At 60.7% G+C, this 57,671-nt stretch carries 46 protein-coding genes and 3 pseudogenes (2 of these 49 only partly in view); 25 read left to right on the forward strand and 24 right to left on the reverse strand.

Annotation, left to right across the window (positions count from 1 at the left end; translation table 11 throughout):
* The 7 genes and pseudogenes from LB554_RS16005 to LB554_RS16035 all read left to right on the forward strand — a co-directional run.
* A protein-coding gene (locus LB554_RS16005; RefSeq protein WP_015316679.1) for a YidB family protein crosses the window boundary here: on the forward strand, nt 1-404 show its 3' portion. Its footprint begins 64 nt before the window's first position; 404 of the gene's 468 nt are visible here — the last part of the coding sequence; its start codon lies beyond the left edge, outside the window; the stop codon is at nt 402-404.
* 6 nt (nt 405-410) lie between these two features.
* Complete coding sequence (locus LB554_RS16010) at nt 411-854, forward strand: DUF4112 domain-containing protein (RefSeq protein ID WP_224585526.1); 444 nt, start codon at nt 411-413, stop codon at nt 852-854.
* A 376-nt stretch (nt 855-1,230) separates the two neighbouring features.
* Nucleotides 1,231-1,740 carry an EF-hand domain-containing protein gene (locus tag LB554_RS16015; protein WP_224585528.1) on the forward strand — a complete coding sequence of 170 codons (510 nt, stop codon included), beginning with the start codon at nt 1,231-1,233 and terminating at the stop codon, nt 1,738-1,740.
* Nucleotides 1,741-1,979: 239 nt separating this feature from the next.
* Nucleotides 1,980-2,273: a hypothetical protein gene (locus tag LB554_RS16020; RefSeq protein WP_015316681.1), complete on the forward strand. Its 294-nt coding sequence runs from the start codon at nt 1,980-1,982 to the stop codon at nt 2,271-2,273.
* A gap of 195 nt (nt 2,274-2,468) precedes the next feature.
* A pseudogene (gene folP, locus LB554_RS16025) lies at nt 2,469-2,992 on the forward strand (dihydropteroate synthase); the annotation flags it as partial.
* Nucleotides 2,993-2,995: 3 nt separating this feature from the next.
* Complete coding sequence (folB, locus tag LB554_RS16030; protein ID WP_015316682.1) at nt 2,996-3,355, forward strand: dihydroneopterin aldolase; 360 nt, start codon at nt 2,996-2,998, stop codon at nt 3,353-3,355.
* A 709-nt stretch (nt 3,356-4,064) separates the two neighbouring features.
* Nucleotides 4,065-4,391, forward strand: a complete 327-nt coding sequence (locus LB554_RS16035; protein ID WP_015316683.1) for a SemiSWEET family sugar transporter — start codon at nt 4,065-4,067, stop codon at nt 4,389-4,391.
* A 78-nt stretch (nt 4,392-4,469) separates the two neighbouring features.
* On the opposite strand, the pseudogene LB554_RS16040 reads toward LB554_RS16035, so the two are convergent.
* Nucleotides 4,470-5,977: pseudogene (locus LB554_RS16040) on the reverse strand (protein adenylyltransferase SelO).
* A 269-nt stretch (nt 5,978-6,246) separates the two neighbouring features.
* Nucleotides 6,247-6,543, reverse strand: a complete 297-nt coding sequence (locus LB554_RS16045; RefSeq protein ID WP_083882996.1) for a multiprotein-bridging factor 1 family protein — start codon at nt 6,541-6,543, stop codon at nt 6,247-6,249.
* 724 nt (nt 6,544-7,267) lie between these two features.
* Between LB554_RS16045 and LB554_RS16050 the strand changes: the two genes are divergently transcribed.
* The 4 genes from LB554_RS16050 to LB554_RS16065 all read left to right on the forward strand — a co-directional run bounded on the left by LB554_RS16050 (nt 7,268) and on the right by LB554_RS16065 (nt 11,906).
* On the forward strand, nt 7,268-8,005 hold the full coding sequence (locus tag LB554_RS16050) for a Crp/Fnr family transcriptional regulator (protein ID WP_224585530.1): 738 nt from the start codon (nt 7,268-7,270) through the stop codon (nt 8,003-8,005).
* 17 nt (nt 8,006-8,022) lie between these two features.
* On the forward strand, nt 8,023-8,286 hold the full coding sequence (locus LB554_RS16055; protein ID WP_015316685.1) for a DUF6894 family protein: 264 nt from the start codon (nt 8,023-8,025) through the stop codon (nt 8,284-8,286).
* A gap of 360 nt (nt 8,287-8,646) precedes the next feature.
* The gene (locus LB554_RS16060) at nt 8,647-8,985 is read left to right on the forward strand and encodes a hypothetical protein (protein ID WP_157163648.1); all 339 of its coding nucleotides are present in this window, start codon (nt 8,647-8,649) and stop codon (nt 8,983-8,985) included.
* A 311-nt stretch (nt 8,986-9,296) separates the two neighbouring features.
* Nucleotides 9,297-11,906 carry an EAL domain-containing protein gene (locus LB554_RS16065; protein ID WP_263485840.1) on the forward strand — a complete coding sequence of 870 codons (2,610 nt, stop codon included), beginning with the start codon at nt 9,297-9,299 and terminating at the stop codon, nt 11,904-11,906.
* Between the two features lie 81 nt (nt 11,907-11,987).
* Here LB554_RS16065 and LB554_RS16070 read toward each other — a convergent pair whose 3' ends face one another.
* Entirely contained in the window at nt 11,988-12,275 is a 288-nt protein-coding gene (locus LB554_RS16070) for a substrate-binding domain-containing protein (protein ID WP_224585533.1), read from the reverse strand.
* A gap of 622 nt (nt 12,276-12,897) precedes the next feature.
* Nucleotides 12,898-13,125 (reverse strand): hypothetical protein, encoded by a 228-nt coding sequence (locus LB554_RS16075; RefSeq protein ID WP_224585534.1) that lies wholly within the window; start codon nt 13,123-13,125, stop codon nt 12,898-12,900.
* Between the two features lie 398 nt (nt 13,126-13,523).
* On the opposite strand from LB554_RS16075, the gene LB554_RS16080 reads away from it, so the two are divergent.
* The 3 genes and pseudogenes from LB554_RS16080 to glnQ all read left to right on the forward strand — a co-directional run.
* On the forward strand, nt 13,524-14,420 hold the full coding sequence (locus tag LB554_RS16080) for an SIR2 family NAD-dependent protein deacylase (RefSeq protein WP_224585625.1): 897 nt from the start codon (nt 13,524-13,526) through the stop codon (nt 14,418-14,420).
* 26 nt (nt 14,421-14,446) lie between these two features.
* Complete coding sequence (locus LB554_RS16085; RefSeq protein WP_224585536.1) at nt 14,447-15,634, forward strand: NADH-quinone oxidoreductase subunit D; 1,188 nt, start codon at nt 14,447-14,449, stop codon at nt 15,632-15,634.
* Between the two features lie 107 nt (nt 15,635-15,741).
* A pseudogene (gene glnQ, locus LB554_RS16090) lies at nt 15,742-15,932 on the forward strand (glutamine ABC transporter ATP-binding protein GlnQ); the annotation flags it as partial.
* A gap of 875 nt (nt 15,933-16,807) precedes the next feature.
* Here the strand turns inward: glnQ and LB554_RS16095 are convergent.
* The 5 genes from LB554_RS16095 to LB554_RS16110 form a co-directional block, all read right to left on the reverse strand.
* Nucleotides 16,808-17,137 carry a hypothetical protein gene (locus LB554_RS16095; RefSeq protein ID WP_015316690.1) on the reverse strand — a complete coding sequence of 110 codons (330 nt, stop codon included), beginning with the start codon at nt 17,135-17,137 and terminating at the stop codon, nt 16,808-16,810.
* Nucleotides 17,138-18,083: 946 nt separating this feature from the next.
* Nucleotides 18,084-18,548, reverse strand: coding sequence for a DUF6074 family protein (locus tag LB554_RS16100; protein ID WP_015316692.1), 465 nt, complete (start codon nt 18,546-18,548; stop codon nt 18,084-18,086).
* Nucleotides 18,549-19,920: 1,372 nt separating this feature from the next.
* The gene (locus LB554_RS29445; protein ID WP_263484825.1) at nt 19,921-20,259 is read right to left on the reverse strand and encodes a YihY/virulence factor BrkB family protein; all 339 of its coding nucleotides are present in this window, start codon (nt 20,257-20,259) and stop codon (nt 19,921-19,923) included.
* On the reverse strand, nt 20,256-20,783 hold the full coding sequence (locus LB554_RS29450; RefSeq protein ID WP_263484823.1) for a YihY/virulence factor BrkB family protein: 528 nt from the start codon (nt 20,781-20,783) through the stop codon (nt 20,256-20,258). Before LB554_RS29450 ends, LB554_RS29445 begins: the two co-directional genes overlap by 4 nt.
* Before the next feature lie 1,073 nt (nt 20,784-21,856).
* Nucleotides 21,857-22,159: a hypothetical protein gene (locus tag LB554_RS16110; RefSeq protein WP_224585539.1), complete on the reverse strand. Its 303-nt coding sequence runs from the start codon at nt 22,157-22,159 to the stop codon at nt 21,857-21,859.
* Between the two features lie 295 nt (nt 22,160-22,454).
* On the opposite strand from LB554_RS16110, the gene LB554_RS16115 reads away from it, so the two are divergent.
* Complete coding sequence (locus LB554_RS16115; RefSeq protein ID WP_224527438.1) at nt 22,455-23,276, forward strand: Ku protein; 822 nt, start codon at nt 22,455-22,457, stop codon at nt 23,274-23,276.
* 153 nt (nt 23,277-23,429) lie between these two features.
* Here the strand turns inward: LB554_RS16115 and LB554_RS16120 are convergent, their stop codons facing one another.
* Complete coding sequence (locus LB554_RS16120) at nt 23,430-23,639, reverse strand: hypothetical protein (RefSeq protein ID WP_224527435.1); 210 nt, start codon at nt 23,637-23,639, stop codon at nt 23,430-23,432.
* Between the two features lie 416 nt (nt 23,640-24,055).
* On the opposite strand from LB554_RS16120, the gene LB554_RS16125 reads away from it, so the two are divergent.
* Both LB554_RS16125 and LB554_RS16130 read left to right on the forward strand, forming a co-directional pair.
* Nucleotides 24,056-24,397, forward strand: coding sequence for a hypothetical protein (locus LB554_RS16125; protein WP_224527432.1), 342 nt, complete (start codon nt 24,056-24,058; stop codon nt 24,395-24,397).
* Nucleotides 24,398-24,544: 147 nt separating this feature from the next.
* Nucleotides 24,545-24,862 (forward strand): YMGG-like glycine zipper-containing protein, encoded by a 318-nt coding sequence (locus LB554_RS16130; protein ID WP_015316698.1) that lies wholly within the window; start codon nt 24,545-24,547, stop codon nt 24,860-24,862.
* A 360-nt stretch (nt 24,863-25,222) separates the two neighbouring features.
* Here the strand turns inward: LB554_RS16130 and ligD are convergent, their stop codons facing one another.
* The gene (ligD, locus tag LB554_RS16135; protein ID WP_224585541.1) at nt 25,223-26,995 is read right to left on the reverse strand and encodes a DNA ligase D; all 1,773 of its coding nucleotides are present in this window, start codon (nt 26,993-26,995) and stop codon (nt 25,223-25,225) included.
* A gap of 106 nt (nt 26,996-27,101) precedes the next feature.
* Between ligD and LB554_RS16140 the strand changes: the two genes are divergently transcribed.
* On the forward strand, nt 27,102-29,480 hold the full coding sequence (locus tag LB554_RS16140; RefSeq protein WP_224585543.1) for a putative bifunctional diguanylate cyclase/phosphodiesterase: 2,379 nt from the start codon (nt 27,102-27,104) through the stop codon (nt 29,478-29,480).
* A gap of 74 nt (nt 29,481-29,554) precedes the next feature.
* Here LB554_RS16140 and LB554_RS16145 read toward each other — a convergent pair whose 3' ends face one another.
* Entirely contained in the window at nt 29,555-30,028 is a 474-nt protein-coding gene (locus LB554_RS16145; protein ID WP_224585545.1) for a hypothetical protein, read from the reverse strand.
* 1,132 nt (nt 30,029-31,160) lie between these two features.
* On the opposite strand from LB554_RS16145, the gene LB554_RS16150 reads away from it, so the two are divergent.
* The 3 genes from LB554_RS16150 to LB554_RS16160 all read left to right on the forward strand — a co-directional run bounded on the left by LB554_RS16150 (nt 31,161) and on the right by LB554_RS16160 (nt 36,492).
* Nucleotides 31,161-33,710 carry a caspase family protein gene (locus LB554_RS16150; RefSeq protein WP_224585546.1) on the forward strand — a complete coding sequence of 850 codons (2,550 nt, stop codon included), beginning with the start codon at nt 31,161-31,163 and terminating at the stop codon, nt 33,708-33,710.
* 438 nt (nt 33,711-34,148) lie between these two features.
* Nucleotides 34,149-35,246 (forward strand): OmpA family protein, encoded by a 1,098-nt coding sequence (locus tag LB554_RS16155; RefSeq protein WP_140789699.1) that lies wholly within the window; start codon nt 34,149-34,151, stop codon nt 35,244-35,246.
* Between the two features lie 85 nt (nt 35,247-35,331).
* Nucleotides 35,332-36,492, forward strand: a complete 1,161-nt coding sequence (locus LB554_RS16160) for a caspase domain-containing protein (RefSeq protein ID WP_224585548.1) — start codon at nt 35,332-35,334, stop codon at nt 36,490-36,492.
* A 61-nt stretch (nt 36,493-36,553) separates the two neighbouring features.
* Here LB554_RS16160 and LB554_RS16165 read toward each other — a convergent pair whose 3' ends face one another.
* A complete protein-coding gene (locus tag LB554_RS16165) occupies nt 36,554-37,090 on the reverse strand; it encodes a DUF6931 family protein (protein ID WP_224585550.1) in 537 nt (178 codons plus the stop codon).
* A gap of 212 nt (nt 37,091-37,302) precedes the next feature.
* On the opposite strand from LB554_RS16165, the gene LB554_RS16170 reads away from it, so the two are divergent.
* Entirely contained in the window at nt 37,303-37,806 is a 504-nt protein-coding gene (locus LB554_RS16170) for an OmpA family protein (RefSeq protein ID WP_140789767.1), read from the forward strand.
* 31 nt (nt 37,807-37,837) lie between these two features.
* Here LB554_RS16170 and LB554_RS16175 read toward each other — a convergent pair whose 3' ends face one another.
* From LB554_RS16175 to tagH, 7 genes are all read right to left on the reverse strand, one after another.
* The gene (locus LB554_RS16175; protein ID WP_224585627.1) at nt 37,838-40,279 is read right to left on the reverse strand and encodes a M23 family metallopeptidase; all 2,442 of its coding nucleotides are present in this window, start codon (nt 40,277-40,279) and stop codon (nt 37,838-37,840) included.
* Entirely contained in the window at nt 40,276-40,770 is a 495-nt protein-coding gene (locus LB554_RS16180; RefSeq protein ID WP_181171465.1) for a DUF1036 domain-containing protein, read from the reverse strand. Before LB554_RS16180 ends, LB554_RS16175 begins: the two co-directional genes overlap by 4 nt.
* 12 nt (nt 40,771-40,782) lie before the next feature.
* Entirely contained in the window at nt 40,783-43,464 is a 2,682-nt protein-coding gene (locus LB554_RS16185) for a serine/threonine-protein kinase (RefSeq protein ID WP_224585552.1), read from the reverse strand.
* Entirely contained in the window at nt 43,461-44,240 is a 780-nt protein-coding gene (locus LB554_RS16190; RefSeq protein WP_224585554.1) for a PP2C family protein-serine/threonine phosphatase, read from the reverse strand. The genes LB554_RS16185 and LB554_RS16190 overlap by 4 nt, the downstream gene beginning before the upstream one ends.
* 136 nt (nt 44,241-44,376) lie before the next feature.
* Entirely contained in the window at nt 44,377-47,919 is a 3,543-nt protein-coding gene (gene tssM, locus LB554_RS16195; protein WP_224585556.1) for a type VI secretion system membrane subunit TssM, read from the reverse strand.
* On the reverse strand, nt 47,916-49,415 hold the full coding sequence (tssL, locus tag LB554_RS16200) for a type VI secretion system protein TssL, long form (RefSeq protein WP_224585629.1): 1,500 nt from the start codon (nt 49,413-49,415) through the stop codon (nt 47,916-47,918). Before tssL ends, tssM begins: the two co-directional genes overlap by 4 nt.
* Nucleotides 49,416-49,695: 280 nt before the next feature.
* Nucleotides 49,696-50,772, reverse strand: a complete 1,077-nt coding sequence (gene tagH, locus LB554_RS16205) for a type VI secretion system-associated FHA domain protein TagH (RefSeq protein WP_224585557.1) — start codon at nt 50,770-50,772, stop codon at nt 49,696-49,698.
* Nucleotides 50,773-50,999: 227 nt separating this feature from the next.
* Between tagH and tssI the strand changes: the two genes are divergently transcribed.
* From tssI to LB554_RS16220, 3 genes are read left to right on the forward strand one after another with little or no spacing between them, the layout of a single operon-like run.
* On the forward strand, nt 51,000-53,327 hold the full coding sequence (tssI, locus tag LB554_RS16210; RefSeq protein ID WP_224585560.1) for a type VI secretion system tip protein VgrG: 2,328 nt from the start codon (nt 51,000-51,002) through the stop codon (nt 53,325-53,327).
* Between the two features lie 10 nt (nt 53,328-53,337).
* Nucleotides 53,338-53,760, forward strand: coding sequence for a DUF6484 domain-containing protein (locus tag LB554_RS16215; RefSeq protein WP_141907350.1), 423 nt, complete (start codon nt 53,338-53,340; stop codon nt 53,758-53,760).
* Between the two features lie 10 nt (nt 53,761-53,770).
* Nucleotides 53,771-54,934 carry a hypothetical protein gene (locus tag LB554_RS16220; RefSeq protein ID WP_224585562.1) on the forward strand — a complete coding sequence of 388 codons (1,164 nt, stop codon included), beginning with the start codon at nt 53,771-53,773 and terminating at the stop codon, nt 54,932-54,934.
* A gap of 38 nt (nt 54,935-54,972) precedes the next feature.
* Here LB554_RS16220 and LB554_RS16225 read toward each other — a convergent pair whose 3' ends face one another.
* The 4 genes from LB554_RS16225 to LB554_RS16240 all read right to left on the reverse strand — a co-directional run.
* Nucleotides 54,973-55,785, reverse strand: coding sequence for a beta-ketoacyl synthase N-terminal-like domain-containing protein (locus tag LB554_RS16225; protein ID WP_224585564.1), 813 nt, complete (start codon nt 55,783-55,785; stop codon nt 54,973-54,975).
* A gap of 227 nt (nt 55,786-56,012) precedes the next feature.
* Nucleotides 56,013-57,101: a DUF2169 domain-containing protein gene (locus LB554_RS16230; protein WP_141907353.1), complete on the reverse strand. Its 1,089-nt coding sequence runs from the start codon at nt 57,099-57,101 to the stop codon at nt 56,013-56,015.
* Nucleotides 57,102-57,104: 3 nt separating this feature from the next.
* Entirely contained in the window at nt 57,105-57,596 is a 492-nt protein-coding gene (locus tag LB554_RS16235; RefSeq protein WP_224585566.1) for a hypothetical protein, read from the reverse strand.
* Between the two features lies 1 nt (nt 57,597).
* Nucleotides 57,598-57,671, reverse strand: the 3' end of a protein-coding gene (locus LB554_RS16240; RefSeq protein WP_141907355.1) for a hypothetical protein. 361 nt of this gene lie beyond the right edge of the window; only the last 74 of its 435 coding nucleotides appear in the window; its start codon lies beyond the right edge, outside the window; it ends in the stop codon at nt 57,598-57,600.

Genomic DNA, 57,671 nt, shown 5'->3' on the forward strand with positions numbered 1-57,671 from the left:
AGATTGCCGAGGCGATCCGCGGAGCGGGCGATCCCAATAATCCCCAGGGCGGGATACTGGACCAGGTGTCCAAGGGCGTATCCGGCACGGCGCTCGGCGATATTCTCGACCGCTTTAGAAACGCAGGTGCCGGGTCGAAGGTAGACTCCTGGGTCGGCACCGGGCCGAACCAGCCGATCGAGCCGCACGAGGTGGTAACGGCGATCGATGCGCCGACGCTGGAAGCACTCTCCCACCAGACCGGCCTCTCGCGCGAGGAGCTGATTGCAAGGATCACCAGGGATTTGCCCGACGCGGTTAACCAGATGACCCCAGACGGCACCCTCCCAGCAGACGACCGAACAAATGCTCCAGACCAGCCCAACCTGCTCGACGACGTGCCTTCCCGGCCGATACAAAGCTAATTCCACATGACGGAAGCGGACTGGAGAGGTGCGAAACCGAGGAGATTGGATCGAGCGAGCAATGGCAGCCGGAAAGTAGGGACAAGCGAAACGCCTATTGTGGATCGCCAGACTGCGAGGGCAATCGCCGAGCTCTTGGCAGTGCTGCTTGATTCGCGCTGGCGAATCCCGAGTACGCCAATTCGGTTCGGACTGGATGCTCTGGTAGGCCTGGTGCCTGTGCTGGGAGATACAGCAACCGGGTTGATCTCGGCTTACATTGTGCTGCGAGCCCGCAAATGCGGCGCTGGGAAGCTGTTGGTTGCTCGGATGTTGGCCAATGTGCTGTTTGATACCGTCTTGGGAAGCGTGCCCGTCCTCGGATCGATCTTCGATGTTTACTACAAGTCGAACAACCGCAACATCCGCCTGCTTCGTGGCCATCTAAGCCGTCAGGTTGCTGAACGGTAGTTCGCAGGGCATCACCCATGCGGCGTTCGCGACCGGGAAGCGGCCGGTGTTGGCCGGAGACGATGCCGTTGCCGCCAACTTGGAATGTTTCATCCAGCCGCACTCTCGGAACTGGCTGCGGAATCTGCGCCACCTTTGTCGATGTGGGTTCAATGAGTTCGGCAAAATCGGTGAAGACCGATCTTTGTTGCGCCGCTGGCAAATCTGCGCAGCGATCAGGTGATCGGTAAGGTCGATTCCGACAAAGACAGCCAGCGCTTTGCTGAGGTGATCGGAGCTATACCGCTTTTGCGCCCGATGCCTAGGAACCATGAACCGAGCTGCTGGTTTGGACAGCACGCCGGGTGGTCGGCGTGGCAGTTAATGGAGAAACCCAATGACACGAGCATTCACGACTACAGTATTGGCGGCCGCGTTCGCTATGCTCGCCCCGTCCGCCTTTGCGCAATCGGCGGATGTTCCCAAGCCCGCATCACCAGCCCAGGATCGGACGGCGGACGAAGCCGGACAGAACCAGCAAGCAATGCGTCAAATGATGCGCGAGATGATGGATGAGATGCTGCAGGAAAAAACAGCAAAGGATCGAGACCCCGAGGCAGATTGGCGACACAGGGGCCCAAGGCTTCAGGACGACGAGATGAGCGATCGTGATACGGGACGTATGAAGCACGGCCGCAGGGCGGGAGCCGATATGATGCAGGGTGCCAAAATGAGGATCATGTTCGCCATCATGGACACCGACGGTGATGGTACACTGTCGCGGACGGAGGTTCAGGATTTCATCGGGCGAATTTTCAACGCTGTCGACGAGGACGGCGATGAAAGCGTCGACATCCAGGAACTCCAATCCTTTTTCCGTCCCGGAGGAGACCAGGACCGACGTTAGCACCGACAGGTTGTACCTCGGCCTGCTCGACGTCTGAAGCTAGGGCCCACAGGAGATGGCTCGGAGCACGGTATTTGGCTCCCCACCGTCTCATGCTCCGCCGATACTCGGTAGGATCAACGGGGTAAAGACCTGCGCAGAGCTCGCACGAGGCTGGACGGCTGTGCCCGTCGACGACCATAGGCCAAGCGTTCCAAAGAAGTGGCTCTAGGCAAGCATTGCGAGGTTTAGGGGCAAACATGCATCTGGTCCAGATTCTGCTACCTCGCGCCGACAACGCAGGAAAGCCCTTCGCCAAGCAAGAGTTTGACCGTGTGAAGGAGGAGCTCGCGCTCCGCTTCGACGGTGTCACCGCGTATTTGCGCGCGCCTGCGGAAGGTGTGTGGAGGCAGGGAGCAGACGAGATCGTCATCTTCGAGGTTATGACTCACGAAGTCGATCTGCCCGATTGGCAAAGGCGGCGTTCGGAATTGGAGCGGCGGTTCCGCCAGGAGCAGGTTGTGATTCGATATCTGCCGATGGCTTTGGTCTAGCGCCTGCGGCAATGGTGTGGCCCAGACGATGACCGAGTGCATGCCGCTTCACGTCTGAGGTATACTGCAGGGCAGCTTCGGACTCAGTGCGCCAAACCGCTGATTCAAACTCAGTCAACGGTGGCTCGGCTGTCCTCAAAGGACGATGGCTAGCTGACGGTCTGCACTTCCTGACGGCCACTTTGACAAGATAAACGCCTAGCTCATGCGAGCGGTGCGCATATCGTCAACGACGTCTGGGGTCTGCAGCGCGAGCCCGACATTGCGCGGGTGACGGCCGATACCGGCGCCGGGCTCGTCATCATGCATACCGGACGGGATCGCGACAAGCTGCCCGATGTGATCGCCGACCAGCTGGCGTTCTTGGGAAAATCGCTTGAGATCGGGCGCGGGCAAGGTGTTGCCGACGGCATATCGTGCTCGACCCCGGCTTCGGCTTCGCCAAGGAGACGGCGGAGGAAAACCTCGATCTGATGGCACGGTTTGCCGAGCTTGGCGCGCTCGGCTTCCCGCTGATGGCCGGTACGTCGCGAAAGCGTTTCATCGGCACCGTCACCGGCCGCGACGCCGCTGATCGGGCGGCCGGCACGGCGGCGACCAGCGTCATTCTCCGGCTCAAGGGCGCGCATCTGTTTCGCGTCCATGATGTCGCAATCAACGTGGACGCGCTGGCGGTGGCGGATGCTATGCTGGCGCGGGAAACCGGATCGGAACGCTGAGCCATGTATGTCATCCGCATGAAGAATTGCGCCTTCTTTGCCCGGCACGGCGTGCTGGACGAGGAAGAAGCGCTGGGGCAGCGCTTTTATGTCGATGCCTCGCTCACCGTCGAGCCGGGACGCGCGCTCGTCGATGACGCCATCGGGGAAACGGTGAATTACGGCGTCGCCTTCACCGTCATCGAGGAGATCATCACCGGACACCGGCGCTTCCTGATCGAGGCGCTGGCCCTGGAAGTCGCGAAGGCTCTCAGCGGGCGCTTTCCCCAGATCCGGAAAGCCGAGGTCACCGTTCGCAAGCCCAATGCGCCGGTGCCTGGCGTGCTCGATTACGTCGAGGTGACCGTTGTCTGGCCCGAATAACACCGTCTATCTGAGCCTCGGCGGCAATCTGGGCGATCCGGCGGCGTCGCCCTCAAGCTCATTTCCTGTAAATTTGCATGTTGGAAGATCCCTCTGGACAGGGTTCGAACTGCCTCAACCCTGGCTTCGTCACCGCACCGCACCTTCTGCCGCCCAGCGTCACCGGTCAGCCGCCGGCGAGACGGACGACGTGTCAGGGCTCGTTGTTGCCCAGACGCACTGCTACTTGGTGGGGTATCACAAAGATCCGCTTGCCTTAACACACGTTAGTTTCTTCCGCTTGCTTCCAACTTATAAAGTCGAGCGATGAGTGATCCCCGTCAAGCACGCAAGGTCTATTTGGAAGCAGCTCACTTCGCTAGCCGTCGGGCCCGGGCGAGCGCTGAAGACTTGCTTCGTACGATTGAGGAGACAAGGCGCCTTATCCAAGCGTCCCGCGACTTGCTGTCGCGGCTCAAAGCGGCTGAGCTTCGAACCTGATCACCACCTCCAGAACCGCTCTGATCTGCTGGCCGACTATGTGGAAAAATTCGCGTGCGGCAGGGCGTCCCTGCCCATCTCAGGCCAGTGCTGTGATTGGCTTTCGCTGGGCGGCTTCCAACCGGGGAAGCACTGTGCCCTCGGTACCAAAGACTTTGCCAGTGTCTCCGAGGTCGAAGAAGCGGGCCTTTCGGGCGTGCGAATGAGCCGATAGTTGGAGGTTGGTTGCGTGGAAAAGGTCACGCTCATCGGTTCGCTGGCAGCACTGTGCTCAATGACCAGTTTTGCCCCGCAAGCCTGGAAGATCATCAAGACCCGGGACACGGCTGGCATATCGGCGTGGATGTATGCCATCACTGCGCTGGGCTTCGCGCTGTGGCTGACTTTCGGCATCATCAAAGGCGAATGGCCCATCATAGTCACCAACGCTGTCTGCCTCGTGCTCGCCACTTTTATCCTGCTGATGAGGGTCCTTCCCAGTTCCAAGAGGGACATGGTGGCGGACGCAATCGATCCTTCGCCTGGCTCCGAGAGGCCTCGCCCGCCCGCGTCCTGAGGCCTGTCTCGTTAGCTTGACCCCCGGCCCTACAGAGTTCGCCCGCGTTGGTGGCGTCTCGCCGGTATGGCGGGGATGTCACGTGCCACAGAAGGTCTGCAGAACGCGCTCGTGCGGCTTGGGTGGTTCCGCGTAATAGGACAGTGTGGGCTGTTCCTCGAACGGCCGTGACACGACTTCCACCAATTGCTCGAAGATTCGGAAGTCATCGTCCTCCACCGCAGCCTTGATCATTGCCTCGACGCGATGGTTGCGAGGAATGAACTTGGGATTGCTGCCGTGCATCGCGGCTTTGCGCGTCGAGGTGGCGCTGCCGTCCCGCGCCAAGCGATTTCGCCAGCGCATCGACCAGGCATCGAAGGGGCCGGGATCCTCAAACAGCCGCCTCGCGGTAGCTTGGGCGCCAGGGATGTCGAGGTCATCTCCTAGCAAGCGGAAGGTGAGCGTGAAATCCGCTCGCCCACGCGCCATCACATCCAACAGATCGTTGGCAAGGTCCAAGTCACCGTCAGCTTCATTCAGCAGCCCAAGCTTTGCCCTGAACCCGCGATGTAAAATAGCTTCGTAGCGAGCGTGAAATTCCCCTAGTGCCTGCTCGGCCTGCGAGATTGACTCACCCTCGCGCTCGCTCAGGAGCGGCAGCAGAGTCTCGGCGAAGCGTGCCAGATTCCAGACTGCCACCCGAGGTTGGTTGCCGTAGGCGTGCGGCCATGTTGATCGATGGAGCTGAACACCGCTTGCGGATCATATGAATCCATGAACGCGCACGGTCCATAGTCAATCGTCTCTCCGGATATCGGCATGTTGTCGGTGTTCATGACGCCGTGGATGAAGCCGAGCAACATCCACCGCGCCACCAGTTCCGCTTGCGCCGCGATCACAGCCTCGAGCAGAGCCAGGTAAGGTCTCGGTTTCCTGGCCGCCTCAGGAAAATGACGCTGGATGGCATAATCGGCAAGGAGCTTCAGCGCTTCTATGTCGTTGCGGGCGGCAAAGTATTGGAAGTGCCGATACGGATATGACTCGCTGCCACCCTGGTCAGCACGGCCCCTGGCAGCCGGCGCTCCCGGTAGACTGGGTCCCCGGTAAGCACCGCCGCAGGGCCTCGAGTGGTCGGTCTGCCGAGCGCAGCCATTGCTTCGCTGACCACGTATTCACGAAGCACCGGACCAAGCGCAGCACGGCCATCGCCGTTGCGCGAAAATCGGGTCGGTCCTGAACCCTTCAGCTGGACATCCCGACGCACTCCGTGCACATCGACGACCTCGCCCAGCAGTGCTGCGCGTCCGTCGCCCAGTTTGGGGACGAAGTTGCCGAATTGGTGGCCAGCGTAGGCTAAGGCTATAGGGTGCAGTCCATCTGGAAAATTCTTCCCGGCAAGCACGGCGATCCCAGCAGGGCTCCCGAGCTGATCGGGATCAAGCCTTAACCCCAGAGCTAAGGGGCTCGTTCAGCCGGATTAGCCTGGGGTTTGAAACCGGGTGGAGAGGGGCACGCGCGAAGAAATGATCCGGTGACTGGGCATAGCTCTGCTGAAAGGGCCAGATCGGGCTCCGCACGGCTGATCCGGCTGTGGATGAAGGCATGAGGTTCTCCTTTGCTGTGGCAGAGGTCGTAACCATGTCGATCACTGCGTCGATGCCGATGTCAACCCGCGGCCGCCGGCTCGCTCCCGGTTCATCCCGCGGCTTTGTTGGCTTTCCCGAACTTCTGCTCCGGTGCTGCCGCCGCACCCGCGCTCCAAACGCCCGCAGCGCGCCCGGCTCGCTAAGGCGTCGTTCCCTGCCCTGTGCTACCGCACGCGCGGCTACAGCATTTGGTCTGCTTGGGTTTCAAAGGGGCGGCCTGCATTTCCCTAACCGCCTTCTCGGGTCGCAGGGCACTGCTCCAGTGCTCCTGCTTCACCTTGTGCTTTGATCGGGCCATCTGTGGAGAACCGAATGCCGCCCGCTTCAAATGCATTTCGAATCGCTGAAAGTTTACGAGGGCCAGGCACTCGCCGACCGCTTTCGAAATCTCGTATCGCACCTTCGCTGAGGCCTGACTTCACGGCGAGCCGCACCTGCGGCCAATTCAGCAGACCTCGCGCTATCCGCGATTGCTCCGGCGTCAGATCAGTCACTGAACTCTCGCCATCGAGCCCGACATGCATCGAACGGCCCCAGGCTGCTCCCCAGGATGCGTCTCAGCGCGGCCAACCGCGACGACGGCGACATCACGGCCGCCCATATCTGCGCGAGCCAGGTCTGCCGGTTCCTAAACAGTTCTGAGCCTCTCCGAGGAGGAGGTGTCTGCCGCTGCGAGACGTCGAGCGAGAGGGCTGGGGTTCTACGTCTCGTGCGCATCGGGGGCCCGGAGATGAAAATTGGACGCATTGGCGAATTGGAGGTGGTGGTCATGAGGTCCTCGATCAGGTTCTCCGAACCGAAATCAACCCGATTTGTTCCGGCTCGATGCCCATGACGGCCGCAGCATAAAGAAAAGCCCGAGCGGAAACTGCTTAGCATTCCTCGCTACGCACTTCGACGCCCTCGGCTTCGCCGCGGGGAGAGAAATGAGCCTGGAATATACGTCAAATGTCTATAGTCAGGATCCCGTCCTATGACGCTTGAACCTGATCGCGGCATTGTTCAAAAGCTCGTGAAAGGGACTGGAATCACAGCGCCACAGCGCGGGAGTTCATATCGCTGCTCGGGACGAATTGCGCATCCTCGTCCGAGAGGCGAAAGCGCTGGCGAAGGGTCCAGGCGCCCCGGAACTGCAGCCGGTGAGTTGGCAAACGCCTCGGGCCCTTTAACAGGTCCTTCCCAGACCGGGTGCAAGGAACATTAGCGCCCGGCCCAAGTTCGGCACGTAACGCAATCCGGTCACAAAAATTGACACAGGCCACTTCCCCGAGCATTTTGACCCGTAAGCTTCAAATAATCTGTGATCTGACGGACTCAGATATCGGTGTATTGGAGGGAATTCAATTCCAGAAGCGGGACTTTCAGGCCAATCAGGACATTGTGCGCGAAGGAGATCGTCCCACCCATTCATTTGTCATCCTGGAGGGTCTGGTCGGGTCCACAAAATTGACTGGGGAGGGTAAACGGCAGATCACGTCGTTCTTTGTTCCGGGCGACATTCCTGATCTCCACGGAATGCACCTGTCTGTTTTGGATTGCACCTTCACACCACTCACGCGCGTCAGGGTTGGCTTCATGCGGCATGATGCGCTGCGGGCCATTTGCGACCAACATCCTTCGATAGCGACGGTGTTTTGGCGCTCGACGCTGATCGACGCGGCTATATATCGAGAGTGGGTCACCAACGTTGGAAGGCGCGACGCGTATGCCCGTATGGCGCATATTCTGTGCGAACTCATCGTCCGCCTTCGCTCTATGGGGCTTATCAAGGACCATGTGGCGGAGCTTCCGATTAGGCAGGCGGAACTTGCCGACGCCTTGGGCTTGTCGGCCGTGCACGTGAACCGAACGCTGCAGGATCTTCGAGGCGACGGACTGGTTGTTACCGAGGGCTCCCGATTTCACGCTGTTGACTGGCCTGGCCTCGTTCGAGCCGGAGACTTTGAAACCGGCTACCTTCACCAAAGGAACGCGACGAGCTTGTGAGGGTGGAGGTGGGTTCGATGGCGAGATATTTCTTTGACACCTATGAAAGCGATGCGCTCATCAAAGATGAGACTGGCATCGAATGTGGGGGGATCGAAGCCGCACGAAACGAGGCGCTAGCAGGTCTAATCGACTTGGCTAGAGACTCGCTGAAGGGCGTCGACGGACATCAATTGGCGATTGAAATTCGGGACGAGAATGACAAGAAGCTGGTCAGGCTGAGCCTCTCTCTTCAAATGCTGCTAACGCGCCGTCCTACTGCTCCGACTGCCGAGCGGTGATACGCGACACAGCGGGGGGTCGAGACGTCATTACAGCGAGCAGGTTTTGCGTAAGCCGACCGGTGCTGGCGGCAGTCGCAGCCCAAATCAAAAGATGTCAAAACATCTGCTGCAAGCGCACAAGGCTCAAAAGCAGCGAGAAAATCCAAGTGAAGACGCTTCAAAGCAAGCCGGCAGCATGTTGGTAGATGGCACGCCCTATTGCGGTAATCCAGAGCACCAGCTGGGGCGCGTGGCAGAGGCAATTCGATTGTCGGATTGATACCAACTACCCTTCACTTATCATTTGAGCTTGCTCGGTCCGATGCCCGGCTTAGTCTGTAAACGGCTCTATCAGTCCGGCCTGCGGACGCTTCAAAATTGACTCTGGTGCTTTATGCGTTCGCGCCTCCGTCGATGGTCAGCGCGGCTCCGGTGACGAACCGCCCCAGAACAGGCATGGAAGTCATGCTTCAAGACCAAACCGATAGCCGAAAAATTCTCCAGTTTGCGGCAGATGAACTTTCCGACGCAACAGATCCACGCCTGATTGCCGCGCTCAGATTGGTCGCCCGCTCCTATCGAGCGCAATCCGTCGAGGCTGCAGATGATCTGGTGGAGCTCACGCTGCGCACCGCCATTCAGGAGGTGGAGGGGCGACCCGAGGAAATCAGTCTGTTCAACTGGCTCAGCGCTATTATGGCGCGATATCGAAAGTGAGAGTGACGGGGGCCGCCGGCCCGCTCCCAACCTGCAGGCACGTCAAATTGCCTTTCCGATGCACCCAGAAGGCGCCGCGTCTTGCTCGTCCAGGCAGGTGGGGCATGCTCGTCGGGAGCGGTGGTTGCAAGAGTGCGGCTGTTTGAGATCCCACTGCCGGATCGTGACCCTTTGCGAGCGCCACCCAATGCTGAAATTGCCCGGCATGATGGAAAACCAAATTTAAGTACTTTCTACTAGGATCGGCCGAGGGTTAGTCCCGGGAAAGGTATTTGGGTCACTTGGCCAGCACTGCATCCAGTCTCAGCCGGTTGAGACACTCGGTATTTTCTTTCGCGAACCTGCCGGCGGCGATCGCTTTTGTGGTGCTTGTGATCTGCGCCATTCTCGCCGACCGCGAAAACAGGATCGTTTCAGACCAATTGGCGCGCGCCGACGTCTTGGCCAAGGTGAACATCATAAGGGCCAAGCTGGAAGGCAACATCAACGGTAACCTCCAGCTTACGCGCGGCCTCGTTTCGGCGATCGTGAGCGAGCCCTATATGGGGCAACAGAGGTTTGCGGCACTGGCAAGCAACCTGTTAGAGCAGGAATCTCAGCTGCGCAACGTCGCCGGCGCGCCTGACCTCGTTATCTCGCTCATGTATCCAATGGCTGGCAACGAAAAGGCCATCGGCCTCGATTACCGCAAGAGCGATGCCCAACGCACCGCCGCCCTCAGGGCGCGCGACCTGCGGGTGCCCGTGCTGGCCGGTCCAGTCGACCTGGCGCAAGGAGGGCAGGGCTTCATCGGCCGCTTTCCGGTGTTCGTGAAGACGGCGGGGGGCGGCGATCGCTTCTGGGGCATCGTCTCGGTCGTCGTTGACGTCGAGCGCCTCTACAAGGCAAGCGGGCTTACCGACGGTGATCTCGACATCGAGATCGCCCTGACCGGCAAGGACGGCCTTGGCGGGACGGGTGATCGCTTCTTCGGTGGCGAGAGTATAACGCGCGCCAACCCAGTGACCGAGACAGTGCATCTGCCGTCCGGTTCCTGGCAGATCGCGGCGATCCCAAAAGGTGGCTGGGCCGCATCGGCGAAGAATCCCTGGACCTTGCGGGCCATCATGGCATTGGCGGGGGCGCTTGTCGTGCTACCCATTCTCGTTGCGGGGCGGCTGTTCGGCGAAAGGCAGAAAAACTTCGCCGAGCTCAGGCGATTGTCCGGTCGCCTTGAACTCGCGCTGGATGCGTCGGGGATCGGTGTCTGGGAGCACAACATCGCTACCAACGAGCTGGTGTGGGACGACCGTGTCAACGAAATATACGGTAAGCCGGCTGACCGGAAGCCGCGCGGCTATGATGACTGGGCGTCAGTGATTCATCCGCACGACATCGAACGGGCGCAGCAGGATTTCGATGCCGCGGCGGCGGTGAAGGGACCCTATTCCTCGCAATACCGGATTGTCCATCCGAATGGCGAGATCCGGCATGTGCGCACGCGCGCGACCTATTTCCAGGAGCGCAACGACACGCCCAGGATGATCGGCGCCGAATGGGACGTGACAAGCGACGTCGTGCTCAACGAAAACCTTGTGCGAGAAAGGCAGTTGTCGGAGCTCAGGAACGCCGAGCTTGAAGTGGCCAAGGCGCGCATCGAACATGTGGCGCTCCACGATTCGCTTACCGGTCTGCCGAACCGCCGCTATCTCGACGACATGCTGGCGACGAGCATGCGTCCGGGAGAACGAACCGCGCTCCTGCATTTGGATCTCGACCGCTTCAAGCAGATCAACGACACGCTCGGGCACGCCGCCGGTGACGCCATGTTGATGCATGCCTCGAAGGTCATCACGGCTAATGCGGGACGAGCTGACTTCGTCGCGCGCATTGGCGGCGACGAGTTCGTGGTCATCTGTGCCAGGCGCGACGACGCCGAGCTCGCCGCACTGGCCGACCGCATCATCGAGGAGATGCGGCAACCCGTCGATTTTCGTGGCCACCAGTGCCGGTTCGGCGTTAGCATCGGCATTGCGACGAATACGGGCGAGGGGCTCGACGCACGGCAGCTCCTGGTCAACGCCGATCTTGCCCTTTACCGGGCGAAGAGCCGGGGCCGAAACCGCTACGAGTTCTTCAATGATGAGCTGCAAAGTGAAATCGTGGAGACCAAGCGGACCGCGGACGAGATCCTGGGTGGCCTCGAGCGCAACGAATTCATCGTTTTCTACCAGCCGCAGTTTGACGCCGGCACGTTGGAAATTGTCGGCGTGGAGGCCCTGGCACGCTGGCAGCACCCGACGCGCGGGATCCTGGGCCCTGACGTCTTTTTGAGGGTAGCGGAGGAGCTGAACGTCGTCGCGCTGATCGACCGAACGGTCCTCAAAAGGGCGTTGGCCGATTTTGAGCGCTGGCAGCTTCAGCACCTCCACATTCCACACGTTTCGGTCAACGTCTCGGCACGCCGGCTTGAGGACAAGGACCTGATCGATGGCCTTCGCAAGCTCAACATCGGCGAAGGCACGGTCTCGTTCGAACTTGTCGAGTCCATCTTCCTCGATGAGAATGACGACCTCGTCGCCTGGAACATCGAGCACATCAAGGACCTCGGTATCGACATTGAGATTGACGACTTTGGCACCGGCTACGCCTCGATCGTCAGTCTGCTCAAGCTTCAGCCGCGCCGACTGAAGATCGACCGCCAGCTGATCACACCCATCACCAGCTCGCTGCCGCAACGGCGTTTGGTGTCATCCATCATCGAAATCGGGAAATCGCTCGGAATCGACGTGGTGGCCGAAGGCGTCGAGACGATGGAGCATGCGCGCATCTTGAAAGATCTCGGCTGCGACCTGCTGCAGGGCTACGCGCTCGGCCGCCCGATGGACGCCAAGGCTCTAGAACGCTTTGCGCAATCTCGCAAATGGCCGGCCACGGGATAGGTGCTTCTAACGACCTCCGGGCGTCGTCGCTCCGCTGGACGGCAAGTGAGCGTACGGTCAGGGCCTATAGCTGTGGTGGACTCACGGATGTGGTGGACCCACCGAGCCTCGCGTGATGATTGCGGTCCGCAGGACCAGCCTTTCCGGCGGTTGGATATCGCCTTCCAGGCGAGGAATGAGCAGTTCCGCGACGCTATGGCCAAGTGCATAGACCGGCTGGTCGACGACGGTGATCGGCGGAGTTGTGACCCCGGTCCAATCCGCATCGTGAAAGGTGATCAGCGAAACGTCGTCGGGAATCTTCATGCCGCGTCGGCGAATAGTCCGCAGGGTTTCCAGTGCAATGACACTGTCAGGCGAGTTTGCCACGGGAAACGAACATCCCTTGTTGGCCAGATTCCGCCCAGCCCGGTTCGGTTGAGGAACCGTCGAATATGCTATCGACTCTCAATTCTTGAGGGACGGCAACGATCTTGTCTATCCATCCTGCGTGAAAACTCGCTGGGCCGAAGCCGCCCGAGGGTGACCTCGCAACGACCTGCGAAAACATAGTCAGACCGGACTAATGTCCGAGGCTGCAGCTCAATCACGGGTAAGGCCTGGATGCTCGCCGGGGGCTCTGAGGTCCCCCAACCCGGGAACAAACTGGACCGTCCTGCGTTGGGCAGCAAATGGAACAGCTTGGATCAGATTTGGCGGCGATGGCGCAACCTGGCTACTGGTTGGCTATGGTGTTTTTGTTCGCCCCTTACGCAATCGGCGTTTTGTTGCTGATCAGGTCGTGCCACTGCCTTTGACTTATCCGCCGGCGTTGATCTGCAGAGCGCCACGGTGATAGTGCAATGCACGACTGACCGAGTTCGCGCGATTAGTCACGTGTGACGAGCAGTCCGAGGTCTTCTTGCAGAGCTATCCGCACCCGCGCCCCAATTCCAGCCGGCTGGCGACTCCCTGCCGTGAGGATTGGTCGAGCTACCTGTGTCGATCGGCCCTATGCCGTCTGCGCAGGCTCATTGAGGTCGAACTCGATAACCAGTCCTCGATCGATCGCAGCTCTGGCAATAAGCGTTGCCAATTCACGATCAGTAGCGAGGCTTTCGCGGAAAACTGTTCGTATCGCCACCACGGCCGCCGATACTGACAGCGGCCAAGGTTTGCCTCGCCTGCAGTCAATATAGTGCTGAATAAGGTAGTCCAGATCACGGCGCTTTTGGCTCATCGCAGCCTCCATTCCTCGTGAACGTACAAGAACGAGCCCCGGCCGCACTTAGATTTGTTAAGGGCCCCGATTTGTTTTGCTCGAGAACAATTCAGCACAAGGGTGCTTGGCTAAGGAGAAGGTCCATCGTCTGATCGGAACCTCTCGCCTTGGCTGCTTCTGGTTGTCGCCTTCCTAGGTGGTTGTCGCCCCTACCATTGGGAGCCGCTGCCCTGCTCGTCTCAACTCGTCACCAAACGCGACGGCGCTGACGGCAAGTTTCGGACCGCGTCCTGGAACACAGCGTGGCTCTCTTGGTTTGGTCGCCAACGAATGCCAGTGACGCGAAAGAGAACCTCGATGCCCTCTGCGACGGCCGCAACTGTTTGGAGCGCCTCAGCCAGCACCGGCACCTGTTCATGAACGATGGTCTCGAATCACTGGCAAAAGCTATCGGCCGCGGTAGTGCAATCCTCTTCGTCGGGGCGGGTGTCTCGATCAGCGTTGGGCTTCCGTCTTGGGAAAAACTGATCGAGCAGATGGCAAAAGAACTTGGGATCGATGACGAGTTTTCGATGCGCCGCGACCGATTTCAAACTCTGGCCGAGTACTATCGGATACGGCATGGCAGCATCGGACCACTGCGCAGTTGGATGGACAGAAACTGGTCGGTCGCCAAGGATCGGATAGAAAAATCGGAGTTGCATCGCCTGATCGTGATGCTCAATTTCCCCATCATCTATACCACGAATTACGACCGCAACTTGGAACTGGCGTTCGAAATATACGGTCGACGATACGTCAAGGTGGCCAATGCACGGGATGTAGCTCAAGCCCGCCAGGGGGTTACCCACATCGTCAAGTTCCATGGCGACTTCGACGAGGATTCTTCTCTTGTCCTGACCGAAACGGATTATCTTGACCGGCTTTCCTTTAATTCCCCACTCGATGTGCGGTTTCGTTCCGATGCACTTGGTAGCACGATCCTGTTCATAGGCTATAGCCTCTCCGACCCGAACATCCGGTTGCTGTTGCATCGCCTGTGGCAAACCTGGCATCGATCTGGGTATGAAAAAGATCGCCCTCCTTCTTTCATTTTCATGACCAGCCGAAATCCTGTGGAGGAGGCGGTGCTTGGGCGTTGGGGTATTTCAGTGGTCGTCGGCGAACTCGATGATCCGCAAGCTGCTCTGGTGAATTTCCTCAGTCAATTGGCGGAAGCGGTTGTGCATGAGCCGAAGTTTCACCTGGCGGAGCCTGGTGGAACAATGCCGGCCGGGCGCACAAATGGAACGTCCGGCTCGGAGGGAGGTTAGGCGGGCCTCTCGAAGGAGCCCGCTAGATGGCAGAGAATTCCGTCCGAAATTTCAACATCAATTTCGGTCCCCAGCATCCTGCGGCGCACGGCGTGCTACGCTTGGTTCTCGAGCTCGACGGCGAGGTCGTCGATCGTGTCGACCCTCATATCGGCCTGCTTCATCGCGGCACCGAGAAACTGATCGAAACCAAGACTTATCTCCAGGCGCTGCCATATTTCGATCGTCTCGATTACGTGGCACCGATGAGCCAGGAACATGCCTGGTGCCTTGCAATCGAGAAACTGATGGGCCTAGCCGTGCCGCGGCGTGGCCAGCTGATCAGGGTCCTGTTCAGCGAGATTTCGCGGATACTTTCTCATCTGCTCAATGTCACCACCCAAGCCATGGACGTGGGAGCACTGACCCCGCCCTTGTGGGGGTTTGTCGAACGCGAGAAACTGATGGTCTTCTACGAGCGGGCCAGCGGCTCTCGGATGCATGCCGCTTATTTTCGTCCAGGCGGCGTGCATCAGGATCTGCCGCCAGACTTGATAACAGACATCGGCAATTGGATCGACCCGTTCCGCAAAACCGTGGATGACCTGGACAGGCTGCTGACGGACAACCGCATCTTCAAACTTCGCAACGTTGACATCGGTCAGATCTCGCAAAGTGACGCCTGGGCGTGGGGTTTTTCAGGCGTGATGGTGCGGGGATCAGGTGCCGCCTGGGACTTGCGGAAGTCCCAGCCATACGAGTGCTATGCCGAGATGGACTTCGATATACCCGTCGGCAGGAACGGCGATTGTTTCGACCGCTACCTGGTGCGCATGGAGGAGATGCGCCAGTCGGCCAAGATCATGCGGCAATGTATAGACCTGCTCGCAAGCGAAGGACCTGGGCCGGTTTCCAATAACGACGGCAAGGTCGTCCCGCCCAGACGTGCGGCCATGAAGCGTTCGATGGAGGCTTTGATCCATCATTTCAAGCTCTATACGGAGGGCTTTCGTGTGCCGGCCGGCGAGGTTTACGCGGCGGTGGAAGCGCCGAAGGGGGAGTTTGGCGTCTACCTCGTGGCCGACGGCACGAACAAGCCTTACCGATGCAAGCTGCGTCCTCCGAGCTTCGCTCATCTGCAGGCAATGGACCTGCTCTGCCGTGGCCATATGTTGGCCGATGTCACGGCCATTCTAGGTTCACTGGACATTGTCTTGGGCGACGTGGATCGATAGCCCTGCGGATCCGCCAGCCCAGCCGATGGCGATAGGTTTTCAGCAATGATGCCGGCGGTATCCTCAAGCTGGCCGCCGGATGTCTTTATTGCTCTTGAATTGCGCCGACCATGGCGGGCTTAGCCCGCGACGGCATGATGATGGTGTGCGTCACGCATGAAATGGGATTTGCTCGCGCGGTGGCCGACCGCATGACCTTCATGGATGCCGGCCAGATCGTCGAGGAAGGCAAGCCCGACAGCTTCTTCGGGAGCCCGAGCATGCCCGGACCAAGCCGTTTCTCAGCCAGATTTTGAAGCAACTGACGCGAATTTTGCTAAGCCGCAGCCGGCGAGTTAGTGTGTCCGAGACACACTCTCATTTTTATGCTTTCCCTGGACATTCGCAGGGCGGCACAGCATTCATTGCTGTCGCATGTGAGGGTGAATTGGAAATCGATGGCCTCGAGGCTCTGATAGACGTGCCCAACGCGGCAGCGGTGGAGCACGCGCGAGAGCTGTTAACACGGCTAAGGAGAGGTCAGACGCTGCAACCGACACGATCGATCAGTTTCTGCTCGATCTGATGACGTTGAACTTTGTCGTCGAGTCCTGCCACCCGCAATTCCATGCGCCGGTCCGGAAAATGGCGCGAATTTGAGTGACAATGCTCAAGTTACTATGCGGAGCTCCCGCCTGAGAGCGCCCGCTGCGCCCGGCAACAGTTTCGACTTGCCGCTATCCAGCAGGAACTTGCCGACACGATGGGGATGTCGCTCGTCCACATGACCCGGACGCTTGACCCATTAATACGGGGATGTCACCCTCGGCGATTGAACTGCCCGAAGAGCGGGCGACCGATGCCGGGCTGGGGAGCGGGGCAACGTCGGTCGCCGTCAAGGACAGAGACCATTGATTCAGCAAACTGCGTTGCGATTGGTCCTTGGAGAAAAAGAGGCGATTCGCACAGGAATAGCAACTGGACCCAAGTGCACGTTTGAACGGAGCGAGCTCGTCTCGTCTGTTACCTGCGTGGGTTGTTTCAGGGCCGCGCGTCGGACACTGTTTAACCGAATTGCCGCCTGTCGACGGACTTCTGCACGTCGAAAGATATGAGCTTGCGCGGTGATTGGCGCGGCCTAAGAAACGAGGGCCATGCTGACCGAGCATGAAATCAGTGAACCAAGGCGGGTCGTCAGTAAGGGCAGATCCGCACGCGTTCCAACACCCGGTGGTGATGGTGCCAGTGCCTCAACAGCTTGACCCGGCAACGGCGGTAGTGATGCCTGGAGTAGCGGTGCGGATACCGTACCATATAACCAGGATAGTCACTGTAGTACCGCGGGCCGTAATAACGGCCGCCATAGTCGTAGAACGGAGCCCCGTAGAACGCGCCGCCCGAAAATGGGCCGAAGCCACCGAACGGGCCAACGCCGAGGCCAGGCAATCCCCATGCATCCGCCGGGGCGACCGTGGCGGCCGCGGAGGCAACAGCGATCAATGAGGCAAGTAGCAGCTTTTTCATGGCAACCTCCTAAAGGCTGATTAACTGCTAAACGACCGCAGGAGGCCTGAGTTCCCGATCGCTAATGTTCGCTGGGTTCGCTCGAGCCCATCGGCTGGCTTGCCGCACCGAGGACGCAAATAGTTCCCCAGGCGGCGTTTGTCGGACGGTGGGCGACCGGGCGCGCAGCCTGTCGGTCGATCATCACCATCGGCGTGCGTCCATCCGTTGCCGGAGGCTGAGCGCCTGCAGGTGAAGGCTGAACCAGACATGCCGAGTCGTGAGTGGATCGGTTCCGATACGTTCGGAGCGCTGTCTTTCGCCGCGCCGAGGTGGACTTGAGCTTTCACCACGTCGACCAGACAGGCTCGAAGGCATGGTCGCCAGGCGTCCCACCAGCGCGTATCGCAGTGGGCCAACGATGAACCGCCGGATGATCAAGATGGACATCATCCGCGTGCAGGGCGAGTCCGGCAAGCGTGCCATGGTGCTCGTGGCCATGGACTGCTGCGCCGGTGGCGTCTTCGTCGCTTTTCCAGGCTGACAAACAAAGCGCTTGCAGGAGCCTTGCATGGAAAGCTCGGCAGTGCAGCCCTTGTCGGTCCTGTGAAGGTCCTGAACCGCGAAGAAATGCTGCTCGATGCAAGGCTTGGACGACCAGTAGAGACACTGCGGTTCGGCCAACGGCCTACGCCGGCGCAAGCAGCGACCTTGTGATGAGCGTTAAGCTCGCCTCATAGACGCAGCCCCCGGTGTTGTCGCGGACCATACCGCAAAATCGTTGAGGTCTGCCGGTAGCGGATGGTCTGCCACTATTGCAGGCAGAAGCCGCTATCGCTTCCTCGCGCATGTCGCACGGGCTCATGTCGACGCCCAGATCGTCGCGGGTGATCTGTCCATTCTCAATCGTGTCGAAGAAGTACAGCGTCATAGCGTTGGTGAACCCGCCGGATTGGGCTTGGTTCCATCATGGTTTTGTCCGGCACTTACCGCTCGTATCGCCGTCTGCTAAGATTGTCGCGTTTCTGGCGGCCCGGTATTCCGATTCCCAAGGCAGCACCTCGAAGTCGGGCTGGTATCTAGACGCTCTGTAAACGTCCTGCGATAGGTAACTGCACCCGGTTCCCTCTCTCACGCAGACAAATGCTGGGACGCCTGGGCACCGGTAAAGGCCAATCGTGTGCGAAACGAAACTCTTCATAGTTGTAGGCTTTTCATAGCATGCGATGCGTTGAACGGCATCAAAGAACCGAACGACCTCGGTGCGCGCCTGGTCTGTGTCATGGCCGCGTTCAATAGCGACTGACAACAGATGCTTAGCCGTTTCGTCCCAAAGAAGGGCCGCTTCATCGTTCGGAAGCCGAGCTATTGCGTCCGCGACGACTTTCACGGAGGAAAGCTCTCGGCTGACGGGAAAGGCTGACACTGACATGGGCTGAACCCTTCGAGTCTGTTACACCCGCGGGGCGTATTTCAGGTGGCGGGAACAGGCTAAAACAACAGCCTCTGCCAGAATACTTCAGCTCGACAACTATCCACCGCTTTCATCAGCCCCATGCCAATTCGACGCCTCCTCGTGCTCAAGGAACCCGCCGGGCTGGCACCGGATGCATGCAGCGGCCGCTGACCCAATCGGTCCAGCCGTCGGTAGGCGAGCCCGTGCGCGGCGAAGGCTTCGCACACGTCCACGGGCCCCTGGGCGACTACGGCGCGCGTTTGTGAGTCCTGGATCGGGGCGGTCGATCTCTTGTTTAGCGGGTTGAAGGTCCTACCCGCGCGGTTTGTAGCGCTATGGGAGCGGGTGCTTGGCCTTACCGAGGCGAGGAGGGAGAGACTTACGATTTCACGCAACCAAGTCAGTTTGCCAGCATTGATATCTGGAAACGCCGGAGGAGGCTTGTGCTACATCATAGCGTGCCCCGGGAATTTGAGATCGGTGACGAGGTCGCGTTGACAGGCACCGTCACCTCGATACTGCCTAGCGGACGCGCCCAAGTAAGCATTCCGTCCTATGAGCAACCCTATTCGGTTGACCCGCCACCCAAAACCCGCGCTGGAGATGAGGTCATTCTCGTCGGCGACATCATCCGCGTCGATCACAAAGCCGACAAGTTGACAGTGCGGATTGATTGCGGGGGTATAATCACTGTCGGACACTCTGCGATCATCAGGTTGAGAAGGCACCGTCGGCCCTTGTCACGCTGACGCCCACAAGCTGCAAAGTGCAGCACGATGAGGTGGATTTGCTCGAGCGCCATGCCGCGGTAAGGTATCGCCCAGCTTGAGGCCGACTTTCCATGGCCGGCAGTGGCCTGTGGCGGGTTCGCAGGTGGCCGCAGTCTGCAAGCGCTAACTTTGTTCGTTGGGCTCACTAGCTTGTGCGGTACCCGCGTCCGAAACGGAGCCTCGCCGCGGTTCGCCTGTTGGTGAAAGACGGCCCTGCTCACGGCCTATTTGTTTGCCGAATTTATACGCCAGACAGAGGGCACCGAATTGAACGAGTAAGCGTATCATGGAGGTCTCCTTTCTGGCCATCAAACCAACCCTGTGCGTTTAGGTTCCAGTTCTTTGCTGGAGGCTGAGTGCTGAGGCGCAGGGCAACGAGTTCGGTGGGTTGTGCGAGAGGAAGTCGACGACGGCCCGGCGCTCGCGGGGGGGTCGAAACGACGGGTGAAGTTCCAGGTCGCGCGTGGTCACGTCAATGTTCATAGCCCTGGGCTCCGTGCTCGCTCGAGGAGCGACAATCCCGCACTTTTGCCAATCGCGTTCTTGGCCACGTATCGGGCGCGCTTTGCGGCCGTCGCTCAACCCGGTGAAGCCTCACCCAAGGATCGCTGGCTTCCGTGTTCAAAAGAGTAGGCGTGAGTGAATTCGGCACCCAGAAGAAAAATCAGCGACGAGTAGTAGATCCAGAGCAGCACAATGATTAACGCGCTGGCGGCTCCGAATGAAGATCCTATGGCGCTGCTACCCAGGTACAAGCCGATCAGGCTCTTGCCGACCGTGAACAGCGCGGCTGTCACAAACGCTCCGAACCACACGTCGCGCCATTCCAGATGGCGGTCCGGAAGAACCTTGTAGATGGTGGCGAAGAGCACTGCTATCAGCAGGTAGGAAATCAAGACATTCAGCCCTTCGATCAAGATGGATCCGAACGGCAAAGCCGGTTGATCGTGCCCCCTAGCGCGGTAATGGCGGCGCTCACAGCAAGCGAAACGATCAGCAGGAAACCGAGGGCGATCACCAGTCCCAAGCTTGCCGTCCGGGCACGAATCAAGCGAGAGACAGAGCCTCCCTGGGGTTTTGCTTTCCAGATCTCATTCAAGGCCGTCTGCATCTCACCGAACACGCCCGATGCTGTCAGCAACAGCGTCACCAGGCCCACAATGGTAGCGATGGCACCAGACGATGGGTTGGATGCACTTTGCAGTGCGCTTTGTATGACGTTCGCGCTTTGACTGCCCATCAGCCCTGTCAGTTGTCCCGCGACGGCATTGCGCGCTGCGTCCTGTCCAAATACCAGGCCTGCTACGGCCACCACCAACAACAGAATGGGTCCCAGAGAGGTCACCGCGAAGAACGCCATTGCGGCGCCATGACTGAAAGCGCTGTCGCCGATGAAGCCGGCCACGCTCGATTTCGTAATTCGCCAAGCCTTGTCCAGCATCTCTTTTTCCCGCTACCGATTACGAAACCTAAGTGGTCAGAAGTTTCGCCCCGCGCGGTGACCCTCTCAGGCCCGATCACCTATGTATCTTGTTCCGCGGCAGCGCAAAGGCCTGATGGTCAACCGCCATCGCCGTCCAACAAGAAGATCGGTTGATTGTTCCTGTCGAGTTAGCGTCAGTGCGGGTTCAATGGCGCTGGAGAACCACATGCAGGGCGTCACGTCGGCGCGTCCGCCAGAGTTACACGGCGAGGCGTAGCTGCCGGGCTCCGACATTTTGCCGGTTTGGGCTCCGACAAGATCAGGATGCGAGCCACCGGTTTGGAAACGCAACTCCCCGAGCGGGTTATCAGCCAACACTCCCCGGAGCCGTGAGATCTGAGAATTCACAGAATTTCGGTGGTGACCACCAAGACGATTCCGACCGCTGCTACGGCCCTGATCAAGATCATTGCGGCCTCGAAACTTCCTCCGACCCGGCGTATGCGGTCCATCATTTTGAGGCTCCGCTACCGCGGCCTATTTTTCAGTTTGCGAACAAGCACGGAAAGCTGCTCCAGCGGAATCACCAATGTTAGCGCCTCCGAAAAATCAGGCCGCACACGACTTGGCGCTCGCCCACCGCGATTCTGCCGGACCCTTAGCATAGGGGTCGCGCCGCGCCCTGAAGGCCGCTTCCGCGACACACTGGGCATGCCATCGTAGAGCCGTTGCACTGGCCCTGGTGGACGCCGTGAGGGCAGCAAGTCCCTCTGGAGGCCGGCCATTTGATGCAATCAAACACCTTGCCGGCCAAGACATTGCCGGCATCGAAACTTTCTGAACCCTGCCATTTGCAACCTGCCCGCCGATCGGAGGAGCAAGAATGCAGCAGGAGGAATTCGTTTCGGCTAATTCACGTCTCCGCCACCGGCCGTTGAGAGAGTTGGAAGCGGATCTGTGTAGGCGCTTGCCCTCCTTCGCATGCTGCAAGAGAAACACGACTGGGACAAAGCGGGTCGGTGTCACAGCCAACGAGCCGCACGCCCTGGGCTTGCCGCACCTCAAGCGCCCGGGTTCGTCGGTGTCGGTGCCTATGTCAGTTCATAGTAGAAATCGCAGATCAGGTCCGCCACCTTGACGGTTTCAAAGTCCGTCATATGGGCGGTCGTCTCGATGGCGACCGTTTCAATGTTGTCTTGGTCGGCGGCAAGAAGGTCCAAAATCCTGGCGAACTTGAACTTGAGCTCGCGGTCGCCCTCGAATTCATCGAGCGTGACATGCAAAACGTTCAGGTTTGCATCGATGAATCGTGTTTGGATGGGATCGGAAGAGGCGGCTAGCGTGCGAACTGCCGCGAAAAAATGCTCGCGCGCATTGGCGTATTTGTCGTCCATTTTGTCAAACCTTATGATCAGTCGATGCGCCCTGGACGTGGGCGGGAAGGTCGGCTTAAGCCTTGGCTCAAACTGAGTCAAATGTGGCGCACGGTGGGCACGTGACCGGCAAACGCCGGTGCCGGCCGCGCATGCTCGAACGAGGCCGGCTACTGGTCCACAGCATTTCCCGATGATGTCCCGCTGTCGCCCAACCATTCCGGATGGCGGCGACCGAGTAGTGGAGCCCTGGTGTGCCGACGGAACGGGTGGCGGCTTCGTGTGTTCTTACTGACGGCTGACAAGGAGCAATGTCATGGCGGCACCCCGCGCGGTTTGGAATGGTTTCCTGAAGATCGGGTCGGTTTCGTGCGGCGTAAAGATTGTCGGTGCAACCAGCGAGGCCTCCAAGATCCATTTCAAGATTTTGAACCGCCAAGATGGGCTGCCCGTCAAAAGCGCGTATGTCGACGAAGAGACTGGCGATATCGTGGAGGGCGAGGACCAGGTCAAGGGTTACGAGGTGGACAAGGACCATTTCATCAAGGTCGAGCCGGATGAGATCAAGAAGCTTAAGCTGACATCGAACCACACGCTTGAGGTGGATTCATTTGTCGCAATTGAGGACGTCGACACCCGATATCTGGAAAAGCCCTATTATCTGATCCCGGCGGACGGCGCTTCGCTCGAAGCCTTTTCGGTTCTTCGTGATGCGATGGCGAACAAGCGCGTGGCCGCGCGCTCTTGCGTGGTGCTCTATCAGCGCGGGCGCGAGGTGCTGATCCAGCCCTTCCAGAAGGGGATGCTGCTGACCGAGCTGCGCACTCACAACGAGATGACGTCGGAAAAGACCGTGTTCAATGGCTTGGAAAACCCCAAATACGATGAAGACCTTCTTGAGATAGCCGGGCTGTTGATCGACAAGAAAGTCACCAAGTTCGATCCGTCGAAGTTCGAAGACACATACGAGGACGCGTTGATCGCCATGATCGACGCCAAGCGCAAGGGCAAAGCGCCGCCCAAGCCCGCCCCCGCGCCAAAAGAGAACGTCATCGACCTGGCCTCGGTGCTTCGCAAGAGCCTTGCCAAGGAAGGCATCAAGGGCGGCACCAAATCAAAGGGCAGAAAGTCGGCATAGCGATGATGCGTAGTCGGGCGTACCCGGTATCTGCTCTGTTTCCGTACGAAACCCGCAGGCGACAGACGGATCCGGGTTTGCCGCCGGCGCTGTCTTGTTCGGCCACTCTCTTGGTGGAGACTGTGCGACTCAAAGCTCGTGTCAGGGCGGCGCCTATTCCATGTCTGGAACATCGCCGATGACGAAATGGTTGTGGCGACCGTCGTCGCCCAATGCACGGTCCGCGTCTCGGCTCCACGCAATCACGCCGACATGCTTCGAGGCGAGCGTTTTGGCGGTCCTGATCGCCCGCTTCTCGCTTTGCTGATCAGTCTGGCCATCACCGGTGAACAGTTCGCCATCTTGGCCGCGGTCGAATGCCACGACAATGATGAGTTTCGGCCTATTCTGACAACGCGGATCACAGTGGGACACCCGGCATAGTCCCAGCTTTCGAGCGCGAATATCTCAGCTGCTGCCGCTGCGGAGATGCGCGCTGCCGCAAACTCATTGGCGGCTTCGATGGCGCGCTGCTCCTCTTTTGAGAAAGCTCCTTCGATCTCCAGCTGAACCTCATTGTTCGGCGCCTATCGCCAGTGGACGAGTGTGAACAAAATGAGAACAAAGAGTCGGGCACGGCCTTGACGGGGAAGGAATATGTTCCTTATTCCTGGAACAGATGAGAAGCAGAGGCTTATGCCAAGACGCCAAACGCGCTCGGGCGACGGCCAGGTTATGCCCCAAAGAGGTGGCCTCCGACCGGAAAGATCCACCCGCCACGAACCAAGAGGATGTACAAAATGCACGACCTGATCGCCTTCTTCCAAACGAATGCAGCATTGGTCATCGGCAACCCGATAACGTTTGCCACTTTCTCAGTGCTGTTCGGGAGCGGAGGATTCGTCGCAGGGCGCTACTTTCTGACCGAGCGCATCGCGAACTTGGAAAGCCGGATCATAAGGCGCGATGAAGAAATCGCAGCGCTGAAAACTGGAGGTAGGAAAAAGGCTGAAGAGCCGTCGCTCATCCCAATAATCGGCACGTCGGTGATTGAGAGCGATACAACGCCGCTGCTGGGAAAATGGCCGGACCGGCGCCAATCAGGGAAACTGTCAGCACCGCCACGGGAACGTCGTGCCTAACAATCTGGCTGATTAGGGCCCGTTTTAGATCAACGTTCAACCAGCGAGAAACCATGTCTCACTTCGTGAGACAGCCCGCCGCCGTTCCGCCGCAATGCCGCAGCACTTGGCGCGGTCGGCCCTCGCGGCCTCAAGGAGGTTCCTCAGATGAGACTCAACAAAGCGGTTTTGGCTGTCCTGATGACGGCAGCTCTGGCAGGCTGCGAAACGCAGACGGAAGGCCAGCAGCGGGCAACTACGGGCGCTCTGCTCGGCGGCGCCGGCGGCGCTCTGGTCGGCCAGGCTATTGGCGGCAACACGAAGAGCACCGTGATCGGCGCGGCCGGCGGCGCGTTGCTAGGAGCAGTGGTCGGCTCCGCCACCACCCCGCAGCGTCGTGAGGATCAGCTCTGCCGGTACCAGGACCGCTACGGCCGAATTTACACCGCGCCGTGCGATGACCGGTACTACAACGGCAATTATTGAGAAGGCGCGGTAGGCTGGCTCGATGGTATGTTAATGCGCCACGCATCTGTGGCGGATGAACAGGGACACCGCTATGCCTGTACAGGAGGGGCATATGCGAGGCGGTTGACTGGGTATCTGGCGGGATTTGCTTGGCATTGTGAGCCAATCAGGTCCTGGGCCAATGCGATGTTACGATTTGCGCAAGGAGCCAGATCGAACTGAATTGAGACAACTTCCGACGTCGAACGCCGGCCCGAGACCGTTCAGCGCCCGTCCCCGCCAGGTGAGGTCCGCAGCCAGGTGTTCGGCAAGGCGGCAGCGGCGGCAAAATTGGACAGCACTGACACAGCACAGCGGCACTGGCTTCATCTCGTTCAATCAGGCTGCTTTCCTGATGGCTGCCTTGAACGGGTGATCCATGGTAAAGGCGTCTGGACGCACCCCCCGCTCAACCTGGCGCCATGTCACAGGGTGGGCGATCGGAAATGCGGGGCGTGCGCGTGGAGAGAACGCGCCCACGGCCGTGTTGCCTCTCCCGTTGCGAAGATAATCAATGAAAATACGTCCCGTTCTTGCCGCCGGCGCAGCAGACAAGAGGTAGCGCTCAGGATGTGCGTCAGCGAGGCACCGGGCAAGCGATTTGGCGAGTTGCCGCGCGTTGTCGTGGGTCATCTTGGTCTCAAGAGGGGCCATCAAATGGATGCCCTTACCGCCGGTGACCTTGGCCCAACTCTTCAGACCTGAAGCCTCCAGGATGTCGCGAAGCGCCAGCGCCGCTTCGATCACCTGCTCCCACTCGACGCCCTCGCCGGGGTCGAGGTCCAGCACGACGCGGTCCGTCTGCTCGATGTCATCAACGGTGGCGTTCCAGGGATGAAGTTCGATCGCATCCATTTCGACCAGCCCGAGCAAACCGGCGAGAGCGTCCACCCACACGCGCACACCCTCTCCACCCTCGCGCTTTCGGATGCGCAGCTGGTGCACGGCGCTTGGGATATCCGGCAAGGGACCCTTGTGATAGAAAGTGGTCCCGCTCGCGTGGCGCACCAGCTTCAGTGGTCGGTGGCCGAGATGGACCAGCGCTTGCTCGGCAACCTGTTCCCAGTAGCGCATAAGGGCTTCCTTGGACGGCGAGACCGCGTCCGGCAGGAGCTGAAGAACGTTCTCACGGGGCACTGCGTGTCCCTCGGCCCTGTTCCGCCGCTTCGATGCGGCGGGCGGCTTTGCGGGGATCGTGACGAGATCTTCACGAAGGCCCTTGAATACCGCTTCGCGCAAGATGCCGCGGTCGGTGACGCTGCTGAACTGCACCTCGGCCAGAACGTCCGGCCTGACCCATGTGGCCTTGGGCTTGTCGATCGGGTGCGACAATGGCGAGTTGTCGACAATCAGCGGGTCCAGTCGCTCCCGGACCTGTCGCGCGATGCTCAAGCTGAAGCCACTCTGGGCTTTGCCGGCATAAAGCAGCCGGTCGCCTTCGCGCCTGCCGATGTAGAGCGAGGCGATCCGGCGCGGCCGAGCGCCAAGCTTCTCGACGAAAGCCACGACAGGAAAGGTGTCGCTCTTGATGCATTTGACCTTGACCCAGCTTGTCTGGACGCCGGAGCGATAGGGTGAATCGGCGCGCTTTGACACTATGCCTTCCAAGCCCATGCGGCAGGCATGCGCGAACATGTCCTTGCCGCTCACCTCGAGATGTTCTGCATAGGTCAGCGTCGGCGCTGAATCTTTGAGCAGCTTCTCCAAGGCGGCCTTGCGTTCCAAAAGCGGTTGCTGCCGAAGATCGCTGCCGTTGAGGTGAAGCAGGTCGAACGCGTAGAAGATGAGCCTCGGCGAACCCGGATTGCCCAGCTCCCGTTCCAACGCTTGGTAGTCCGGAAGGCCGGTCTCGCCCAGAACAACAGCCTCGCCATCGATGATCGCGGACTTTGCCCGCAGGCTCGCCGCCGTCTGAACGATTCTCTTGTACCGCCGGGACCAATCGTAACCACGGCGCGTGAAGGCTCGCGCTGTTCCGCCTTCCACAATGAGTTGGGTCCGGTATCCGTCATACTTGATCTCGTGAAGCCAGTTGCCGCCGTCAGGAGCTTTCTCGACCAACGTTGGCGATTGGAACTCGATAAATGACAGCCGGTCTTCGGTCTTACCCATGCGCACGCGAACTCCTGGAATGGGGAGTCAAAACGTGAGACGGCAATGAGTTCCGATAATTTTAGCGAAATTGCATATACCCGCGATGGTAGGTTTGCGGTCCCAGATGCCCACGCAGTTCGCTGCCCTCTCGCCGGTTTTTCATACTTTCGTCGCCGCTGCTCCGCGCGATGCGGCGACCCCGAATGCCAGGCTGCCGGAGAAGGGCAGGCACCCGGCTTCTCGCGCAGGGCCTTTTAACGGTCCAGAAGTCTTCATCGCCTATAGCGATCTCATGAAACTGCTGCGACATTTTGCCGAACCGACTCGTCGTCTCTTCCTGGTGAGAACGGCTTTGCCCGTCATCGCGCTGACACTGCTCATTGCTGCGATCACCACCGGGTTATTGCTTTGGTCCACGATCCAGACCGACCGCGTCGCCGCGGCGCGGCAGAAAAGCCTCGTTGCACTGATTATCTCCAAGCTGGAGAGCGCAGTGGCACATGATCAGGAGAGCGTAACGGTTTGGGACGACGCCGTTAAAGCTCTTCGCAGCGGCGATGCGAAATGGCTTGATACCAATCTCGGCAGCTGGATGCATACCTATTTCGGTCATGACCAGGTTTATATTCTCGATGCCAATGATGTCCCCATCTATGCGTTCACCGACGGGTCGACCGCTGACCCTGGCAGCTACCGCGCCATACACGCGACCACCGAGCCTCTCGTCCAGACGTTGAGAGCGAGACTGACACGAGGGGACACCCAAGGTGTTACCGAACAGGTGCTCACCATAGGTGCGTCCGACATGGCCGTTATCGCCGGCCATCCCGCAGTCGTCAGTATCAAGCCTGTGGTTTCCGACAGTGGCCACATCGCGCAGGTGCCAGGCAAGGAATTCCTGCATGTGGCCGTCCGCTATCTCGACGGCAGTTTTCTTACCTCCTTGCGGCAGGACTATCTGCTCGATGGCGCCCGATTCTCCTGGGACAGTAACCTTGCTTCCGGCGAGGCTTCGTATCCCGTTGTCGACCGATCTGGACCTATCGGCTTCTTCGTTTGGCGGCCATATCGCCCGGGAGCCTTTGTCCTCTTGCAACTCGTGCCCGTTCTCGTCGCCTTGTTTGGTCTGGTGCTGGCGGGTGTCATCATGGCCCTGATAGGCTTTCGCAAGCGGACGTTGAAGCTGATCGAGACGGAGGGCCGGATCTACCACCTCGCTCACAACGATCTCCTTACGGCGCTGCCCAATCGCGGTCAGTTCAACGAGCGTTTGGCAGATGCGCTGGCGCGCCTGCCGTCGACGGACGAGCAGCTCGCGGTTCTTTACCTCGACCTCGACCGCTTCAAGCAGGTTAATGACAGCTTTGGCCATCCGGCGGGTGACGAGCTGCTCAGGGAGTTCGCGGACCGGCTAAGACGGCTGACGACTGAAGCCGACACCGTGGCGCGTCTTGGTGGCGATGAATTCATCATCATCCGACGCTCGGTTGGCGGCGAGAATGACGTTAAGGCGCTATGCGAGCATTTGATCGAGTCTGCTCGTCGGCCGTTCGAGGTCGCCGGGGTGCAAGTCTTTGTCGGCGTAAGTGTCGGGGTAGCGGTTGCACCCAAGGACGGGATGGACACGGTCGAGGTGGTGCGGAAAGCCGACGTGGCGCTCTATCATGCCAAAGCCGGGGGCCGCAGCAGCTACGCCTTCTTTGGACACGAGATGGATCTGACGCTGGCCATGCGCAAGGGCATGGAACAGGACCTGCGCAACGCGCTGGATGCGACCGGCCAGATCCAGGTCCATTATCAGCCGCTATACGCCGCCGACACAAACAGGATGACCGGTGTCGAAGCGCTGGCCCGCTGGTCTGATCCGGAGCGGGGCTGGGTTGCACCGGACTTGTTCATACCGCTGTCCGAGGAAGCAGGGCTGATTGAAAAGCTTGGCGAACTGGTTCTCAGACAGGCGTGCCTTGACGCGGTGGATTGGCCCATCGAGACCTTGGCTGTGAATGTGTCGGCCTTGCAGCTGAACAATCCCAGTTTCGCCATGCGAGTGACCAGTATCTTGTTGGAGACGCACATGGATCCGCGGCGGCTCGAAATCGAAGTTACCGAAAGTGCTCTGTCGGAGCGCCGGAGCGAATGCCGAAACAACATCGAGGCTCTGCGCAGCATCGGGGTGCGCTTTGCACTCGACGATTTCGGCACCGGCTTCTCCTCCTTGGGAAGACTGCAGACGCTGGAAGTCGACAGGATCAAGATCGACCGAAGCTTCGTGCAGGGCTTTGGTCACTCCAACGGTGACGAGGCCATCGTTCAGGCGATTATCAACCTGGCCCGCGCGACCGGACTTAGCACCACTGCCGAAGGGGTGGAGACCGAAAGCCAATGCGATTACTTGCGCAAGCTCGGCTGTGACCAGCTCCAAGGCTTTCTGCTGTCCAGGCCACTGCCCAAGGGGGATCTTCAAGAGCTTTTCGGGGGCGTATCAGCGCGCGCCTCCGCTTAGGAAGCCCAGCGGTGGCGAGCCACAGAAGCTGCCATCCGCAGCGGCTGGATGACGGGGCCATCGACCGGGCCGGCTTAGCAGCCCTGGACCTTCAGTGATTTGACCATGCGAACGATAAGCGGATCATAGGGGACCTTCTCGTTGCGAGCATAGTTGACCGTAAACAATGCCGCTCTGTCCCCGCAGATCTCAATAGCCCGGACATACAGGATTTGACCGTCCTTCAGTCCCGAATAGCTCGCCCATTGCGGGGTCACTCGCTTGTAGGTCACCTTCCAGCCGTTGTTCTCGTTCACGGCGATGCGATGCTCGATCTCGGTGCGAAAGCTTGCCTTGCCGAGTTGCGCCCCCCAGACCGCAAGAAATGCTTTGTTTTTGCCCTCAAAGGCTGCTCCTTGATCGGAGCGCTGGGCAAGCACAAACCCCGGGGGAACGTCGAATACGAATCCGAGATGCTTGATCCCAAACCCCTCCCATTGTTCAGCGCCCAGCAGGGAAGTGGGGATCATCATGGCCAAGCTGAGCAGAATATGGGGCAGACGTTTCATGGGTGTAATCCTGTCGTGCTTGTCGCGTGCGCCCTGCGGGCGCAGACCCGCCGGCCGTGGCGGAGGGCCAGCCATCCGCGCTCTAAAGCCAGCGGACCTTTTCAAATCTGAGGTGGCGCTGTTTGTTCCATTAGGAACTGGGAATATCCCGGTACGCGCGTCCTAGTCGTTTCGATAGGGTGAGGTTTGCTGTTGCCCCGCAGCACCCGCCACGGCAGGAGGCGATCGCCGTCACATTGCCGGACGCGGCAACGGGTTCCGCGGTGATGGCAGAATAGTAGCCGACACCAGCGAGAACATAACGATACGCTCGCCTGCTCGCGGCGCGGCTTGCGAAAGTAGGAAGGCGTGAAGTGACGGTTGTCCGCTGTTGATGTGGCGGTTGGGAACGATGCCAGCCTTTTTTAGCAGGGTCGAGACACGCCTTGCATTGAAGATTAGCCCTTCTCCTAGGACTAGCAGAGGCTCCATTTTTTCAACAGCTTAAAGGGAGTTCCGACAAAGTCGACTCAATCAATCCCAGGGGCGTGGGGTTGCCGCGGCAGGCTTCCCGTTCCGGCGTCGCCCTCAGCATCTTCGCCGTACCTTCCGCTCCATGTCTACTTCTTGTCGCGCGAAATACCACGTAGGCGCCTGCCGCCTTCGGGATGTCCGCTTCACCCTAAATGATTTCGACGGCAGACAGCTTTCGCCCCCGAAGCGGTCGATAGGGGGGTTTACAATTGGCCACTGCCTGGGGTTCCTGGAAGCTTGTCGAACTTTTTGGGTCGCGCCAAAGCCCGCATTGCGTGTTCTGGTAGCACAGACTGGGACATTAGACTCGGCTCTAGATTCAGCTCTGTGAAGAATTTGAGGAGACTTCGCCTTTTTGGCGCGCTCGCTCACCCGCTCCAACCAGGCGACAGCAAGCAGCCCTGCACAGTCCGATCACGCCCGCAGGCTCGGTCGCATTCGCCCCGCTTGTTGCGGTACCCACGCCACTGGGTTATTTTAGGAGTGTGGGAACAGCACCTGCCATCCATCGGTGGTGCGACCTTGCCGTTTTGGGCAGATTGTGAAGTCTTTGACAGACCAGGTTGTTGCAAGCTGTGTGTCTTGTGCCCTCCAGGCCATGAGCAGTTAAGGATGCGCCATGCTGCGATGTTTTGCGTTCATTGCGGCCCTGATGCTCGCGAGCTTCACGGCATTCCAAGCTTGTGCCGATCGTAGGGTCGCCCTTGTCATCGGCAATTCCGAATACCGCGAGATTCCGGCCCTCAAGAATCCGGACAAGGACGCCGAGGACGTGTCGAACACCTTTCGGCTGGCCGGATTCGATGTGTTCGTCGCCAAGGATCTCACCAAGATCGAATTCGAAAAGCAGTTCCGCAACTACCTCGCGGCAGCTGACGGTGCCGATCTGGCGATCGTGTATTATTCCGGCCACGGCTTTCAGATCGGCGGAGAAAATTTCCTAATCCCGGTCGATGCATCGCTCAAGAACGCGGCCGACATTGAGGTGCAGGCCGTCAAGCTCGATGATGTGCTGCAGCAGTTGCGGACGAAATCGAAGATCCAGGTGATCATCCTCGACGCTTGCCGCAACAATCCGTTTCCGCGCAAGGACTATTGGTTGCGAGACCAGCTGATCGTTGCTGGCAACACCGGCCTTGCGCAGGTGAAAAGCTCGCTGAACACGCTTATAGCCTTCGCCACCGAGCCCGGAGCCGTCGCTTATGACGGAAATGGCGACCTCAGCCCCTTCTCCTCCGCCTTCTCCCGTCGCGCGCTGGCGCCGAACCAGGAGATACGCTCGGTCATGGCGGCCGTTCGCAGGGATGTGGTCCAGGCTACGGCCGGTAAGCAGGTGCCTTGGGAAAACTCATCGCTGATCGACGAAGTCGTCCTCATGCGTCGCGTCAACCGGCCTGCACTGCCGCCGGTCTTGGAAAAGGTCGTGCCGTCCGGCGTCGGGCCTGTCGCGCTCGACTTGCCGGAGCCGGTCGATGTCGATGGCGGTGCGGTCACCGTCAGCATTGACAGGCAGCCGGCGCTAGGGCGTCTGATTTTGGACGGCAAGCCGGTTGCGGCGGGGGAGCCGATTGCCGGCAAGGATCTCCCGCGATTGCGAATGGACGTGCCCAAAGGTGTGGGTGCCCAGGAAGAAGTCGACATGCTGGCCTATTCAACGCGCGACAATTGGGGTGGCGAATCCCAGGGCATCCTGGTGTTCCGGGTCAAGAATGGTGAGGGTGCCGAGGGCAAGCAACTTATAGCCTCGCTGGAGTCCGAGCAGAAGCAGCAAGCGGTGGAACGCGGCATTCACATTGCTGGCGCCGCCGAAGCGATCGAGAATCGTGAAGTCCATGTTCCAGTTGGCGTCGGCCCGGTTCCGTTGCAACTGGATTTCCCAACCGCGGATCCGGCGGTCAGCCTAAAACTTGCGGGCTATCCGGCAACGGGAACGCTGTCGCTGCCGGATCGGACCTTGTCGCCAGATTCGAGCCTGATGGCCGATGAAGTCGACCACTTGCGCTATGAACCCCAGATTGGCGCCGTCCAGCCACTGATCGTCGGCTTTGAAATCAGGGCCGACAACATGTCCTCGAAGCCGGCGACGATGAAGCTCTCGCCAAGCGTCGACCCATGCGACAGGGAGGCCGGTGAGCCACTTGACCTGCAGGGCGTCGTCCCCGGTTTGTTGCCGAATGAGATCAGCAGCAACGCCGTTGACGTCTGCCGGGCGGCGGTGAAAGCCTATCCCGATGTGGCTCGCTTCCACTACCAGCTCGGCCGGGCGTTGCTTGCGGTTGGTAAGGCCGATGAGGCCAAGAAGGCGATCCAGGAGGCTGCCGACAAGGGGCATGTGCGCGCAGTGTTCGAGCTGGGCTACCTCAACGCGACGGGAACGGGAATGCCCGTCAATCGCAAGCAGGCCAATACCTTCTATGCTGCAGCGTCCGACAAGGGCGATCCCTATGGGATGACCTCGTGGGGTCGCGCCTTGTTCAACGGATATGGCATCGAACGTGACACCGGCAAAGGGCTGGATCTGCTGCTCAAGGCGGCGGCGATGGGGCACACTTATGCCATGAACGACCTCGCCGCCATCTTCACCGAAGGCCGTAATGGTGTGCCTGCCGATGCAGCTCGCGCCGTGGCTTTCCTCAAGGCTGGCGTCGAGCGGCAGGACATGTACTCGATGAACCTGCTCGGCCGCAATTATCTCGCTGGCACGGGGGTCGAGAAAGACCCCAAGACAGCGCTCTCGCTTTTTCAGAAATCGATGGATCTCGGCCAGCCCTACGCTCCCGGCAGCCTTGCGCGCATGTACAGGGACGGTGTCGGCGTGCAGCAGGATCTTGAAGAAGCGCAAAGATTGTTCGAGCTGGCGACGGCGCGCGGCGATCAGTCGGCTGCGTATGATCGCGCAGCTCTGGAGATGCAAAGGGGCGAAAAAGCGGACCAGGCCGTGGCGGTGCGCTATCTTGCCTTCGCGGCCGCGCTCGATCTTCGCAACGAGACTCCCGATGCCAGGAATACCCTGGCGAAGTTTGGCGCCAAGGCGAAGTCGGCGGCCTTGAAGCAGATGCGTGGGGACCTGAAGGCGAAGATTTCGGCCAACGGTTCGTTGGACGATCAACTGATCAAGACCGCCAGGGCGGTCTGGGAGCAAGCCAACCCGCGCCGGGACTTGTTCTGACAACATGGAGGCAACAGGTGGGCTGGTCACTAAAACAGGTAATCGTCGCAATCGTCCTATTCCTTACGGTGGCAGGGTGCACAACCATCGCGCCTCCCGTTGAGCCTACGACGACGACACATCGTACGAAGTCGGTCGGTACGACGACCGCGCCAAAGGTGGTGAAGCACAAAAATGTGAGCGCCAAGAAACTGCTCACACCGGTCAAGAAGGAAACCGCGCCCGTCATTGCGCCCTTGGGCGGCGGTGGCGCCGGCGGTAGCGGCGGTGGCAGTAGTGGCGGTGGCGGCTGGGGGGGATAGCGCCACCACAGCGCACCACAAGTGCGGGGCAATCGTAGGTTTCGCAAGCGCTGGAACTGCTCGCCAAGCAGGGACAAGTGCTCTATGATTGCGCCGATGCCGTTAGTTGGATCGGGTTGCCTGGCGGGGGCGTTCCATGTTCGAAGTCGTTGCATTCTGGCGAGCGCGAGCAAAAGCGCAGCGTCCTGGCTTTGTCGTCATAGCGATATTGGGACTGCTATTCCTCGGACCGCAATCGGCGAGTGCCGCGCCGAACTGGACGCTCGATCCGGACGCTTCGGTGCTTACCTATCAGTCGGTCAAGAAGAACACGATCGTCGAAACCAACAAGATCAGGAATATTACCGGCACGCTGACTTCCGCCGGTGATGCCAAGGTCAGCTTCGATCTCAATTCCGTCGACACCGGCGTCGACCTCCGCAATGTGCGCATGCGCTTCCTGTTCTTCGAAACGTTCAAGTACCCAACGGCCGAGCTGACGGCAAAGGTGGACCCGGCGGCCTTTGCCGACTTGCCAGCCAAGCGCCGCATCAAGGCAAGCTTGCCCTTCCGGCTCAGCCTGCATGGCGTCGACAAGGATCTGGAGGCGAGCGTCGTCGTCACCATGATCAGTGATACTCAGGTCTCGGTTGCTTCCGAGGCTCCCGTTGCGGTGCACGTGGAGGACTTCGGCCTGCTGCCGAACGTCGACAAGCTGCAGCAGGCCGCCAATGTGACGAACATAGTGCCCACTGCGTCGGTGTCCTTCGACTTCGTCTTTGTTGCCGAGGGCAGCAAGCCGGGTGCTGTGCAGACAGTCGCAGCCAACGCCGCCGAAGTCGGCCCCGTGGCCACCGACGCTGCGAAAGCCAATTTCAGCGACGAGGAGTGCCTCAACCGGTTTGCTGTTTTGTCGCGCACCGGAGCCATCTACTTCCGTGCAGCCAGCGCCCGACTTGATGCCAAGAGCCGTCCGTTGCTCGCCGAGGTCGAGGGGGTGGTCGGCAAATGCCCGACCCTGAATGTTGAGGTCACCGGCTACACGGACTCGGACGGTTCGCCAGAGGCGAACAAGACGCTATCGGAACGGCGCGCCAGGGCGGTTGCCGATGCGCTGGTCGCCGATGGCCTGCAGCGCCGCCAGATCAGTGCCACCGGCTATGGCGAGGAGCGGCCGGTTGCCGCCAACGATACGGCAAAGAACAAGGCGCTCAATCGGCGCATCGAATTCTCCGCCACGAAGCTCGCGAACTGAGGTCAGGGTGGGCTCCCGTCCATTGGCGTTTTGCGCAGGCTTGTTTCGCGGCACTGGCCTTGTCACGATGGTCTTGCTTTTCACCTTGACCGCCGCCACTGCCGAGCGTCGTGTCGCGCTGGTGCTGGGCAACTCGCAATATCAGCACGCCGCGCCGCTCGCCAATCCCGCGCGCGACGCGCAGGCCATGGTCGAGCGCCTGCAGAACCTTGGTTTCGAGGTCGTCTCCGGTTTCGACCTTACCAAGCAGCAGACGCAAGCGACCGTCGCCCAGTTCGCCAAGCAGGTGCGCGGCGCCGATATCGCGCTTTTCTTCTATGCCGGACATGGCTTGCAGGTCTCGGGCAAGAACTACCTGCTTCCGGTGGATGCCGCACTCGAGGACGAAACCTCGCTCGACTTTGAGGCCGTGTCGGTCGATTTCATTTTGCGGCAGATGTCTCGCGAGACCAGCATCGGGCTGGTATTTCTGGACGCTTGCCGGGACAATCCTTTGGTCGATGTGCTGGCCAAGACCGCGGGCATCAAAGGTGCAAGCAGCGGGCTTGCGGAAATTGGGATTGAGAACGGCGGTGCGGGAACGCTCATTGCGTTCGCTGCCAGTCCCAACCAGCTCGCCTATGATGGGTCCGGCGACCACTCGTCCTTCACGACGGCGTTGCTTCAGCACATTGGCGAATCCAATGTCTCCATTACCGAAGCGATGAACAGGGTAACCAGGGACGTCTTCAGGGCGACAGGCGGTAAGCAGCGCCCCTGGACCAATGTCTCCCTGACCACCGAGGTTGTCCTGCACAAGGTCGATCTCAACGCGCCGCTGATCGTGGGTGAAGCGAGCACCCCGCCTGATGAAGCCAGCTCCGGGACGCGCAACACCGGCGGCTCGTCAGCCCAGACTGACGACCAGCTTGCGCTCGATGTTCTTCGAGCGAAGATCCCGAAGCTTGCCACTGACGGGCCAATCTTTTTCGATCGCCCGGTCACGTTCGGGGATCCGGTGATCGACGGCAAGAGCATCGCCCAATTGATCAAGGGCGAACCGCTTTTCAGTCCGGTAGAAGGTCTCGACAAGTCGGTGTGGGAAGGCAAGCACTGCGACAGCTGCCATGAGTGGAACGAGGCCCGGCTTTGCGAGCAGGCGAAGAATTTCGCTGCCAACGACGTCTCGGTCCTTCGCCTTCAGCATCCGCTGGGTACCCGATTCAAGGTCGCGCTGGCCAGATGGGCGCAAGGCGGCTGCCAGTAGTAGTGCTGGGCTGGTGCCAGCGACGAGGGAGGGCAAGCAGGGGAGGCGAACGGCGAACCCGTTACGCCTCAAGCTGAGCCATCTCGATGCCCATTTCGACAAAGGCGGAAAGCAAGGTAAATCGGTCCGCCAGCGCCACGCGGGCCAGTCCCGCCAGGATTGCGGCATTGACGGCATGGGCGGCGGGGAATCCGCTGGACTCCATTTTGAGGGTCGGGTGACGCCATACCGCTGCCAGTGCGATCCAGGCGGCCGGCGTTGCCGGCGGCAGCTGCAAGGAATTGCTCAAGGCTGCTTGATGTTGAAGATTGTCAGGCTCGCCGACGCGGGCATGGACAAGCGCCAGCAATTCGAGGTCCTGGCCAGCGAGCAGCTCGGCGACATTGCTCAAGCATTCATGTCCCCACCAGACGGCGGCTCGCTCGGGTAGCAGGTAGGCACAGAACGTGACTGCTTCTTCCGGCACGCGCCCGGCAAGCAGGCTACGGCAAAAATCTAGGGGCGGCTGACCCGTGGCCCGCGATTTCATGTCCCTGGCGATGGCGGGACAAGCAATGAACAGATCCCGTGCCGTTCTGTACCCGAGTTCATTAGCCATGGCTGCCACATCCCCACGAGCCAGCAGACAAGCACTCAAGCCTGTGAGCGAGCGCCGGTCAAGCGTCAGACCTCAACAGGTGGTCGCCACGAGCAGCATGCGTTTGGTCACAGACAATCGCTTCCTGATTTGCTATGGTAGGCGCCAGCAAATCCACTCACACTGGAGTGACGGTCATGCGATGGGTCAGTTCAACCTTGGCATTGGCGGCCATGCTTCTTGCAACGCACGTCTGTGCCGATCCGCTTCAAAAGTCGGAAGACATCGTGAAGTTCTTCGCCAATCAGCCCGGCAATCTCGGTGCCTCGCGCGGCATCTGCGTCGGTACGGAGGAAGAGTGCAAGAGCAAGGCGGAGAAGACCGGCTCAGCCCCACAAAAAGCTGGTCTCGACATGATGATCAATTTCGCCCTTGATTCGGCTCAACTCGACCAGATCGCGCGCACCGAACTCGATGAGTTCGCAAAGGCCCTCAAGGACAATCGGCTGAGCACCTTTAGCTTTGTCGTCGAGGGGCATACCGATGCGACCGGCTCGGATCGGTACAACCAGGACCTTTCGCAGAGAAGGGCGCAATCGGTGGCGGCATTCTTGACAGCCAACGGGGTAGAACCGGCCAGACTGGAAGCAATCGGCGTTGGCAAATCGCATCCGCGGGTCGCCAACCCTTACGATCCGGTCAACCGCCGGGTGGAGATGCGTGTCAGGACCGAGTAGGCTCGCCGACCATCCTTGACAAAGATATGCATTAGCCTGGCTCAAGCACACCTTGGACAGAATTGAGCAGCGCTGTTATTGCCTGCTTGTATTTTTCGAACTCCGGTGACGTCTGCCGAACTTCGGTGGTCGTCGCCGGCTGGCCAGCATCCGTCACCACGCGCGGCACTTTTTGACCCATCTTCCGCTCGGCCCAGTCGATGACATAGCCAGCGGTCTTGCCGATGAGGAAGGGATTGGCCTCGATCACCGCTGAACCCAAAACGGCGCTCAATTGCGACGTGCCGGACGCGGCCAGCACCTGGTGCGCTCCTTCCATGCCAAGGAAGTGGCACAGGTAAAGGCGACCCGCGGTTATCTGGTGGCCGCGGGCACGCAGATAGGCTTCGCCTTCGCGCGCCAGATTGCGCACCATTTCACGCGACAACGTCACGTCATAGCGAAGCGCGAGCAGGTCGGCGGTCGAGAGCGAACGGGCTAGATCGGGACGATAGGTGTTCATCATCCGGATCCAGGTCTTGGTGATGAACTGGCCAGCCCCGGTTGCCGACGAGTTGGGATTCTTGGCGCGGGCGCTGCCGCCGCTTTCAACATGTACGATCCGGTCGGCTAGCGTTTCGACCGCGGCATCGCCAGAGCCTGCGGATCGGCCAGAGCTGGGGGATTCAGCGCTGGCAACCGTGGTGACCGTCCCGAGCGGATCGATCGCCTCGCCGTTTTGATAAAGTTCGAAATGCAGATGCGGTCCGGTCGAGAGCCCGGTCGTGCCAATATAGCCGATGACGTCGCCTGCCTTCACTTTGGTGCCGACGCCGCTGGCAATGGCGAATTTCTGCATATGGGCGTAGCGCGTCTCGCGCCCGTTTGAATGGGTGATCTTGACCAGATTGCCATAGCTGCCGCCGTCGCCTTGGAAGCTGATCTCGCCGTCGTAGGCGGCCATGATGGGCGTGCCCACGGGGGCTGCCCAGTCGACGCCTTTGTGGATTCGAACCGTTCCGAGGATTGGATGCCTACGCGGGCCGAAGGTCGACGTCATCACCCCGCTCACTGGCGTGATCATGCCGTTGGTGACCGTCTGCGAACGAACCTGATCATCGCCGGTGACGCAGGCATACTGCCCGTCGGCTTGCTGGTACACGAAGCAGTCGAGGTTTTTGTCCTTACCCAGGACGCCGACGTAAAGCACCCGCCCGGAAATCTCGCCTTGGCCGCGCGGGGTCTGCGAGTAGATCAGCACCAGGCGTTGGTCCTCGCCGGCGAAGTCGTCCAGATCCTGCCCTCTCGACAGATACATGATCGCTTCGCCGATCACGCTGGTCGGCACCTTGTTGCGCGCCGCCGTCGAGTAGATTGCGTCGAGCAGACGGTACTGCCGCTTCGGCCCACCCTGATCCGAGCCACCGGAATAGTTGAAGAGGTCCTCGCGCACCCAGGGATCGACGCCTGCAACAAAGGCGCCCCCGGCGTTGCGGGTCAGTGTGCCGACGTAAAGGTTCCTTGCGTAGACAGAGATCTGCATCAGCGACATGGTCGTCGTCTCACGGTTCGGCCGGAGACCGCGCAGGGCGACCACAAAACCAGGCTCCAGCCGATCGCGGTTGAACACCGCTTTCAGCGCTTCGCCCGCAAGCCTGGCATCGTCCGCGGAGAAATGCGCGTCGAGCGCGACGCTGTCCAGACTGCGCTCGTTGAGGACTTTCACGAAAGTGTCCTCTGTTGCCTCGTAGCGCTGATAATCGCTGATGACGGTTGCGACCGTGGTGTTGTTCTCAATGGCGGTCTTCTCAAAGGCGGGCAGCGCTTTCTCGCCCTGGTCAATGGTCTCGCCCCAGCCGGCCTCGGGGTCGTCCGCGTCAGCTTTGAGCGCCGAACCCGGGGACATCTCCCCCCCTTCAGGCGCCGCCTGCAGGTCGTTCGCCAGATCATCGCGTTGATCCTCGGGCGCGACGGCAGGTTCGGGCGGGGTCGGCTCGTGGCCCTCGGGTGCCGCGGCGGAGGGCTTCGGAGCAGCCTGCCGCTGCGCCTGGAAGAAGGCAAAATCCTCCTGCGTGGAGGGGATCGTCGTCATGAACTTCTCGCTGGCGCTCAACATCACGTCGGACAGGATCTCGATCTGCGGCGAAGCCCCGGAACCGTCGAGTTCGGCCGGGCGCGCAATCGTGCGGCCCTTCGTGGCGGTCTCGTCATCGGGTGCCAGCGTGATCCACATCGGGTCACCGGCAAGATCGATGATGGCCGGCACATAGACCGAGGCGTCGGGGGGTATGTCATCCAAACCTTCGACGGGATGCAGCTCTTCATTCTCGTCGCCGAACGACCAGTCATCCCGGGTGAGATAAAACCCGGTGGCAATCGCAATGACGGTGAGCGCGGCAAGGCCAGCAAGAAAGCGGTGCCAAAGTTTGCGTCTGCGCTCGCTCTGGCGCGCCAACTTCTTTTGTTTGAAGCTCGTGTCGATACCGTGCGTCACGGGCCGTTTCCGGTCAAGAAATAGGTCCAGCGCACCTGCTCGAGCGTATCGACTTCGACGAAACGGGCCGCGATGTGACCGCGCTGCCAGCACTCGTCGATGCCACGGATAGAGAAGCGGTGGCGATCAACACACATTTCGGTCGATCCGCTGAGAATCGCATGGCCGAACACGTCGGTCGCGTAGAGGTATACGTACCGGTTGGTCAGTTCCTCGCGGATGACGTTCACGCATTGGTTGGCGCCAATGGTCCACCAGCCGTCGGTCTGGTCGGCATCGTCGATCTTTTGTCCGACGGCGAGATTGACGACGTCGAGGGTCTGGTTGCAGACGGTGAATTCCGCATGCGCGCTGTCGGTCGAGACGGCAAGGAGCAGTGCTGCGCCCAACAGCGCGGAAAACGCGACGCGGTTGGCCAGCAAGCGTCCAGACCAGCTACGCTTTATGCGTGCGGAAGGCGGGCAAAATAAATGCAGGGCGCGAAGGTCCATCGGCGTTCATATCTATCCGCCGAGCCTGAAATACTTCGCGGCGGCGGAGAATTGCGAGCCGTCGGACTCGATCTCCTCGAGGATCTTTGGCAAAAGGTCGGAGGCTGGTGTCGGCCTGGAGAAGCTCGCGGCCCGAATGTCGTGCGGTCCGGTGATCACCAGCATGATCTGCGGCAGGGCTTTGCCGGCCGCCTTGTCGGCGGCGCCCAAACCAATCGGTATGCTGAAAGTCGCCTTGTCGGCTTGCGCCACCATGCGGTCATCAAGGTTGAAGGCGATGCCTCTGTGGTCGATCAGCATGACGTTGGAAACGAGCCCGCCATGCGTTGCCAGCGTGCCCCTGATCGGCGAGCCGTCCGGCACCGCCGTCCGGTCGAGAACCAGTTGCGGCCTTTCCACATGGTTGCGGTCGAGCAAGCGCAGGAACCTGGTCACTTCACACTGGGGCTGGTCGATGACACGGACGCTGATATCGGGCTCGAGATGGAACCTCGACTGAAAGTCATTGAGCATCTGCTCGAAGGGCTGCACGGCGGTTGCGAAGCCTTCGATTGCGGCGGCGCTGGCGCTTTGGGATGTCAGCGACGCGTAGAAACAGTCGCCGCCACTGAAGTCGCGCACCCATGACGCACGTTGCGCCGTCTCGTCGACTGCCGCCGCTAGCGGCACCGCCGGCTTGGGCATGTTGATGGCGACGTCGGTGTTTTCGGGCCGCGTGGTCAACGGCGGCCGCGGTTGCTGGGACGGTTGCGGCGTGTTCGCCGCTTCGGACGGCGCGGCTGGCAGCGGCTTGCTGGCGATCGCAGTCGGCGGCATCGGCTGAGCCGGCGGGCTGACCGGCAGCGCCGGCACTGGGCTTTGCGCAATCGTCGGCGAGGAAGCCTCCGGCTTGGCCATTTTGGAAAGCTTATCGACCAGCTCGGTTGCGCTTGGTTTCGTCGCCGGCGGGTTTGCTTCCCGCGCCGGCTTGCCCTCTGCCTGCGTCTGGCTTGGCGCCGACGTCCCCGGCGGCTCGCCGACTGGCTGCGGCGGGTTCGCCTTCGCCTCGGGCTTTGCCGCCGACACCGCGTTTGACCGGGTCACGGTCGGCGTCTCGGCAGGCTTGATCTCGACCGGCGGAGTAGCCGTTGCTTCGGGTTGAGCCATGGATGGTGCGGTCTCGCCGATGGGCGGCACCATAGGCGCCTGCCTGTCGGCGGTCACCGGCTGGCCCGTCGGCTCCTGGCGGGCGACCTGCTGTGATTTTGTTGCCGATGGCAGCTCGGGGCGCGGGGTCGGCACCGGCATTTCGGGGGGCTTGGCCTGCTGCGGTTTCTGCTCGCCTGCTGCGTCCGCCTGGTCCGCGGCCGGTATTGTGGTCTTCACCTGAGCATCCGGCAGCGCAGGTGGCATTGCCGTTTGTTCGGTGGCAGCGTTGTCTTGTTTTGACGGCTCCGGCTGTAGCGGTGATGATGGCGGCGGTTGCGATGCTTCCGGTTGCGGCTTCTGCACCACCGGTTTTGATGTCAGAGGCTTGGGGGTCTCTTCGGCCGGCGGCCGCGCCAGGATGCCACTGACATAAAGGCCGCCCCCCAACAGGACCGCCAGCGTCACCAGGGCGCCAGCGATGGCCGGCATCCGCCCCGGATTTCGCGGCTTAGCCGGAACGGTCGGGCCGGGCGTCGGCGCCGACTCTGGTTGCGACAGATGCGCCGGCCGGACATGCTCGACAAAGCGTTGTTCGCCCGGAGATGCCGAAGGCTCGAGCCTGGAGGTGGGCAGTGCCGTCCAGCCGGCGCGCGGCAAGCCGGAGCGTTCCCGCGAACCATACGATACGGGCGGCAATGTGAGCTCGACATCCTCGCCACGCGTCGCCCTGGCGATCTCGGCCATGCTGGCGGGCCGATCGCGCGGGTCGGGCTGCAGCATGGCGCCGAGGAGATCGTGGAACTCGGGATCGATGTCAGACAGGTCTGGGACGGTCCGGCGTTTTTCGATGACCTCGAACTGCGAGCCGCTCATGTCGAGTGGCTTTCCGCGCAGTGCGGCGGCGAGTACCAAGCCGAGGCTATAGATATCGGACTGCTCACTGACCTCGCCGCCATAGAGGCCGAGCTGTTCGGGCGATACGTAATTGTATTTGCCGGCGAACTTCCCACCGATCAGCGTTTCACCGCCTGCGGTCGCGGAGCGAGCGATACCGAAATCAATGATTTTGGCGTGCTCCACCCGCCCGCCAGGCAGGATGATGTTGTCCGGCGAAAGGTCGCGGTGAATCGCGCCCGCCTGATGCACAGCCGCCAGCCCCGAGGTCAAGCGATGGCAAAGGCGCCGCACGTCTTCTCCCTGCATCGCTCCGTGACGCATCACATCAAACAGTGATTGGCCGTCCACAAACTCCATTGCCAGGTAGGGGCGGCCGATCTTCGGATCAATGGTGAAGACGTGATAGCGAACCACCGCATCATGCGACAGATGGTTGAGGATCGATGCTTCCTTGCGAAACAGCGACAGGATCGTCTGGTCACGGGCGAATTCGGGCAGGACGATCTTAATCGCCACGTGATCGCCGGTTTGGATGTTGTGGCCGCGATAGACTTCTCCCATGCCGCCGGACGCGATCCTCTCGTCGAGTTCGTAGATGCCGCTGAGCTGCGTGCCGGCGCCGGCATAGGTAACGTTGGTCGATATCCGCGTCTTATCGTCGTCGCTCATCTCGCCAGGCTCTCCGGTCCGGACCGATCCGTATGGGGCGCACCGTTGCGCCCGCCGCCGATCTTCACGAGTACGATGGTCACATTGTCGGTCCCGCCGCGCGCCAGCACCGTCTCCAGCAGGCTCCGGCACGCCGCCTGCGGCGTTGCCGATCTGACTGCGGCTTCGATCTCGGCGTCGCTGACATGAGCCGTCAGTCCGTCGGTGCTCAGGACGAAAACATCCCCCGCCATCAGCTCGCCCTGCTGGAAATCGATCTCCAGCTCGTCGCTCACCCCGACTGCATGGGTGATGACGTGGCGGCGCGGCCAGGTAAGCGCCTCTTGCGCGCTGATCATGCCGCGATCCACCAGTTCCTGGACCTCGGTGTGATCCTTCGAGACCTGAAAGATTGTCCCGTCACGGATCAGATAGATGCGGCTGTCGCCGGCCCACAGCCCGGCGAACCGTCCATCCATGGCAAGCAAGGCGGCGAAGGTCGAGCCGATGGTGATGCCGCGGGATCGCGAGATCTCGCGGATCTCGGAATTGGCGCGGCTCAGACGGTCTTCGAAGCGCGCACGAAGGTCGGGTGCCGAGCTCGCTATGCCGATCGTTGCCAGATGGTCAACGATGCTGGCGGACGCGACCTCGCCGGCTTCGTGCCCGCCCATGCCATCCGCCACCACCCAGAGACCGGTCTGCGGCTCTATCAGATAGTTGTCCTCGTTGTGGTCGCGCACGCAGCCTCTATGGGTCACGCCGAAGCTTTCGATGGAAACGGCGACAGTGCTCAATTTGCCACCTAGCGCTTCGCGAGCGTCCCCTGTGACCAACCCCGGGCAGCGTGCCCAGGCCACTTTGCCATAAGCGGATCCATTAGAGTACCAAAATGAGTGCCCGCAGCCGGCGCTGCGCTTGAACAGGGCCGTGTCAGAACGCCTTCGGACAGCTGAAGTCGGCCAGGGCTGGCAACAGGAAGGGATTTGCCGCCGGTCCGGTCTGGATCATGTAAGCGACGTCGCGTCCGCCGATCACGAAGCGGGCTTCGCCGCTGGCGGTAATGGTCGCCTTGTCCAGCAGACGCTTGAACGCCCACGATCCCTCGAATTTGATAGCCGAGTCGCGGCCGGGCATTTGCGGCATCAAGGTGAGGCTGGCGGAAGCCGAGGCTGTGCTGTTTGGCCACGTCACCGTGCTCGGCGCGTTGCCCGTCTGGCTGCTCTGGATGGTCTGGCCGTCAATGTTGAGAACGGCGTTGTCTGCGTCTCCATTGAGCGTAGACGGCGTGATGGTCATCGAAACCGAGGGCACAGAGCCGCCGGACGGAAAGAAGGCGCTGCGGATCTCTGCGGCCGACTGAAAGGATTTCAAGGTCGACTTCGCCAAGTCGTGGCCGGCGCGGGCATCCTGTCTCCAGGTCCATTCCTGGCCGCTCATGTCGATCAGCGACGCAAGGTTCTGCGCAAAGAAACGGTCGATCAGCCCGCCCGGCGCGAAGAGCCTGGCGAAATCCGCTATCGAGATCTCTTGCGTGGCGTCCCTTGCGAAGGGATAGCGCCCGCCGACCGCCTCCTCGCAGGCTCGTGTGACCGTCTGGTCGAGGTTCTGGTTGAGGTTGGCCAGCGAGGCTTCGGCGACACTGCCAGCAAACTCGTCCGCTGCCGCGTTGACCATGCGCGCAAGCGGCTTCGGAAGACGCGAGACATTGGCGCGCAGCGTGGAGATCTGCAGCTGCAGGTTGGCGTTGACGCGTTCGGTCTGTGAGGGGTCATCGGCCGAAAGCCTCAGGCTTTGAAAGATATCGCGGAAATTCCGCGTTAACGCATCGATCGGCCGCCCTCCGTTTGCGCCGCTAACCAGGGACTGGAACGATCGAAACTGCGCCTCGACGCTCGCACCGGCAGTGTGTGCGACAGCCGAGCCAGAGCCGGCACGGCTCTGCGACTTGCCGCCGGCGATCTGCAGGCCGATGCGAGCCAGGCCTTTGGCCATGCTGGCGAGATTCTCTTGCGCCGCGCCGCCTTGGCCCTCGACCATCTCATCCTTTGTCAACGCGGTCTCGTCGGCGATCGCCGTGGAGAGCTGAGCAAGAGGCGAGTCCGGCGCGGCGAGAGCAGAAAGAGCCAGATATCGCGGCTTGTCTTCGAGCAATGCCTTGAACATCAGCTGGTCAAGGACGCCGTTCCACGCGGCGGAGAATTCCTTGCCGTAGCGGTCGATCAGTTCTAGACCGAGCTTGGGCAGGTCCTGGTCGATGCCGCCCTGTTCCCCGCCGCCGCCAAGCACCCATTGGTCGTTGACGAGGATCTGCGCGATGCGCGAGAGCTGCGGCAGGAAGAAACGGTTGAAGCCGTCGCGCGTGTAAAGCCCGGGAATGTCGAGATCGGCGAGATCGCCGCCATCCGCGCGTTCGAACACGAGCTGTGCCTCAGGTCCGGCTTTTGCTGCGACTGGGAAGCTCTCCAGCCTCGCCGCGTAGACCGCCGACTTGATCAGCGCCGAAGCGCGGTCGGCAAGGCTCATGCGGCCAAGCGAGCGCTGCGCGGCTTCGATCAATGGCTGGTTGAGTTCGAAGACGGGATCGTAGGCGTCGTCCAGGGCAAGCATCGCGCGCAGATGCTTTTCGAGCTGCGCGCGGCCCTCGCGGTTGTTCTCGCCCGGATAGCGGTTCACTTCCCAATCCTGCTTCATCCAGGAAACAATCAACTCGTTATCGACCTTCGGAGCCTTTCCGCCGAGCATCAGGTAGATCTTCAGCGGCTCGTAGAGTGCGATTGGATCGGCAATCTTGGCCTGGATGGTCCGCTCCGCCTGCACCAGGAGCCGCGAGCGGAATGTCCGCTCGAGCGCTTGCCGATAGGCATCCTTCGCGGCCGACAGCAGCCTGTCGCGCTGCCCAAGCCCGAACGTCTCCTCGATCGGCTTTCCCTGGTCGCCGGTCTCGAATCCCGCTGGCAGGTTGCGCAACTGGTCGAGCGGGCCGATCACATTTTCGAGGTCGACGTCGCTCACCATAGGGCTCTTGAGCAGCGCATCGGCGCTGTCGCGATAATGGGCCATGGACTGCCTGGTGGACGTGATCAGGGACTCGTTGGCGAAGAAGCTCAGCCCAAGCACGCCGAGCGCCGTCGACGTCGCCAGCGCAATCGCGGCGAGGCCACCAAATCTCGCAAGTCTGGCGCGCCGTTCGGCCGCCCGGTCGAAAGATACCCAACCTGACTCCGGGAAGATCACCTTGGTCAGGAGATCGTGCAGGAAGAAGCTCTTGCCGGTGCCCGAAAGATGCGCCTGCGAGGCGGTGCCGAAGCTGCGCCCGATTGTGCCCAGTACCTGGTCGAACGGTGTTCCTTCCTGAGTACCCGAGGAGAAATAGAGGCCCCGCAAGCTGACATTCACCCGCGATCGGGAGGCATCGAACAAACTGCCGATGAAATGCGCGGTCCGGTTCCTGAGGGCGCCGAACTGCGCCGGGAAGTCGAAGATGGCGATGCGCGCCACCGGGTCGGCCTCTTCCTGCAAGCGTTCGACGAGTTCATCTGCCAAGCGCTGCGCCAGAGCGTCGAATTCGGCCACTGCCTCGCCGGCCATGTTCCTTGTGCGATCGGCGGTCTGGAACGTCGCGCCCCATACCTGACGCCTGCGCGCGTCATCAAAGCCACCGAAATAATCCATGAAGCCCGACAAGAGGTCGGCCTTGGTGAAAAGGAGATAGGCGGGGAACTGGATCTTGAGCGTCTCGTGCAATTCGCGCAGACGGCTCCTTATCTCGGTGACATGCGCATCGATATGCTGGTCGTCGAGGCTGATGAGATCGGCGAGGCTGATGGCGAGGATCACCCCGTTGATTGGTTGTCTGGGGCGGGTTTTCTTGAGCAATCCCAGGAATGCAAGCCAGCTCGCCTGGTCGCGTTCGCGGTCCGATTCGTGCGTCGTGTAGCGGCCGGCCGTATCGATCAGCACGGCTTCATCGGTAAACCACCAGTCGCATGACCGCGTGCCGCCGATGCCAGTCACCGGCTGGGCGTTGCCGGAGCCCGCAAGCGGAAAGTTGAGGCCGGAGTTGACCAGCGCCGTCGTCTTGCCGGCGCCTGGCGGACCGATGACGATGTACCAGGGGACATCATAAAGGAAGTTGCGCTTGCGGCTCGTCCGCCTGAGCGTCGCGATGGCTTCGCTCATGCGCGCTTCGAGCACCGGTGAATCGTCGTTGCGCTCGTCGCCGCGCACAATGGCCGTTTCGAGCGCCTGTTGCGCCTTGCGTCTTTGCCAGAAGCGAATGCCGTAGAAAGACGCGAGCACGATGGCGGTCGTGCCGATGATGAGTGCCCTGAGCCACACCGACCCAAGCGGGCGGGTGTCGGCGAAGCGGATCAGGGGTCCTGCATACCAGACGGCGGCCGAGAAGCCGACGAGGGCAAGCGCGCTGAAGATCCGCAGCACCCAGCCGATCAGCTCCTCGCCGCGCCCGCTCATAACGCGTCCTGCTTTGGGAGTATCACGTCGACGCGGCGGTTCTTGGCGCGGCCGTCGGCGGTCGCATTGTCGGCAATGGGTTCGTCTTCGCCCTTGCCCTCGACGCTCAGGCGCGACGGGTCCTTCAATTGCTTGGCCATCATCGCCTGCACCGCTTTTGCACGTGCCACAGAAAGATCGAAATTCGACTTGAATGTGCTCGACTTCTTCGGCTTCACGTTGTCGGTATGGCCGACGATCTTGATCGGTCCGGGTTCGGCATCGAGCGCCGAGGCGATGTCTGTCGCGATCGGCTGGAACTGTGCCGTTATTCCGGCCTGGCCGGACACGAACAACAGCTGGTTGCTGATCTCGACGACGATGAAGTCGCCCTTGGTGCCGACGCTCACTCCTCCGCTCGCGACCTCCCTGGCGAGTGCAGTGCGGATGCGGTCGATCTGCGTGGTGTTTGCAGGCATAGGTGGTGGCGGGTCGGCTCGCGCCGGTTCGGCGGGTGCCTCCACGCTGGCCCGTTCAATCATAACCGGGCTGGATGGATTGAGCGCCAGCAACTCGCTGGCAGTGACATCGCCTTCGTCGGTGATCAATATCCTAAGCAAGAAAAAGGCTACCGTCACCAGGGTCGCGGCGGCGGCTGCGATCGCCCACAGCGGCAGCCGCCCTGCTGGCCTGGGCATCGCCGCCGCCATGCCTTGCCACTTGGGGGAAATCTCGTCTGCGGCTCGCGGCCTGAAATAGCGCAGTGTGTCGTAGACGTCGCGCCGGACGCGCTCGAGCGTGTTGCGCTCACCGGACAATGTTCGATACTGGCCTTGAAAGCCCAGCGAAAGGCAGGCATGCATCAATTCGAGCAGGTCGCAATGCCCTTCAGGCTTGGCGAGGATATTGTTCAGCGCCTCGTAAAAGCCCGTCCCTGTCGGCTGCGTGTGGAAGAACTTTATCACCATACTGTGCCGCAGCCAGGTATGCTTGTCCGGCCAGGGCAGATTGCCGATGAGGTCGTCGGCTGTTTCGCAAAGCGCAAACTTGGCGATCCGCGCGTCTTGTTCGGCAATTCCGGCTTTGGCCGTGGCACGGTCGAAGCTATCGACAGTGTCCGCGATATGCTCGGCCAAAGCGGCCGCTTGGCATTCGACCGGCGTCAGCCGCAACTGGCCGCACAGCATGAGCAAGGGGGCTGCGGCGGCGAGGATGGGATTGGCCGCGGCATACTTCACGCCAGCGGTGGCGTGGAGCAAGGCATCCTGCTGCAACACCGGTCTTTTTGCAGCAACCGCTTCGTTGTCCTGAACAACCACGGTTCCCGATGACCAGCCGGGGGGCAACTGCCGGCCGGCGCCGGGGTCGAACACGGTCGATTCCCTGGCGGGTGAGGGGAGAGGGGGCACGCTTTGCAGACCGGAACCAGCGGGAGCCACGAGCGGCCTTTGCCTTGGCCGTTGCACGCGGATGACGGTTTTATCCGGAGGCTCGGAGGAATCGTCCTTCGAGCTCATCGATGCACCACCGACGAAGTCCAATGGGCGTCTTTCAGACAGAAGGAATGCCGCATACGAGGCTCAGTATCAGCAGCGAGCCGGATGCAAACTCTGATCTTGCCGAAACAGGACATTCCTGCACACACCCAAGCCGCGCCGCTCTGCCAGCCTGGCAAGCGCTCCTATGCCATTCTAGTCGCACAGGAAGCCGATTGAAATCGGAAAGCAGGGTGTAGAGGAAGCGGCTTTCCTTTCCTTGAGGTTAATTGGCGAGCTGGCAACGCCATCTGGCGCCCGGTTATTTCTGCTTGCCAGCCTTGGCGTACGCTTCGGCGAAATAGACAAGAAAGACATCCAGCATGCCGTTTTCGTGCTTGTCTTCCATCGTCCGCCACGTCGCGACGAGCGCATCCCAGGCTTGGCTCTTCCTCGATGAAAAGGAGGCGGGCGGGATTCTTCTGGCGATTGCCTCCGGCGACAGGTCGTCGAGCAGCCTCGAGAGCGCGGCCTGCATGGCTGCGTAGGTTGCGATTTCGTGGGTCTTCAGATCGTCGAACGCATCCTCGATGCTCCGCTTGGCATCCAGATAACCCGCCCGCCGCTTGGCAAACATGATCTCCAGCATGTCGTCAGTGCCCGGCACGAATTTCAGCGGGTTGTTGTCCGCGGCGCCGATCATCGTGCGATGCGCGCTCTTAGCGAGCACCTTGGCCGCCGCGCGCGCCTTGAGCAGCAAGGACAATTGCTCGACTGTGGTTCGCAAGACCGCGCCGATCTCGGCAGCGACGTCATGCGGGTCGCGCGACGCCAACAGCTCCGGCGACAAGCCGGCCGCCCTGGCGATATCGCCAAGTGTCCGGTCGGCTTCCGCCGGCTGCTTGACTGGGACATCAGGGCCGGGCGTCGGCGCCGACGACGTTGACATTTTCGCTGCCTGGCCTGGGCCATCTGGCGGAGTGAGCAATGGTGCGCTGCCGGGTTCAAGCGACCCTCCCGTCGAGGCCGGCAACTCGCGTTGCGTCGAACCGGTCCTGGCCTGCGGATTACCGGCGGCAACGCGCTCTTCGTCGATCGAAACGGTGATGATATAGTGGCCGATGAGCAGCCGGTCGCCTCGGGTTAATCGATGCGGCGCATTCAGGCGCTGGCTGGAGCCGTTGACGAAAGTGCCGTTGCGCGAGAGGTCGTATAGCCAGAACGAGCCCGTCTGATAGCGGATTTCGCAATGTCGCCCCGAGATAAGTTTGGCAGGGTCGGACAGCGTCCAGTCGCAGTTCTCGCGCCCGATTTCGAAGCCCCGGTCGCGGGCGGCATAGCTCGTGGCGACCCCTGGCGGCAGCCGGTCGACATTGCTGATCTGAAGCGAGATGAACATTGAAACCCACTGTCCGCTGAAATGCCAAGGCATTCTAGCAGCTTGCCGGCGCAGTGGGAGAGGCGCCTTCCACGAACAATGCTCGCCAGGTTCATGCGTTGCTTTTATTTGGCCGCCGTCGAAGATATGCTAGCTTGCGGCGGTCAGATGCTGTGAACGTGATGCCGTTCACGGAGCGGGGCTTCAATCCATCATCCCGGCGGCCGCGTTGAGGAGGGGCACGACCCATGCCGAATGAACGTGCCACGGTTCTACAGACGCCGGTTGGGGCCGATGTGCTGACCTTTACCCATCTCGTCGGCCGTGATGAGATCAGCCGATGTTTCGCGTATACCGTGGGGTTCGTCAGCAAGAGCCGTGAGATCGATCCGCTGAAGATGCTAGGCGGCGTCGTTTCCGTCGAAGGCGAATCCGATCCAAAGCGCTGGTTCAGCGGTCTGGTGTCGGATTTCACACTTACCCGCATAGAGGATCGGTTGACCTATTACGAGGCCAGCGTCAGGCCATGGCTCTGGTTCCTCGGCAACACCACCGACTGCCGCATTTTCCAGAACATGACCGCTGTCGAGATCGTTGAAAAGATCTTCTCGAAATACGGCATGGCCAAGTTCGAGAAGCGGCTGCAGGGGTCTTATCCCTCGCGCGAATATTGCGTGCAGTACGATGAGAGCGATCTCGATTTTGTGCAGCGGCTGCTCGAGCACGAAGGGATCTTCTATTTCTTCGAGCACGATGAGGGCAAGCACACGCTGGTGCTGTGCGATGCCATGAGTAAGCTGAAGCCGGCGCCAGGCTACGAGAAGGTGCTTTACAATTTCGAAGGCCATGGCTCGCGCCGTGATGTTGAATACATTACCGAATGGATTCCGGGCAGCGCCGTGCGTCCAGGCGCCTACGTTCATACAGACTATGATTTCGAGAAGCCCGGCGCTGACCTGATGGCGAAGTCCGCTCAGCCCTTCGCCCATCGGGAGGCTTCGGGTGAAAACTACCGTCAGCCCGGCGCGCATCTCGATGTCGGGCGTGGCGATAAGATTGCGGGTATCCGCCGCGAGGAACTCCAGGCTCTGCACCAGCACAGCACGGCGGTGGGAACCGTACGGGGGCTTTTTTCAGGCTGCAAGTTCACGCTGGAAAGTTTTCCGCGCGACGACCAGAACCAGGACTATCTGGTGATCAGCGCCGTATATCGGCTGTTCGATCCAGGCTACCGGACCCAGAACGAAGCCCATAGCGAGAATTTCAAGGTCGTGCTTGGCATCGCGCCCACCAAACTGCCCTACCGGCCTCCGCGCATCACGGCGCGACCGATCATGCGCGGACCGCAGACCGCGACCGTGGTCGGCCCGTCGGGCGAGGAGATCTTCACCGACAAATATGCTCGGGTGAAGGTGCAATTTCATTGGGACCGCCTCGGCAAGAAGGACCAGAACTCATCTTGCTTCGTGCGCGTGTCGCAGACCTGGGCCGGGAGCGGATGGGGCTTCATCCAGATCCCTCGCATCGGCCAGGAAGTTATAGTCGATTTCATCGAGGGCGATCCCGACCTGCCGATCATCACGGGTCGGGTCTACAACGCCGCTGAGATGCCGCCCTACGGACTGCCGGCCAATGCGACGCAATCGGGCTGGAAGTCCAACTCGTCAAAGGGCGGCGGCGGCTATAACGAACTAATGTTCGAGGACAAGGCCGGCTCAGAGCTGGTCAATTTCCAGGCGCAGAAGGACCACCATCTGCTGATCAAACACGATCGCAACAAGACCGTTCAGCACGACCAGTCCGACCGCATCGACCACGACGCCAAGCACTCGGTCGGCCATAACCTTGACGAAGACGTCGGCAACAACAAGACGGTCAAGGTCGGCGTCGACCAGACCACCAACGTCGGCAGCAACGATACCGAGACCGTGGGCGCGAACCGTTCGTTGACGGTCATGGCGAATGAGACCATCCATGTCGTCGCCAACTCGACGGAGAACATCGACGCCAACCATTCGCAGACGGTGGGTCTCAACCAGACGGTCACGGTGGGTGTCGCCCGCGTAGACACGGTGGGAGCCGCTGAAGCCCGAACAGTCGGCGCTTCGCAGACGAACGCGATCGGGGCGTCGCGATCGGTAAGCGTCGGGATAGACCAAAGCCATAGCATAGGCGCTGCCGATAACTGGTCGGTGGGTGCAACTCAGAGCATCCAGATCGGAGCGGACCAGAGCTTCGCTGTGGGTGGAGCGCAATCGTCCGAAATAGCCAAGGCAAGAAGCGCCAAGATTGGCGCGGATGACGGCACCGACGTCGGTGGCGCGCATGCGCTCAAGGTCGGGAAAGGCAGCGCCATCCAGATAGCCGAGGACAGTTCGATCAATGTTGGCAAGAATCTGGTGATCGAGGCGGGTGACTCGATCACGCTAAAATGCGGCGACGCAACGATCACCATGAAAAAAGATGGGACCATCGTCGCCGACGGTAAAGACATCATGCTGAAGGGCAGCGGCAAGATAAATGTCAAGGCTGACGGCGACGTGATTATCAAGGGAAGCTCCATCAACAATAACTGAGGGCGTCACGATGAAAGTTCTGGATCGCATTGACGGGGTTGTAATCGGCCTGCTTATCGGGTTCGATGCCGGAGTACCGCTTGTTGTATTCGCGGGCAATCAGCGCGAAACGGCGGTTGCGGCTCGTAGCCTGACGGAATTGGGGCCCTCAGCGGTGGGTTCGGAACTGGCTCTGATGTTTGAGGGGGGCGACCCTGCGCGGCCGCTCGTCGTTGGACGCATCGTCGATCCGGCTCATAAGGACAAGAAACTGCCGGTCGTTCGTGATGGGGATCGTCTCGTCATCACCGCGGATGAGCGCATTGAGCTGCGTTGCGGGGTGGCTTCGATCATTCTGGAGAAGAATGGCCGCGTGACCATTCGAGGCACCCAGTTGACCAGCCAGGCCAGTGGAACTAACCGTATTCGCGGTGGGGCCGTACATCTCAACTGAGGCGCTGCCGATGCATCGGGTCGCGACCATCGCTGCAATCGTGGACCAGCATGCCGAAGATGCGGCCTTCCTCTGGCAACGCCGTCGCAGAGAGATCGATGCTCCCATACTGGATGCTGCCGACATAGGTCGCTTAGATCAGCGGCTGGAGGCCAATCTCGAAGGACTTTTGGCCGCCGGCACGGCGGGCTGGGAAGCAGCTCTAGCACGCTTCACGGACTATCCTGAACCAAGCGAACTGTTCGTGCTGGGCACATTAGCTCTGCGCTGGGGAGACGCCGATCTGGTGACCGTCGCGATCGATGCTGCGGGGCCGCTCGGTGATGTCGGCACGTCGAGCCTCTCCGCGGCCATCGCCCGTACGCCGCGTGAGAGCCTGCGACCATTCGTGGCGGATTGGCTTCATACGAGGGACGCGTTGCGTCGCAGCCTCGGCCTCTCTTCGCTGTGGCATCATCGGGTGGATGCGGGGCCGTGGCTTCGCAATTTGACAAAAGATTCGGACCTGAGGGTGCGCAGACGCGCAGTCAAGCTTGCCGGAGCGGTCAAACGACGCGATCTCCTTGCAGAGGTGTTGACTGGACTTGACGGCGAGACGCCCGCCGAGCGCTTCACGGCTGCCGTAGCCGCTTGCCTGCTGGGCGAAATTCGAACCGCCCAACCCGTGATTGACAAGATCGTGACGGCGGACTCGGGATTGTCGGGACCGGCGATCGAGATAGGCCTGTTGACGAGGACGACGGCGGCCGGGAAGGCCTGGCTCCAGACGCATCTGGACCAGCCCGCGCTTCGTGGCGTTGCCACGGCCTCCATTGGTCTGCTCGGCAATCGCATGGTGATGCCGTGGCTAATAGAGAAAATGCGCGAACCAGACCTTGTCGTTGCTTCCGGGGCAGCGCTTCGCGACCTCTTCGAAGTTGATTTTGGCGATACCGACCTCTTTGCGGTCGATCCGGCTGCGCTCGGCAAGGATTTCGTCCATCTTGACGAGACCTCGCTGCCGGTGGCCGACAAGGTCGAGGAATGGTGGGACGAGGGCCGGGGCGGGCACTCTCACCGCCCTTTCAAATCGATGCGCCGGTTGCGGATCGGAGCGTTACGAGCCGCACTTGCTACGTCCGATGCGCCGCTTGCCGACTGGCGTGCCACGCGCCGGTACCCAGCCTGGACATGACATTATCCATAAGGGTCTTTTTTGAATGAACTGGTTACTTACCGCCCCCTGACGTGGGTCAACACCGCTGCGGCGCGCAGGCCATTCTCCGAGGCGAGCTCGCAGGCGGCGGTCGCACCGGGCGCATACTCCTTCAGGAAACTGTCGGCTGCCAACATCAGCACAAGAGCCCCGCTGGCAGCCCCTATGTCGCCGACTGTCATCGCCGGGAGGGCGGTCGGCAGGATTTCCCGTCGCGTCCGGTAGAAGCGCGGTCGTGTGAGCATCTGCTCCCATCCGCTGTAGCGCTCGCCATTGCCGTTGCTGACGACGAAATCAATGTCGGGCTCAGAGGGACCTGATCCCTTTACCGCGTCGCGTAACGCCTCTAGCAGAGCGTGCCCTTGGCTGTAACGCTCGGAAAGAACACTGTCCGTCTCGTGGGCTAGGCCCACGCCATGGATAGCAACTTGGATCTGCGCTTTTCCGTCGGGAGCGCGGGTCAACCGGATGAAGGCTGCGCCTTCGCCGGGTATCAGGCCTTGCGCGTTCTCTTCACTCTTGAGGCGACGAGCCTGCCCAAGACGAGCCAAATCCACGGCGTTGATGAGGCTGTCGACGCCGCCGAGCAGGACCTGTTCGACGTCCTGCAGTTCCATCAACTCCGCCGCGCGCTCCAGCAACCCGATACTTGCGGCAGCGCCGCCGTCTGCTGCGCGCGAGGAAGCATGGAACTTCTGACCGGTCGTCGCAATTATCGCGGCCAGAAAATCCGCCGGTGCGATGTCGGCGTAGGCCGGATGATTGCGAAAGCTCTCCGGCGGAGTAAGCAGAATGGCGGTCGCTTCGGAATTGATTTTGCCGGTCAGCAATGTCTCGCGGACTGCCCGCGCCGCAATGTTGACAAGCCACTGCCCCTCCGTCCTTCGCAGTCGGGAGCGAGCCGGGATTCGCGCCACGACCTGGGTAGCGCCAAATGGCGTAGCAAGCACGGCGTCTTCGAAAGCAGACAGACTTGCCCGAATCGCTGCGAGGGTTTGCCGAGCGTTCAATCCCGCTGCGGTAACCGCCCCAGCCCCCGAGACATAAAGCGGTCGCTTCATAGTCGCCACACCGGTCGATCCGGTATCGTTCCATCGCCGCCAAGGGCGGAGCGATACTCCTTTCCCCTGCGTCGAGCCAAAAGAAGAGCTGGCGTAACGTGGCCAAAGACGATCTCGCGTATGTTCGGGGCATTCCTGCGCGTTGTGGTTGAATGCCTTGCTTTCAGGGTAACGCGCGAAATTTCGGGCTCGATGATGATCGTGTCTGGTACAAAAGACTGCTCTTGCACCTTGTCATCATAGATCAATCTCAAGGGCGCGGTGACCCTTGGCAGGCGAAAGCTCCAGCGCCCATCCGGCGTTAGGCCAATGAGTGTTACCTCCTCGCCGCCGGCAAGCCGCGGCAATTGTTGATCGGTCGGTGCGCACAGATAGTGTCGAGGGTCGAGATCCTTCGGGGGCAGAGGCCATTGTGTGTCGATCCAGCTTTGATCATAAGTACCTGCTAAGCCGAGGCGCGGCTGCCATCCGCGCGCGAGCACGCCGAAGCCAGCCGGCTGCGGGCGGTCAGATGCGCTTAGAAACGGCTCACCCGGATACGTTATATTTGGGGCCTGCGTCCTGACGGTCGGATCGGCGGAAGCCGCATGGCGAAAACCGACTCCCACTGGGTTGCGAGATTCGACAGTCCCATCGGGCGTAGTGCCGCCGTATGCCCGCTCATATACGATTGGCATTGTCCTGAAAGGGTGCGGCGCGCTGTAGCTGCCGGAATCGAAAATGCGGTCACCGACGACGTTGAGGACCTTGCGAATGCCGGCGACGCTGAGGCCTACTTGCATCTCGCGCACCGGTTTTCCGTTCGGAGCGTGGGCCGTGCCATTGACGATTACCTCCGCCTTCGGCTTGATGGGGGCAATGTCGGCCTCGTACCGGCTCGACGAGCGGGCTGGGTCACCGAAGGGCACGTCACCGAATGCCACTGGCAGCTGTTCGTCCGCGGGACGCAGCGAACCATTCGGTTGCGGCACATCGAAACTGGCCGACAACATCGTTACAAGCACTTCCTGTCCATCAGCATCCATTTGGAGGTGAGTCGCGGCAGCGAAGGGCGTGCGATTTTCGAGCCAAACATCAAAGGCCACGGCTCAGCTCCAGTTACCATTCTCGTCAAGCCCGATCGGCCAGTAGGGCATGCAGGTGAGCAGTCGCACGTAGTCCTTTCGCCCGTCTTCGACCAACCAGGCGAGCATTGCCGTCTGGGGAGGCACGCGATCGGCCGGAGGAAGATCACCGTTCAGCTCGTCAAAGGACAGCCAATATGTGCGAAAAAACCAGACAACCTCCGGGGCGGATGCGGGCCCAGCTAGCCGTTTGTCGTAGGCGAGGTCAACAGCCTCGGCCTTCTTGTAGCCATCGAGCACGAAGGCTTCGACACAATCCTGCCACCACGCATCGCCGACCTCATATGCCGTTGGGAAGTCGGCAACATATTGGGCATATAGTCTCCGATGGGCTTCGGTTGCATCGGCAAGGGGTTTTTCTTGCCCCTGGTCACGAATTTCTCCATAGAGATCCTTCGGTGCCCCAAGCAATTGGCGCACAGCTTTGTCGACGTTGTGGACGATCTTGAACGCCATCTCAGCAGGTCTCCTCGTCCGGAGATTGACCGATAGGCACGAAAACAAGGCCTTTCACGAGTTCATAGACATCCG

Origin of the sequence: Mesorhizobium sp. CO1-1-11 (genome assembly GCF_020164995.1) — a bacterium.
GTDB lineage: Bacteria > Pseudomonadota > Alphaproteobacteria > Rhizobiales > Rhizobiaceae > Mesorhizobium > Mesorhizobium australicum.

Bases quoted from the DNA above. Each gene is read 5' to 3' on its own strand.
- LB554_RS16015 (WP_224585528.1), top strand. From the start codon at position 1,231: ATGACACGAGCATTCACGACTACAGTATTGGCGGCCGCGTTCGCTATG.
- LB554_RS16085 (WP_224585536.1), top strand. From the start codon at position 14,447: ATGGCAGAGAATTCCGTCCGAAATTTCAACATCAATTTCGGTCCCCAG.
- LB554_RS16220 (WP_224585562.1), top strand. From the start codon at position 53,771: ATGCATCGGGTCGCGACCATCGCTGCAATCGTGGACCAGCATGCCGAA.
- LB554_RS16170 (WP_140789767.1), top strand. From the start codon at position 37,303: ATGCTTCTTGCAACGCACGTCTGTGCCGATCCGCTTCAAAAGTCGGAA.
- LB554_RS16235 (WP_224585566.1), bottom strand. From the start codon at position 57,596: ATGGCGTTCAAGATCGTCCACAACGTCGACAAAGCTGTGCGCCAATTG.
- LB554_RS16075 (WP_224585534.1), bottom strand. From the start codon at position 13,125: ATGAGCCAAAAGCGCCGTGATCTGGACTACCTTATTCAGCACTATATT.
- ligD (WP_224585541.1), bottom strand. From the start codon at position 26,995: ATGGGTAAGACCGAAGACCGGCTGTCATTTATCGAGTTCCAATCGCCA.
- tssL (WP_224585629.1), bottom strand. From the start codon at position 49,415: ATGAGCTCGAAGGACGATTCCTCCGAGCCTCCGGATAAAACCGTCATC.
- LB554_RS16150 (WP_224585546.1), top strand. From the start codon at position 31,161: ATGCTGCGATGTTTTGCGTTCATTGCGGCCCTGATGCTCGCGAGCTTC.
- LB554_RS16180 (WP_181171465.1), bottom strand. From the start codon at position 40,770: ATGGACCTTCGCGCCCTGCATTTATTTTGCCCGCCTTCCGCACGCATA.
- LB554_RS16095 (WP_015316690.1), bottom strand. From the start codon at position 17,137: ATGAAAAAGCTGCTACTTGCCTCATTGATCGCTGTTGCCTCCGCGGCC.
- tagH (WP_224585557.1), bottom strand. From the start codon at position 50,772: ATGTTCATCTCGCTTCAGATCAGCAATGTCGACCGGCTGCCGCCAGGG.
- LB554_RS16155 (WP_140789699.1), top strand. From the start codon at position 34,149: ATGTTCGAAGTCGTTGCATTCTGGCGAGCGCGAGCAAAAGCGCAGCGT.
- LB554_RS16045 (WP_083882996.1), bottom strand. From the start codon at position 6,543: ATGCATGTCGGGCTCGATGGCGAGAGTTCAGTGACTGATCTGACGCCG.
- LB554_RS16140 (WP_224585543.1), top strand. From the start codon at position 27,102: ATGCCCACGCAGTTCGCTGCCCTCTCGCCGGTTTTTCATACTTTCGTC.
- LB554_RS16165 (WP_224585550.1), bottom strand. From the start codon at position 37,090: ATGGCTAATGAACTCGGGTACAGAACGGCACGGGATCTGTTCATTGCT.
- LB554_RS16055 (WP_015316685.1), top strand. From the start codon at position 8,023: ATGGCGAGATATTTCTTTGACACCTATGAAAGCGATGCGCTCATCAAA.
- folB (WP_015316682.1), top strand. From the start codon at position 2,996: ATGTATGTCATCCGCATGAAGAATTGCGCCTTCTTTGCCCGGCACGGC.
- LB554_RS16145 (WP_224585545.1), bottom strand. From the start codon at position 30,028: ATGAAACGTCTGCCCCATATTCTGCTCAGCTTGGCCATGATGATCCCC.
- LB554_RS29450 (WP_263484823.1), bottom strand. From the start codon at position 20,783: ATGCTGGACAAGGCTTGGCGAATTACGAAATCGAGCGTGGCCGGCTTC.
- LB554_RS16130 (WP_015316698.1), top strand. From the start codon at position 24,545: ATGAGACTCAACAAAGCGGTTTTGGCTGTCCTGATGACGGCAGCTCTG.
- LB554_RS16100 (WP_015316692.1), bottom strand. From the start codon at position 18,548: ATGTCAGTGTCAGCCTTTCCCGTCAGCCGAGAGCTTTCCTCCGTGAAA.
- LB554_RS16215 (WP_141907350.1), top strand. From the start codon at position 53,338: ATGAAAGTTCTGGATCGCATTGACGGGGTTGTAATCGGCCTGCTTATC.
- LB554_RS16110 (WP_224585539.1), bottom strand. From the start codon at position 22,159: ATGGACGACAAATACGCCAATGCGCGCGAGCATTTTTTCGCGGCAGTT.
- LB554_RS16010 (WP_224585526.1), top strand. From the start codon at position 411: ATGACGGAAGCGGACTGGAGAGGTGCGAAACCGAGGAGATTGGATCGA.
- LB554_RS16020 (WP_015316681.1), top strand. From the start codon at position 1,980: ATGCATCTGGTCCAGATTCTGCTACCTCGCGCCGACAACGCAGGAAAG.
- LB554_RS16115 (WP_224527438.1), top strand. From the start codon at position 22,455: ATGGCGGCACCCCGCGCGGTTTGGAATGGTTTCCTGAAGATCGGGTCG.
- LB554_RS16125 (WP_224527432.1), top strand. From the start codon at position 24,056: ATGCACGACCTGATCGCCTTCTTCCAAACGAATGCAGCATTGGTCATC.
- LB554_RS16185 (WP_224585552.1), bottom strand. From the start codon at position 43,464: ATGAGCGACGACGATAAGACGCGGATATCGACCAACGTTACCTATGCC.
- tssM (WP_224585556.1), bottom strand. From the start codon at position 47,919: ATGAGCGGGCGCGGCGAGGAGCTGATCGGCTGGGTGCTGCGGATCTTC.
- tssI (WP_224585560.1), top strand. From the start codon at position 51,000: ATGCCGAATGAACGTGCCACGGTTCTACAGACGCCGGTTGGGGCCGAT.
- LB554_RS16080 (WP_224585625.1), top strand. From the start codon at position 13,524: ATGAACGATGGTCTCGAATCACTGGCAAAAGCTATCGGCCGCGGTAGT.